This is a genomic window from Marinobacter sp. EN3 (genome assembly GCF_000475315.1).
Lineage (GTDB): Bacteria > Pseudomonadota > Gammaproteobacteria > Pseudomonadales > Oleiphilaceae > Marinobacter > Marinobacter nauticus.
In genome coordinates, this window is the sequence record NZ_AXCC01000030.1 from 1 (window position 1) to 56718 (window position 56718).

Annotated in this window: 55 protein-coding genes, 1 other RNA gene and 1 pseudogene (1 of these 57 only partly in view); 44 read left to right on the forward strand and 13 right to left on the reverse strand. The window is 58.5% G+C overall.

Annotation, left to right across the window (positions count from 1 at the left end):
• Positions 1-129 precede the first annotated feature (129 nt).
• From Q675_RS30255 to Q675_RS30310, 12 genes are all read left to right on the forward strand, one after another.
• Positions 130-1680: a 2-isopropylmalate synthase gene (locus Q675_RS30255; RefSeq protein ID WP_011785936.1), complete on the forward strand. Its 1551-nt coding sequence runs from the start codon at positions 130-132 to the stop codon at positions 1678-1680.
• Positions 1681-1710: 30 nt separating this feature from the next.
• A complete protein-coding gene (locus Q675_RS30260; protein ID WP_227499563.1) occupies positions 1711-2529 on the forward strand; it encodes a hypothetical protein in 819 nt (272 codons plus the stop codon).
• Positions 2526-3008, forward strand: a complete 483-nt coding sequence (gene rimI, locus Q675_RS30265; RefSeq protein WP_022991996.1) for a ribosomal protein S18-alanine N-acetyltransferase — start codon at positions 2526-2528, stop codon at positions 3006-3008. The genes Q675_RS30260 and rimI overlap by 4 nt, the downstream gene beginning before the upstream one ends.
• A 61-nt stretch (positions 3009-3069) precedes the next feature.
• The gene (prfC, locus tag Q675_RS30270; RefSeq protein ID WP_022991995.1) at positions 3070-4650 is read left to right on the forward strand and encodes a peptide chain release factor 3; all 1581 of its coding nucleotides are present in this window, start codon (positions 3070-3072) and stop codon (positions 4648-4650) included.
• Between the two features lie 23 nt (positions 4651-4673).
• The gene (locus Q675_RS30275; protein ID WP_022991994.1) at positions 4674-5465 is read left to right on the forward strand and encodes a TatD family hydrolase; all 792 of its coding nucleotides are present in this window, start codon (positions 4674-4676) and stop codon (positions 5463-5465) included.
• Between the two features lie 202 nt (positions 5466-5667).
• Complete coding sequence (gene rplM / locus Q675_RS30280) at positions 5668-6096, forward strand: 50S ribosomal protein L13 (RefSeq protein WP_011785931.1); 429 nt, start codon at positions 5668-5670, stop codon at positions 6094-6096.
• Positions 6097-6108: 12 nt separating this feature from the next.
• Positions 6109-6501 carry a 30S ribosomal protein S9 gene (gene rpsI / locus Q675_RS30285; protein WP_011785930.1) on the forward strand — a complete coding sequence of 131 codons (393 nt, stop codon included), beginning with the start codon at positions 6109-6111 and terminating at the stop codon, positions 6499-6501.
• 238 nt (positions 6502-6739) lie between these two features.
• On the forward strand, positions 6740-7333 hold the full coding sequence (gene petA, locus Q675_RS30290; protein WP_014420621.1) for a ubiquinol-cytochrome c reductase iron-sulfur subunit: 594 nt from the start codon (positions 6740-6742) through the stop codon (positions 7331-7333).
• Positions 7333-8565, forward strand: coding sequence for a cytochrome b (locus Q675_RS30295; protein WP_014420622.1), 1233 nt, complete (start codon positions 7333-7335; stop codon positions 8563-8565). The genes petA and Q675_RS30295 overlap by 1 nt, the downstream gene beginning before the upstream one ends.
• Positions 8565-9320 (forward strand): cytochrome c1, encoded by a 756-nt coding sequence (locus Q675_RS30300; protein ID WP_022991993.1) that lies wholly within the window; start codon positions 8565-8567, stop codon positions 9318-9320. Before Q675_RS30295 ends, Q675_RS30300 begins: the two co-directional genes overlap by 1 nt.
• 104 nt (positions 9321-9424) lie before the next feature.
• On the forward strand, positions 9425-10054 hold the full coding sequence (locus Q675_RS30305; RefSeq protein ID WP_011785926.1) for a glutathione S-transferase N-terminal domain-containing protein: 630 nt from the start codon (positions 9425-9427) through the stop codon (positions 10052-10054).
• A gap of 57 nt (positions 10055-10111) precedes the next feature.
• Positions 10112-10516: a ClpXP protease specificity-enhancing factor gene (locus tag Q675_RS30310; protein ID WP_206769525.1), complete on the forward strand. Its 405-nt coding sequence runs from the start codon at positions 10112-10114 to the stop codon at positions 10514-10516.
• Positions 10517-10545: 29 nt separating this feature from the next.
• Here Q675_RS30310 and Q675_RS30315 read toward each other — a convergent pair whose 3' ends face one another.
• From Q675_RS30315 to Q675_RS30325, 3 genes are read right to left on the reverse strand one after another with little or no spacing between them, the layout of a single operon-like run.
• Entirely contained in the window at positions 10546-11136 is a 591-nt protein-coding gene (locus Q675_RS30315; RefSeq protein WP_011785924.1) for an SIS domain-containing protein, read from the reverse strand.
• A gap of 9 nt (positions 11137-11145) precedes the next feature.
• A complete protein-coding gene (locus tag Q675_RS30320; protein WP_014420625.1) occupies positions 11146-11517 on the reverse strand; it encodes a YraN family protein in 372 nt (123 codons plus the stop codon).
• 6 nt (positions 11518-11523) lie between these two features.
• Positions 11524-13377: a penicillin-binding protein activator gene (locus Q675_RS30325; RefSeq protein ID WP_081698870.1), complete on the reverse strand. Its 1854-nt coding sequence runs from the start codon at positions 13375-13377 to the stop codon at positions 11524-11526.
• Positions 13378-13521: 144 nt separating this feature from the next.
• Between Q675_RS30325 and rsmI the strand changes: the two genes are divergently transcribed.
• The 18 genes and pseudogenes from rsmI (at position 13522) to lpxC (ending at position 33183) form a co-directional block, all read left to right on the forward strand.
• Positions 13522-14385, forward strand: a complete 864-nt coding sequence (gene rsmI / locus Q675_RS30330; RefSeq protein ID WP_023011427.1) for a 16S rRNA (cytidine(1402)-2'-O)-methyltransferase — start codon at positions 13522-13524, stop codon at positions 14383-14385.
• 38 nt (positions 14386-14423) lie between these two features.
• Positions 14424-14774, forward strand: an RNA gene (rnpB, locus tag Q675_RS37740) — RNase P RNA component class A.
• A gap of 310 nt (positions 14775-15084) precedes the next feature.
• Positions 15085-15537: a division/cell wall cluster transcriptional repressor MraZ gene (gene mraZ, locus Q675_RS30335; RefSeq protein WP_011785920.1), complete on the forward strand. Its 453-nt coding sequence runs from the start codon at positions 15085-15087 to the stop codon at positions 15535-15537.
• The gene (gene rsmH / locus Q675_RS30340) at positions 15534-16493 is read left to right on the forward strand and encodes a 16S rRNA (cytosine(1402)-N(4))-methyltransferase RsmH (RefSeq protein ID WP_023011428.1); all 960 of its coding nucleotides are present in this window, start codon (positions 15534-15536) and stop codon (positions 16491-16493) included. The genes mraZ and rsmH overlap by 4 nt, the downstream gene beginning before the upstream one ends.
• Positions 16494-16519: 26 nt before the next feature.
• Positions 16520-16924, forward strand: coding sequence for a cell division protein FtsL (gene ftsL, locus Q675_RS30345; protein WP_014420629.1), 405 nt, complete (start codon positions 16520-16522; stop codon positions 16922-16924).
• 30 nt (positions 16925-16954) lie between these two features.
• Positions 16955-18697 carry a peptidoglycan D,D-transpeptidase FtsI family protein gene (locus tag Q675_RS30350; RefSeq protein ID WP_023008922.1) on the forward strand — a complete coding sequence of 581 codons (1743 nt, stop codon included), beginning with the start codon at positions 16955-16957 and terminating at the stop codon, positions 18695-18697.
• Between the two features lie 3 nt (positions 18698-18700).
• Positions 18701-20185, forward strand: a complete 1485-nt coding sequence (locus Q675_RS30355; protein ID WP_014420631.1) for a UDP-N-acetylmuramoyl-L-alanyl-D-glutamate--2,6-diaminopimelate ligase — start codon at positions 18701-18703, stop codon at positions 20183-20185.
• Positions 20182-21579: a UDP-N-acetylmuramoyl-tripeptide--D-alanyl-D-alanine ligase gene (locus Q675_RS30360; RefSeq protein ID WP_023011430.1), complete on the forward strand. Its 1398-nt coding sequence runs from the start codon at positions 20182-20184 to the stop codon at positions 21577-21579. Before Q675_RS30355 ends, Q675_RS30360 begins: the two co-directional genes overlap by 4 nt.
• Positions 21564-22649 (forward strand): phospho-N-acetylmuramoyl-pentapeptide-transferase, encoded by a 1086-nt coding sequence (mraY, locus tag Q675_RS30365; protein WP_014420633.1) that lies wholly within the window; start codon positions 21564-21566, stop codon positions 22647-22649. Before Q675_RS30360 ends, mraY begins: the two co-directional genes overlap by 16 nt.
• Before the next feature lie 15 nt (positions 22650-22664).
• Positions 22665-24005 carry a UDP-N-acetylmuramoyl-L-alanine--D-glutamate ligase gene (gene murD / locus Q675_RS30370; protein WP_031211442.1) on the forward strand — a complete coding sequence of 447 codons (1341 nt, stop codon included), beginning with the start codon at positions 22665-22667 and terminating at the stop codon, positions 24003-24005.
• Entirely contained in the window at positions 24005-25204 is a 1200-nt protein-coding gene (gene ftsW, locus Q675_RS30375; RefSeq protein WP_014420635.1) for a putative lipid II flippase FtsW, read from the forward strand. Before murD ends, ftsW begins: the two co-directional genes overlap by 1 nt.
• Positions 25197-26288, forward strand: coding sequence for an undecaprenyldiphospho-muramoylpentapeptide beta-N-acetylglucosaminyltransferase (gene murG / locus Q675_RS30380; protein WP_014420636.1), 1092 nt, complete (start codon positions 25197-25199; stop codon positions 26286-26288). The genes ftsW and murG overlap by 8 nt, the downstream gene beginning before the upstream one ends.
• Positions 26281-27726, forward strand: coding sequence for a UDP-N-acetylmuramate--L-alanine ligase (gene murC / locus Q675_RS30385; RefSeq protein ID WP_011785910.1), 1446 nt, complete (start codon positions 26281-26283; stop codon positions 27724-27726). The genes murG and murC overlap by 8 nt, the downstream gene beginning before the upstream one ends.
• Positions 27719-28696: a D-alanine--D-alanine ligase gene (locus tag Q675_RS30390; protein ID WP_023011432.1), complete on the forward strand. Its 978-nt coding sequence runs from the start codon at positions 27719-27721 to the stop codon at positions 28694-28696. The genes murC and Q675_RS30390 overlap by 8 nt, the downstream gene beginning before the upstream one ends.
• On the forward strand, positions 28689-29528 hold the full coding sequence (locus Q675_RS30395; RefSeq protein WP_011785908.1) for a cell division protein FtsQ/DivIB: 840 nt from the start codon (positions 28689-28691) through the stop codon (positions 29526-29528). The genes Q675_RS30390 and Q675_RS30395 overlap by 8 nt, the downstream gene beginning before the upstream one ends.
• A gap of 36 nt (positions 29529-29564) precedes the next feature.
• Positions 29565-30800 (forward strand): cell division protein FtsA, encoded by a 1236-nt coding sequence (ftsA, locus tag Q675_RS30400; protein WP_011785907.1) that lies wholly within the window; start codon positions 29565-29567, stop codon positions 30798-30800.
• 100 nt (positions 30801-30900) lie between these two features.
• Positions 30901-31890 (forward strand): annotated as a pseudogene (gene ftsZ / locus Q675_RS30405) (cell division protein FtsZ); the annotation flags it as partial.
• A gap of 378 nt (positions 31891-32268) precedes the next feature.
• Positions 32269-33183 carry a UDP-3-O-acyl-N-acetylglucosamine deacetylase gene (lpxC, locus tag Q675_RS30410; RefSeq protein ID WP_011785905.1) on the forward strand — a complete coding sequence of 305 codons (915 nt, stop codon included), beginning with the start codon at positions 32269-32271 and terminating at the stop codon, positions 33181-33183.
• Positions 33184-33194: 11 nt separating this feature from the next.
• Here lpxC and Q675_RS30415 read toward each other — a convergent pair whose 3' ends face one another.
• A complete protein-coding gene (locus Q675_RS30415; RefSeq protein ID WP_011785904.1) occupies positions 33195-33644 on the reverse strand; it encodes a DUF721 domain-containing protein in 450 nt (149 codons plus the stop codon).
• A 231-nt stretch (positions 33645-33875) separates the two neighbouring features.
• On the opposite strand from Q675_RS30415, the gene Q675_RS30420 reads away from it, so the two are divergent.
• From Q675_RS30420 to ribA, 6 genes are all read left to right on the forward strand, one after another.
• Positions 33876-34814: a M23 family metallopeptidase gene (locus tag Q675_RS30420; protein ID WP_227499564.1), complete on the forward strand. Its 939-nt coding sequence runs from the start codon at positions 33876-33878 to the stop codon at positions 34812-34814.
• An 89-nt stretch (positions 34815-34903) separates the two neighbouring features.
• Entirely contained in the window at positions 34904-37642 is a 2739-nt protein-coding gene (gene secA, locus Q675_RS30425) for a preprotein translocase subunit SecA (RefSeq protein ID WP_023011434.1), read from the forward strand.
• 101 nt (positions 37643-37743) lie between these two features.
• Positions 37744-38961, forward strand: coding sequence for a bifunctional glutamate N-acetyltransferase/amino-acid acetyltransferase ArgJ (argJ, locus tag Q675_RS30430; RefSeq protein ID WP_023011435.1), 1218 nt, complete (start codon positions 37744-37746; stop codon positions 38959-38961).
• On the forward strand, positions 38942-39931 hold the full coding sequence (locus Q675_RS30435) for a Nudix family hydrolase (protein ID WP_023011436.1): 990 nt from the start codon (positions 38942-38944) through the stop codon (positions 39929-39931). The genes argJ and Q675_RS30435 overlap by 20 nt, the downstream gene beginning before the upstream one ends.
• Before the next feature lie 87 nt (positions 39932-40018).
• A complete protein-coding gene (gene moaC, locus Q675_RS30440) occupies positions 40019-40501 on the forward strand; it encodes a cyclic pyranopterin monophosphate synthase MoaC (protein WP_031211445.1) in 483 nt (160 codons plus the stop codon).
• Between the two features lie 132 nt (positions 40502-40633).
• A complete protein-coding gene (gene ribA / locus Q675_RS30445; protein ID WP_014420644.1) occupies positions 40634-41245 on the forward strand; it encodes a GTP cyclohydrolase II in 612 nt (203 codons plus the stop codon).
• 43 nt (positions 41246-41288) lie between these two features.
• Here ribA and dxs read toward each other — a convergent pair whose 3' ends face one another.
• The 4 genes from dxs to Q675_RS30465 form a co-directional block, all read right to left on the reverse strand.
• Positions 41289-43220 (reverse strand): 1-deoxy-D-xylulose-5-phosphate synthase, encoded by a 1932-nt coding sequence (gene dxs, locus Q675_RS30450; RefSeq protein WP_023011438.1) that lies wholly within the window; start codon positions 43218-43220, stop codon positions 41289-41291.
• Between the two features lie 120 nt (positions 43221-43340).
• Positions 43341-44237: a (2E,6E)-farnesyl diphosphate synthase gene (gene ispA, locus Q675_RS30455; RefSeq protein WP_023011439.1), complete on the reverse strand. Its 897-nt coding sequence runs from the start codon at positions 44235-44237 to the stop codon at positions 43341-43343.
• The gene (locus Q675_RS30460; RefSeq protein WP_023011440.1) at positions 44237-44494 is read right to left on the reverse strand and encodes an exodeoxyribonuclease VII small subunit; all 258 of its coding nucleotides are present in this window, start codon (positions 44492-44494) and stop codon (positions 44237-44239) included. The genes ispA and Q675_RS30460 overlap by 1 nt, the downstream gene beginning before the upstream one ends.
• Positions 44495-44552: 58 nt before the next feature.
• Positions 44553-45326, reverse strand: a complete 774-nt coding sequence (locus tag Q675_RS30465; protein ID WP_014420647.1) for an NRDE family protein — start codon at positions 45324-45326, stop codon at positions 44553-44555.
• Positions 45327-45418: 92 nt separating this feature from the next.
• Here Q675_RS30465 and Q675_RS30470 point away from each other — a divergent pair, with 92 nt between their 5' ends.
• Genes Q675_RS30470 through Q675_RS30485 form a run of 4 tightly spaced genes read left to right on the forward strand, consistent with a single transcriptional unit; the run spans position 45419 to position 48381 of the window.
• Positions 45419-46216, forward strand: a complete 798-nt coding sequence (locus tag Q675_RS30470; protein WP_023011441.1) for a sulfite exporter TauE/SafE family protein — start codon at positions 45419-45421, stop codon at positions 46214-46216.
• A gap of 10 nt (positions 46217-46226) precedes the next feature.
• Complete coding sequence (lgt, locus tag Q675_RS30475; protein WP_023011442.1) at positions 46227-47015, forward strand: prolipoprotein diacylglyceryl transferase; 789 nt, start codon at positions 46227-46229, stop codon at positions 47013-47015.
• Positions 47012-47851: a thymidylate synthase gene (locus Q675_RS30480; protein ID WP_022991978.1), complete on the forward strand. Its 840-nt coding sequence runs from the start codon at positions 47012-47014 to the stop codon at positions 47849-47851. Before lgt ends, Q675_RS30480 begins: the two co-directional genes overlap by 4 nt.
• Before the next feature lie 14 nt (positions 47852-47865).
• Entirely contained in the window at positions 47866-48381 is a 516-nt protein-coding gene (locus Q675_RS30485) for a dihydrofolate reductase (RefSeq protein WP_011785890.1), read from the forward strand.
• Between the two features lie 19 nt (positions 48382-48400).
• On the opposite strand, the gene Q675_RS30490 is transcribed toward Q675_RS30485, so the two are convergent.
• Complete coding sequence (locus Q675_RS30490) at positions 48401-49927, reverse strand: DEAD/DEAH box helicase (RefSeq protein WP_022991977.1); 1527 nt, start codon at positions 49925-49927, stop codon at positions 48401-48403.
• A gap of 198 nt (positions 49928-50125) precedes the next feature.
• Here Q675_RS30490 and Q675_RS30495 point away from each other — a divergent pair, with 198 nt between their 5' ends.
• On the forward strand, positions 50126-50914 hold the full coding sequence (locus tag Q675_RS30495; protein WP_023011443.1) for an acyl-CoA thioesterase: 789 nt from the start codon (positions 50126-50128) through the stop codon (positions 50912-50914).
• An 18-nt stretch (positions 50915-50932) separates the two neighbouring features.
• On the opposite strand, the gene Q675_RS30500 is transcribed toward Q675_RS30495, so the two are convergent.
• From Q675_RS30500 to Q675_RS30510, 3 genes are all read right to left on the reverse strand, one after another.
• The gene (locus tag Q675_RS30500) at positions 50933-51832 is read right to left on the reverse strand and encodes a haloalkane dehalogenase (protein ID WP_011785887.1); all 900 of its coding nucleotides are present in this window, start codon (positions 51830-51832) and stop codon (positions 50933-50935) included.
• A gap of 122 nt (positions 51833-51954) precedes the next feature.
• The gene (locus tag Q675_RS30505) at positions 51955-52203 is read right to left on the reverse strand and encodes a hypothetical protein (RefSeq protein ID WP_011785886.1); all 249 of its coding nucleotides are present in this window, start codon (positions 52201-52203) and stop codon (positions 51955-51957) included.
• A 98-nt stretch (positions 52204-52301) separates the two neighbouring features.
• Positions 52302-52652: a hypothetical protein gene (locus Q675_RS30510; protein WP_011785885.1), complete on the reverse strand. Its 351-nt coding sequence runs from the start codon at positions 52650-52652 to the stop codon at positions 52302-52304.
• A 130-nt stretch (positions 52653-52782) separates the two neighbouring features.
• On the opposite strand from Q675_RS30510, the gene Q675_RS30515 reads away from it, so the two are divergent.
• Together Q675_RS30515 and Q675_RS30520 are read left to right on the forward strand one after the other, a co-directional pair.
• On the forward strand, positions 52783-53874 hold the full coding sequence (locus tag Q675_RS30515; protein WP_011785884.1) for an AI-2E family transporter: 1092 nt from the start codon (positions 52783-52785) through the stop codon (positions 53872-53874).
• 107 nt (positions 53875-53981) lie between these two features.
• Positions 53982-54392: a peptidoglycan-binding domain-containing protein gene (locus Q675_RS30520; protein ID WP_023011444.1), complete on the forward strand. Its 411-nt coding sequence runs from the start codon at positions 53982-53984 to the stop codon at positions 54390-54392.
• 67 nt (positions 54393-54459) lie between these two features.
• Here Q675_RS30520 and ilvD read toward each other — a convergent pair whose 3' ends face one another.
• Complete coding sequence (gene ilvD / locus Q675_RS30525; protein ID WP_023011445.1) at positions 54460-56295, reverse strand: dihydroxy-acid dehydratase; 1836 nt, start codon at positions 56293-56295, stop codon at positions 54460-54462.
• Positions 56296-56448: 153 nt separating this feature from the next.
• Between ilvD and Q675_RS30530 the strand changes: the two genes are divergently transcribed.
• Positions 56449-56718 carry the 5' portion of an HDOD domain-containing protein gene (locus tag Q675_RS30530; RefSeq protein WP_014420656.1) on the forward strand. Its footprint extends 984 nt past the window's final position, so the window shows 270 of its 1254 coding nt (coding positions 1-270); the start codon lies at positions 56449-56451; its stop codon lies off the right edge, out of view.

A 56718-nucleotide genomic window follows, 5' to 3' on the forward strand; every position in this document is an offset into this window, starting at 1 on the left:
GGTCATCGTCAGGCGCCTAATGCCTAAAACCCCCGACAGCTTAGCTGTCGGGGGTTTTTTATTTCTGGTTCCGGAGAAGTGATATACTTCACCGAAAATCAAAGCAACGTTTCTGATGGGAGCCCAGCAATGGCCGCTAGTGAACACCTGGTCATTTTTGATACCACTCTGCGTGATGGCGAGCAAAGTCCGGGCGCCACCATGAACAAGGCGGAAAAACTCCGCATTGCCAAGGCGCTCGAGAAGCTTCGCGTAGACGTTATCGAGGCGGGGTTTGCCATTGCCAGCCAGGGCGACTTTGATGCAGTCAAGGCTATTGCCGAGAACATCAAAGAATCCACTGTCTGCAGTCTGGCTCGTGCGTTGGACAAGGATATCGACAGGGCCGCTGAAGCGATCCGCCCTGCCGAGCGCTCCCGTATCCATACCTTTATTGCCACCTCGCCCATCCATATGAAGCATAAACTTCAGATGGAGCCAGATGAGGTGGTCGAGCAAGCCGTGCGCGCTGTCAAGCGGGCGCGTAGCCACGTTGATGACGTCGAGTTCTCCTGTGAAGACGCCGGGCGGTCAGAGCTGGATTTTCTTTGTCGCATCATTGAAGCCGCTATCGATGCCGGCGCCCGTACCATCAACATCCCTGATACCGTGGGCTATGCCATTCCTGAACAGTTTGGTGAGACCATCCGTCAGTTACTGAACCGTATCCCGAATGCCGACAAGGCTGTTTTTTCAGTCCATTGCCATAACGACCTGGGGCTTGCGGTAGCCAACTCGCTGGCTGCGGTTACCCACGGTGCCCGTCAGGTCGAATGTACTATCAATGGTCTGGGCGAACGGGCAGGTAACGCAGCGCTGGAAGAAATAGTCATGGCGGTTCGTACCCGCCAGGATCTCTTCAATATTGATACCCGCATAGACACCCAGCATATCGTCCCGGCATCACGTCTGGTGTCCACCATTACCGGGTTTCCTGTTCAACCCAACAAGGCGATCGTCGGTGCCAATGCTTTTGCCCATGAGTCCGGCATCCATCAGGATGGCGTGCTCAAACATCGCGAAACCTACGAGATCATGCGGGCACAGGACGTAGGCTGGCATACCAATAGCCTGGTTTTAGGTAAGCATTCCGGCCGCAATGCCTTCCGTACGAGACTACTGGAGCTTGGTATCCAGTTTGAAACCGAAGGGGAGTTGAATGAGGCCTTCACCCGCTTCAAGGCACTGGCCGACCTCAAGCATGAGATCTTTGATGAAGATCTGCAGGCGATTGCCAGCGATACCAAGCAAAAGGAAGAAGAAGGCCGCTTCGGTCTGGTCTGCATGCAGGTCTGTTCTGAAACCGGCGTTGTGCCCAAGGCGCATCTGACCATGACCGTGGACGGTAAGGAACACACGGTAGAGGCTGAGGGCAGCGGTCCTGTAGACGCAACTTTCAAGGCCATTGAATCTCTGGTGGATTCCGGGTGTAACCTGCAACTGTATTCGGTCAACAATATTACCAGCGGCACTGATGCTCAGGGGGAAGTCACCGTTCGTCTTGAGCGGGGCGGCCGTATTGTGAACGGCGTTGGATCGGATACCGACATCATTATTGCGTCGGCGAAGGCCTACATTGAAGCTCTGAACCTGATTTCCAGTGGCGGTATTCGCCAACATCCCCAGGTGGCTGATGTTTAAAGCGCCCGAAGGATTGCCATGGAGGGATTCGTGATAGGGAATGAGGCGGAGCGGCAGTTCTATCTGGCGGCGGCAGGCATTCGGATGTGGTATGCCCGCGAGAGTTTGCCTGGTGCGGCGCCAAGCCCCGACTTTGATTTCGGAGTGGAGGACGAGCCGCAATTCCAGCCCGCGTCGGAGATTCCTCAGATTGGGCGTAAATCTGAGCCGCTGTCTGGGGACCAGGGGCGGGAGCGCATTGCTCAGCTCCAGAGCCTGATGGGCAACAAGCCTGAATCCGTGCAGAAGGCGGACAACGCTGGGCAAAAGGCCGCGGACCCATTGAAAGCTCCACCTGCCACCGAGCCCCGGTCTGAAACTCCAGAAACGGTGCCAGAGGCTTCCCTGCCGGCCTCGGAACCAGTAGAAGTGCAACAGCCGGAGCCAGTGCACCGGGTGTGTCTGACTGCCTGGAAAGGCTCCCGGATCATGCTCTTGTGCCATATTGCAGAGGACGCCAGTTTTGCCTTGCAGGAAAATCTGGCTCGTAACATATTGCGAAGCATTGGAGAGACCGGGGTGTCTCAATGCAGAGTAGTGCGCTGGCCCTTGTTCAATAACCTGAAAGTGACGCTCAATAGTGAAAGCGATCTTGTCTCAGTCATAGCCTCTGCTTTTGCTGGCGACGCCCCGACAGAAACGCTAATAACGCTGGGGCTTGGCGACGAAACTCAGGCACGGTTGATCGAGCGTGGCCTGGGCCGGGTGCCGGAGATTGCGTTTTCCGGCACGCTCGCATCACTGGCATCAGACCCCTCCCAGAAGCGACTGCTCTGGCAATCGATTCGGGTTCTCGTACCTGGCCGATGAAAGCATCACAGCCTTTTCTCGATGTGCACAACCAGGATGTCCGGGTACGCCCTCTGGTCGAGGCAGACCTGGCGGCGGTCATGGAGCTGGAGTGTCAGGGACACTCCCATCCGTGGCCGAAATCGACTTTTCTTGACTGTTTTAAGCCGAATTACAGGCTCTGGGCCGCTGAGCGTGGCGATGAGCTGATTGGCTATGCGGTTGTGGCCTATATGGTCGACGAAGCCCATCTGCTGAATATCTGCGTCAGTCCTCGTGTGCGTGGTCAGGGTGTCGGGCGCTGGCTGCTACGGCATCTGATCGCTGTCGCGGTGTCGGATGGTATGGAACAACTGATTCTGGAAGTGCGGGTTAGCAATGATGCCGCCACCCAGCTCTATCTGAGCGAGGGTTTCACTGAAATTGGCAGAAGGGCCGGCTATTATCCCGATGGCGCTGCACGGGAAGATGCCCTGGTCATGGCGCTGCGGTTCACCTGAGGACGGTATAGGCCGTATAATGCTCGGCTTTAATCCATCTCGATTCAGGTCACCAGAGTTTATGCCTAACCTTTCCCAGGAAGTGGCCAAGCGCCGCACCTTTGCGATCATCTCGCACCCGGATGCCGGTAAGACCACCATTACAGAGAAGGTGCTGTTGTTCGGCCAGGCCCTGCAGAAGGCGGGAACCGTCAAGGGCAAAAAATCCGGACAGCACGCCAAGTCTGACTGGATGGAGATGGAAAAAGAACGGGGTATTTCCGTCACCACGTCGGTGATGCAATTTCCCTATGGTGGAAAGCTGGTCAACCTGCTGGATACACCGGGTCACGAAGACTTCTCCGAGGATACCTACCGGACACTGACCGCCGTCGACTCCTGCCTGATGGTGATTGACAGTGCCAAAGGGGTCGAGGAGCGCACTATCAAGCTGATGGAGGTGACCCGCCTGCGTGACACCCCGATCCTTACCTTTATGAACAAGCTGGACCGGGATACCAGGGACCCCATCGAGTTGATGGACGAAGTGGAAGACGTACTGAAGATTGCCTGTGCGCCGATTACCTGGCCCATTGGTATGGGCAAGGGGTTCAAGGGGGTTTACCACCTGCTGCGGGACGAAGTGATTCTTTATCAGTCAGGCCAGGGGCATACCATTCAGGAAAAACGTGTTGTCAAAGGTCTGGACAACCCGGAGCTGGATGAGGCCATCGGCAATTACGCTTCCGACCTTCGTGATGAGATTGAGCTGGTCAAAGGGGCTTCCCATGAATTTGACCAGGAGGCTTTCCTGGCTGGTGAGCTGACCCCGGTGTTTTTCGGAACAGCGCTTGGCAACTTCGGTGTTGATCACATGCTTGATGGTCTGGTGGATTGGGCGCCGGCCCCTCAGCCCCGGGCCACGGATGTGCGCCAGGTGACCCCGACCGAGGATGGCTTTTCCGGCTTTGTCTTCAAGATTCAGGCAAACATGGATCCACAGCACCGGGACCGTATCGCTTTCCTGAGGATCGTGTCAGGTAGTTACAATCAAGGCATGAAGGCCCGGCACGTCCGTATCGGTAAAGATGTTCGGTTCTCCGATGCGCTCACGTTCATGGCTGGTGACCGTGAGCATGCGGAAGAAGCGTTTGCCGGTGACATCATTGGCCTGCATAACCACGGCACCATTCAGTTGGGTGATACCTTTACGGCGGGCGAGGACATGAAGTTTACCGGTATCCCGAACTTCGCCCCTGAGCTGTTCCGGCGCATTCGATTGAAAGATCCGCTGAAAGCCAAGCAATTACAGAAGGGCCTGATCCAGCTTTCCGAGGAGGGTGCAGTTCAGGTCTTCCGTCCGCTGAAGAACAACGATCTGATCGTCGGGGCGGTGGGTGTGCTGCAGTTTGATGTAGTTGTCGCCCGCCTGAAAAGTGAATACAAGGTGGAAGCGGTTTACGAGCCCATCAACGTGGCAACTGCCCGTTGGGTAACCTGTTCCGATGAGCGTAAACTGGACGAATTCCAGCGTAAGAATCAGGACAACGTCGCACTGGATGGCGCAGATCGCCTTGCGTACATCGCGCCGACCATGGTGAACCTGAATCTTGCTCAGGAGCGTTATCCGGATATCCAGTTCCACAAGACCCGGGAGCACTGATTCGCTTCCGGGAGGAGGCCGCCATGCAGTTGGTAGACGCCCATTGCCATTTTGATTTCCCGTTTTTTGACGGGCATCGGGAGACGGTGTTGGCGCAGGCGGCCAGCCTTGGAGTTTGCGCGGTCGTGATTCCGGGGGTCCGGCGGCAGGACTGGCAGCGTGTGGCGAGCATGGCAGATGCAGAGAAGGGTCTCTGGTACTGTCTGGGTATTCACCCCTGGTTTATTCAGGAGCACGGCGCTGACGATCTGGCCGAGCTTGAAAGGCTGCTGTCTTCCGCGCCCCAAGCCTGTGTTGGCCTTGGAGAGTGTGGTCTTGACGCCCTCAAAGGCGATCTGTCTGAGCAGGAACCCTGGTTCGAGGCCCAGATTGATATTGCTCAGCGGCTCGGTCTGGCGTTGGTGATTCACTCCGTCAAGAGCCATGATCTGGTGCACAGTAGTCTGAAACGCGCCGGATGGAACGGGCGGGCATTGGTTCACGGCTTCTCGGGCAGCTATCAGCAGGCCCAAAAGCTGATTGACCTGGGCTGCTTCATCGGCGTGGGCGGAGTGATAACCCATGACCGGGCCCGGAAAACCCGGGATACCATCGCCCGGTTGCCGGTGGATGCGCTGGTTCTGGAAACCGATGCGCCGGATATGGCGCCGGCCGGAGTGGCGAAAGGGCAGAATTCGCCCATCCACTTGCCGGAGATTTTTGAAGCCCTGGCAGATCTGCGGAGTGAGCCCCGGGAGTTGCTGGCCGAATCACTGCTGGCCAATACCGCTAAGCTCTACCGGATAGATCCGGGAGCTCTGGTTCCACGCCCGTAGGGGATTAACGAAACAGCATAGGTCGGGGTTGGCATTCGATAGGGGTTCGAGTATACTTCGCGCCCTGGCTTTTCAAGGCGATGTCATTATCTCAGCCCCGAATGATGGCAGCGCAACATACAGGTATGAACCTCCTCCGGATGCCTTGCATGTACCGGTGGTGGTTTTTAACGTTTCTTATATAGCGTTCAAGGCGGAATCAATGAAGACTCTGAGTGCGAAACCAGAAACAGTAAAACGTGACTGGTACGTTGTAGACGCAGCCGGCAAGACGCTGGGTCGTCTGTCAACCGAAATCGCCCTTCGTCTGCGGGGCAAGCATAAGCCTGAGTATACCCCTCACGTGGACACTGGCGACTACATCATTGTTATCAATGCCAGCCAGGTGAAGGTTACCGGCAAAAAGGCATCGGCTAAAATGTATTACAGCCATACCGGCTTTCCGGGTGGAATCAAATCCATCAATTTCGAGAAGCTGGTTGACAAGGCTCCCGAGCAAGTCATTCAGAAGGCCGTAAAAGGCATGCTTCCGAAGGGCCCGCTTGGCCGCGCCATGTTCAAGAAGCTGAAAGTGTACGCAGGCGCTGAGCATGCTCATGCCGCCCAGCAGCCCAAAGAACTCGACATCTAACGGAAGGCGAATATGTCTGTAGCACAAAATTACGGTACTGGTCGCCGCAAATCATCCACGGCTCGCGTCTTTATCAAGCCGGGTAGCGGTAACATCTCCATCAACGGTCGCACTATCGAAGATTTCTTCGGTCGTGAAACCCTGCGCATGATTGTTCGTCAGCCGCTGGTGGTTGCCGAATCCGAAGATCGTTTCGATATCGCCATTACCGTAAAGGGTGGCGGTATCAGTGGCCAGGCTGGCGCCATTCGCCACGGTCTGACTCGCGCTCTGATGGACTACGACGAAACTCTGCGTCCGGCACTGCGCAAAGCGGGTTACGTAACCCGTGATGCCCGTAAGGTTGAGCGTAAGAAAGTGGGTCTGCGCAAAGCGCGTAAGCGTCCGCAGTACTCCAAGCGTTAATCGACGTTCAGTCGATTTGGAAAAACCCGGTCTTGTGGCCGGGTTTTTTTATATCTGTACTCCGGAAATATTTTTGATCTGGCGCAGGGATAGGCTCGCCTGCCGACCTTTCCGGCTTGTAAGCGGGGGGTAATTTCATTACCATTTCAGCGCTTATATTTTTGGGTTGTGAAGTCCTTTTCGAAGCGCAGTGCCGGTTTTTCCGCGTCTGTGCCTCGCCTGATGGGAGAAAACCATAATGAGTAATGGCGACGTGAGCCAAGGCCGGCGCCGGTTTCTGATCGGTGCTACGTCCGTGGTAGGTGGTGTCGGCGTCGTCGGTGCAGCCGTTCCTTTCGTAGCGTCCTGGAACCCCAGTGCGAAAGCGGAAGCGGCCGGTGCACCGGTAACCGTCAATATCAGCAAAATCGAACCGGGTCAGCAAATCACCGTTGAGTGGCGAGGTAAGCCTGTTTGGATTATCCGCAGAACGGAAGAAATGCTGGCGAATATCGAGAAGCTCAATGACGCAGTGAAGGACCCGATGTCGGAGGCGCCTCAGCAGCCTTCGTATATCCAGGGGCCCTTGCGCGCGATCAAGCCAGAGTTCGGTGTCTATGTGGGGCTCTGTACCCATCTGGGCTGCGTGCCCTCCTACCGGCCAGAGGTTGCGCCGGCTGATCTGGGTGAAAACTGGCTTGGTGGGTTGTTCTGCCCGTGTCACGGTTCCCGCTATGACATGGCCGGTCGGGTTTATGAGGCTCAACCCGCGCCGCTGAACCTTGAGGTTCCGCCGTACCGGTTTGACGATGATGTGACCATGACCATTGGTCTTGATCCGGAGGCCGCGTGATGCAAAAGCTGATTAACTGGGTAGACGAGCGTCTGCCAATCGTTGAGGCCTGGAACAAGCACCTGGCCAAGTATTACGCGCCGAAGAACTTTAACGTCTGGTATTTCTTCGGTTCACTGGCAATGCTGGTGCTGGTCAACCAGCTAGTGACCGGTATCTGGCTGACTATGAGCTACAACCCATCTGCCGAGGGGGCGTTTGCCTCGGTGGAATACATCATGCGTGATGTGGAGTGGGGTTGGCTGCTGCGATACCTGCACTCGACCGGCGCATCTGCGTTCTTCGTTGTGGTGTATCTGCACATGTTCCGTGGTCTCATGTACGGTTCCTACCAGAAGCCGCGGGAATTGATCTGGATTTTCGGTATGCTGATCTACCTGGTGCTGATGGCAGAAGCCTTCATGGGCTACCTGCTGCCCTGGGGCCAGATGTCATACTGGGGTGCCCAGGTAATCGTTAACCTGTTTGGTGCGATTCCGGTCATCGGTGAAGATCTGTCTCTGTGGATTCGCGGTGACTATCTGATCTCCGGTATCACGCTGAACCGTTTCTTTGCCCTGCACGTGGTTGCTCTGCCAATCGTTCTGCTGGGTCTGGTTGTTCTTCACATCCTGGCGCTGCACGAAGTGGGTTCTAACAACCCCGACGGCATCGACATCAAGAAGAACAAGGATGAAAACGGTATTCCGAAAGACGGTATTCCGTTCCACCCGTATTACACCGTTCACGATCTGCTGGGCGTGGGTGTGTTTTTCTTCATCTTCTTCATCGTTGTCTTCTTCTTCCCGGAGATGGGCGGTCTGTTCCTGGAAAAGCCGAACTTTGAACCGGCCAACGCCCTGAAGACGCCAGCGCACATTGCGCCTGTCTGGTACTTCACGCCGTTTTACGCGATGTTGCGGGCGGTGACGGTAGACTTTATGGGGCTGCCGGCGAAGTTCTGGGGTGTTGTGGTCATGGGTGGTGCGATTGCGATTCTGTTCGTGTTGCCGTGGCTTGACAGAAGTCCTGTCCGCTCAATCCGCTACAAGGGCTGGTTGAGCAAGATTGCCCTGGCAATCTTTGCGGTGAGCTTCGTAATCCTTGGCTACCTTGGACTGGTTCCCGCAACAGAAGGTCGCACGACTGTCGCTCAGATTCTGACAGTGTTGTACTTCCTCTACTTCATTCTGATGCCGTTCTACACGCGCATGGAGAACACCAAGCCAGTTCCAGAGAGGGTGACAGGATAATGAAAAAGCTGATTGTTGGTCTTTTCATCGCACTCCTGCCAGCGCTTGGCCTGGCGGCTGGTGCCGCGGTTCCTCTTGATCATATGGAGCCGGATCATACGGACAAGGCGTCTCTGCAGCGCGGTGCTGCCTTGTTCACCAACTACTGCATGGGATGTCACTCCATGGAGTACGCCCGCTACAAGCGTGTTGCGGATGATCTGGAGATCCCTGTCGAGCTTTACGAGGAAAACCTGATCTTTACCGGTGCCAAGATCGGTGAGCTCATGAAGAACTCCATGAGCAAGGATATGGCCGCCGGCTGGTTCGGTGCGCCGCCACCCGATCTTACGCTTGAAACCCGTCTGCGTGGTGAGTCCTGGGTTTATTCATACCTTCGGGGCTTCTACAAGGACGATTCCCGGCCACTGGGCGTAAACAACGTGGTGTTCGATAACGTTGGTATGCCTCACATTCTGGTCGAGATGCAGGGCCTGTGCGCCGTGAAGCCGAACATTGGTGTCGGGGCATCTGTCGAGCCGTTGAGCGGTAATGTCAATAACGCAGACGCTTGCCCGGATTACGCAACGGAAGGCTCGATGTCCGGTGCGGAGTTTGATCAGGCCATGTGGGATCTGACCAACTTCATGTCCTACATGGGCGACCCGGTCAAGGTGGAGCGCGAGCGTCTCGGTATCTTCGTGCTGATCTTTGTGGCGATCTTCTTTGTCTTCGCGTACCTGCTCAACCGCGAGTACTGGAAAGACGTACACTAAGATTTAGGGTATAATCCCGTGTCCTTGATTCCAGCGAGTCTTTAAGGCTCGCTGGATTTTTGCGTTTTGCATTGTTTCGATTTTTAGAATCGTGAGGTAGCTATATGGGCGTTGTGACCAAGCGGTCATCAATGACTTTTTTCTCGGATCCCGCAAGCCACTACAGTCACCGGGTGCGTATTGTCCTGGCTGAGAAAGGTGTCACTGTTGATATCGTGGATGTGGATCCGGACAACCCGCCGGCGGAACTGGCGGATATGAATCCGTACAACGCCCTGCCAACCCTGGTAGATCGGGACCTGGTTCTGTATGAGCCCAACATCATGATGGAGTATCTGGATGAGCGTTTTCCTCATCCGCCGCTGCTGCCGGTTTACCCCGTTGCCCGGGCTAACAGCCGCCTGATGATTCACCGCATCCAGAAAGACTGGTGCGGACTGGTTGATCAGATCCTGGCGCAGCCGGGGGCCAAGGCCAGCGATGCCGCTCGCAAGGAACTCAAGGAAAGCCTTCTGGCCACGGCACCTTTGTTTGCCGAAATGCCGTTCTTCCTGTCGGAAGAGTTCACCATCGTGGACTGTTGTATTGCGCCGATCCTGTGGCGTTTGCCGGCTCTGGGTATTGAGCTGAATGAAAAGCAGGCCAAGCCTTTGCAGAAGTACATGGAGAGCATCTTTGCCAGAGAAGGCTTCAAGGCAAGCCTTTCGGATCTGGAAGAAGATATTCGCAGCTGATTGTCAGCGCCCGTATTTCAGGGCAGGAGTTAAGCAGTGTCTGACATGACTATCGCCATGACATCCAGTCGTCCCTATCTGGTCCGTGCGTTGAACGAATGGATCCTCGATAACGACTGTACCCCGTATATCGTGGTGGATGCCGGCATTCAGGGTGTTCAGGTGCCTACTGAGCACGTTGCCAACGGCCAGATTGTGCTCAATATCAGCCCCGGCGCAGTGCGCGGACTGGTGATTGGCAATGGTGCGCTGGAATTCAGCGCTCGTTTCGGTGGTGTGCCGATGCAGGTTTTCATACCGTTGCAAGCGGTTATGGCCATCTATGCCAAGGAGAACGGCGAGGGCATGGTGTTTGGCAGTGAGCCTGGCTCTCCCGATCCGGAGGGTGGAGGTGAGCCCAAGTCGTCACGGCGAGCGGAAGACCGCCCGAATGGCAGGCCAACCCTGAAAGTGGTCAAATAATAAAAAAGCCGGCGATGCCGGCTTTTTTATTAGCCTCCGAAAAGCTTGTGGTCAATCAGGTCGCAGAAGGCGTTGATGATGACCAGCAGTAAGGGCGTGGCCTCGCTTGGCGGCAAATCGTTTAGTGCGATTTCATGGTCTTCAGGGTGCATCAGGGAAGTGATGTCGGATTTTTCCCTTGCGCTCAGCACCACAATCCTCATTTCCCGGTCGTGGGCAGCCTGGATGGCCTGGATCAGGTTTGCCTTGTGGCCGTCATCCACGATCACAAACAGAAGGTCGCCGGGCTTGCCAATGGCTCTGACCTGACGAGAGAAGGTGTCGTTAAATCGATTGTCACGGCAGATAGCGGAATAAGTGGTGGCGTCCGCCCCAAGGTTGATTGCCGGTAGTGCGGGGCGGTCCTGGTCAAAGCGGGACAATAATGCCGTGCAGAAATACTGGGCCAGTACGTTGGCGTTGCCATTGGCGCAGGTAATGATCTTGCCATCCTGGAGCAGGGCGTCAACAAATGCCTGCGCTACCTGCTCAATGGCGGGACCAGCGGTGCTTGCCGCCTGCGCTGTGTGCTCCATATGGCTGGCGAACCACTGGTTGATTCTCTGTTCGGTGTCGGTCATGGTTTCTGGTCAGTCTGCCTGAATTGCGTTTTTGATCCATTGTATACGGTACTTGCTGGAGTGGCCTGGTGTGATGCCGATAACATCGATCCGGCTGACCCGGTCCCAGAGCCCGTGGCGGTGCAGGTAGAATGAGGCTGCACGCACCAGGCGCTGCTGCTTCACCGCGGACACCGAGCTTATCGGATCCACCAGCGCACCATCAGCGCGGAAGCGAACTTCAAAGAACACCAGTGCTTCGGCATCCATTCCAATAAGATCGATCTCGCCGCCACGATTGTGCACGTTCCGCTCAATAATCCGGATGCCTCTGCTTTCCAGATACCGCGCGGCGACACCTTCGTAATGCTGTCCGAGTTTTCTGGAGCCTTCCCTGGCCATCGGTTATCAGTTGTTTGCAGTCGGGGCGGGTTCACTTTCCCGGGGAACCGTCGGAGAAAGCAGTTTGGGTGTTCCCCCCTGGAATTGTGCCCAGCGTTGTTCGCGATGAATGCTGCCGTCAGGATCCATGGTCAGAATGCCGGTTTGCCCTTCAATGGCGGCATCTTCAACCTGGCGTAGAAGCGGCAAGCGCTTGCTCAGTTGCCAGGCGTCGGCGCCCATGGCGAAAAGGCGCCCCAGTTGCCCGGTGGTGCCACTCAGATACTGGCGCGATTCTTCCCGCAGGCTATTCGTCTCGGCCAATACCCAGGGGATGTCCGTAAAGAAGACCCGGTCAATATCCCTGTCCCGGCCCGGATTCGGCGTACCCTCGTACACGATGGAAGGTGAGTATACTGGCAGATCACCGCCATAGTAGAAGGCGAACAGCGGCTTGAACTGGCGGGCAACTGTGGGTGCGGCAACCAGCACGATGCCTTCGGCATCCTGGCGGCGGCGGGGTTCAAATTCCACATTCAGGCCAATTGTTCGCTCCACCTGAATGGCCCGCTGGCGGGATGCAGTAATGCCCAGCAGGTCAGCTGTCACCGAGCGAAGGTTGTCTTCCGGGAAAAAGCGTTCGATGTCGAGCGCTCGTAACCCGAGCTGGTCCATCCTCGCCCGCAGGGCGGCTTCAACCCGGTCTCCCCATTCGCCGTGGGGAATCAGTACGAGAACCTGTTCGATGTTCTCGGCATCGAGTCTGTCGGCGATCTGTCGCGCCTCGTCTTCGGCAGATAGCCCGAACTGATAAAGGCCGTCCGGGATACGGGCATCCGGGCCAAGGTAGTTCAGGCCCAGTGCCGGAATCGGCAGCGTGTTCATGTTAGCTAGCTGGGACAGTGCTTCCTTGTCCAGCGGGCCAACAATCAAATCAATGTCGCTATTGGAGAGTTCCTCGTAGAGCTCGGAAAAAGAGCCGGTGGAGGTGTCGATGACCCGAATATCGGTTTTACTGCGGTCCGTGGTCTCATCCTGATAATAGGCGGCCAGGAAACCGTCGCGAATCGCTTTGCCGGCGCTGGCGAGGGCACCTTGAAGCGGAACCGCCAATGCCAGTTTCTCCGGCCGGCTTGCCGCAAGTTCAGCCAGCAGGGCGAGATCCATGGGGAGCACCTGTGCTGCGGGGTGTCCGGGCCAGTTATTCTGCCATTGCCGGATCAGGCGCCCCTGATCATCCAGGCTGGCCCCCTTGGTGCGAAGGCGCAGAGCGAGCTCAAGCCATCCTCGAACCTCGAATCCGAGAGCGTTGTTGGAGGCGGATTGCAGGGTTGAGCGGTTGATGGGCTTGAGCAATTGCCAAATGCGATTATGCACCTCCTGCGGGGAAGTGCTGGAGTCGTTCTGACTGAGCAGGATCAACGTCAGTGCCCCGTCCAAAGGTTGTCCGGCCAGCTCATAGGTCCGGGCCTGCAGCATGGCTGCCCGGGACATTAACTCCGCGGGGTAGGCAAGAAAGCTTTCTGGGGTGCTATCTGTGGCGAGTTGCTCAGCCCATTGGCCGTCGTGTAACTCGCTGGCACTGGCCATGGACAATAGTAAGCGTTGTCTGGCGATGTCCTCCGGAGCATTTTCCAGAGCGGGGGCCTGGAGAATGACTCGGGCATCTTCGTGGCGGCCTTGATCCTGGAATCGGCTGGCCACCCTCAATAGATAGCGTTGGCCAACCACCGGATCACGTTCATCGCTGGCCAGTGACAGTGCCTGCTCCGGGCTTTGTGCCATATGTTCATCGAGATTGACGGTGGCGCAGCCGCCCAGATAGAACAGAACGAGGGTGATCAGGGCCAGAATTGGGCTGTGACGGAAGCGATTTGTCATGGCGGGCTCGGTACTCTCTGAATCGTTGGGCTTGTGGTGCCGCGTTTTAGCTGGCAAGTTTACCAGCTCCCGGCGCATTTCACATGACGGGACAGTCATGGGCCGGAAATAGCGGCGCCGCGGTTCACTTCAGTGGAGTTTATTATGTCCAGTTCTGTAGCAAGCGTTGTCGGTGGCCGGCTTTCAATTGTTGCCACGCCCATCGGTAATCTGGCCGATCTTTCTGATCGTGCCCGGCAGGTGCTCGCTGCGGCGGATCTGGTCGCTGCGGAGGACACCCGTCACAGCTCGCGCCTGTTACAGCACCTGGGCCTGAGCAAGCCTTTGCTGGCGCTACACGATCATAATGAGAGGGATCGCGTTGGCAGAATCCTCTCTGCCCTTACTGAAGGGCAGCAAGTGGCGCTGATTTCCGATGCCGGCACGCCGTTGATCTCCGATCCCGGGTACATCCTGGTACGTGAAGCCAGAAGGGCGGGCTTTCCAGTTTCCCCTATCCCCGGTCCGTGTGCACTGGTTGCGGCATTGTCGGCGGCAGGTTTACCGACGGATCGTTTTCTTTTCGCAGGTTTTTTGCCGGCTAAACGGGCGGGTAGACGTTCAGCGCTCGCGGAATTGCGTGAACAGACTGCCACTCTGGTGTTCTACGAATCCCCCCATCGAATTCTGGACCTGATGCAGGATCTGGTTGATGAGTTTGGCGATGATCGGGAGTGTGTGCTCGGTCGAGAGCTGACCAAAACCTTTGAAACTTTCTACACTGGGACGGTTAAAGAGGTATTGGCGGAGTTGGAGGCCGACCCGCATGGCAGTCGGGGCGAATTCGTGGTGATGGTCCGGGGTAACGATGTCGTGGCCGGTTCGTCGCTCGATCTGGATGCCGATAAGCTGTTAAAGCTGCTTGTTGCAGAGATGCCGGTCAAAAAGGCAGCGAAAATCGTCTCGGAAGTCAGCGGCATCGGAAAAAATGAACTGTATCAGCGAGCGCTGCAGCTAAAGGGCGATTAAGCCTTGCATGCCTGCCCGCACGCGGGTATTGTCAGCGCCGAGCTCGCCAGACAGTCGCCGCCGGTTGATCCGGGGGAGGAAAGTCCGGGCTCCGCAGGGCAAGGTGCCAGGTAACGCCTGGGCGGCGTGAGCCGACGGAAAGTGCAACAGAAAGTATACCGCCTAAGCGCTTTCGGGCGCCGGTAAGGTTGAAATGGTGCGGTAAGAGCGCACCGCGTGGCTGGCAACAGTCCACGGCGATGGTAAACCCCACCTGGAGCAAGACCAAATAGGAATCCAATGGCGTGGCCCGCGCTGGATTCGGGTAGGTTGCTTGAGGCCTGTGGTGACGCAGGCCCTAGATGAATGACTGTCCAAGACAGAACCCGGCTTATCGGCGAGCTCGCCTCTTTTCCCGATTATTCGGATGTGATCCGCATCCTTCTCACAAGTTACCTTTTATAGCCAAAAAATCTTAAACCTGAAGTTGGCTATCTAAAGGTGTCTGCAGGTATTTGTTTTTTATCCTTTTCTTTACGTCTTTTTAACGCTTCGTTCCGTTTCTGCTTTGTAACCTCTTGTCGTTAAAGGAACTTTCCTGTGTGTGGTGCCTGTCGCGGCGCTTGCATTGTTATTTGCGTGTTTCTATAGTGTGCGGGAGTGGGAAAAAGTGGTTTTTGGTGGAATTTTGTGGAAATGAAAACCTCGGACTAGACGTTAATGAGCAATTTTCTTGGCAGTCATGCCATCAATATGGACGCGAAGGGTCGCCTGGCGATCCCGACAAAGGTGCGTGAAGAGCTCGCGCAGCTTTGCGGTGGCCGTATTGTATTGACAGCCAACGCCGATGAGGAGAAATGCTTGTTGCTCTATCCCGAGCCGGAATGGGAAGTGCTGCGCCCGAAAATCGAGGCGCTGCCCAACATGAACAAGGCTGCCAAGCGCCTGCAGCGCCTCATTCTGGGTAACGCTGCCCTTATGGAGCTGGATGCGTCCGGCCGGATTCTGGTACCGCAGACCCTCAGAAATCACGCCAATCTTGAAAAACGGCTGATGTTGGTCGGGCTTGGCAAGAAGTATGAGCTGTGGAGTGAGGAAAGCTGGAATGCTTACCTTGATGCCTCCGCAGCCGACGAGGAAATGCCGCCGGAAATGGAGGCGCTGTCGCTATGACCGCACGCCAGGACGATCAGGCCAATCAAGGCTATCAGCATCGCTCGGTCCTGCTGGATGCAGCGGTCGACTATCTGGTTACAGATGAAAACGGCCGTTATGTCGACGCCACGTTTGGCCGGGGCGGTCATAGTCGTCTGATTCTCGGCAAGCTCGGTCAGGGTGGTCAGCTCCTGGGTATTGATAAAGACCCGGAAGCTATTGCCGTCGCCAGAGAGCTGGCATCTGAGGATTCCCGGTTTCAGTGGTACCACGGCTCGTTTGCCGAACTGGATCTTGCGCTTGAACGTCAGGGTTGGTCACAGGTTGATGGCGTGTTGATGGATCTTGGGGTGTCTTCGCCACAACTGGATGATGCTTCCCGCGGTTTTTCGTTCATGCGGGACGGTCCATTGGATATGCGAATGAACCCGCAGCAGCAGCCGAGTGCTGCCCAGTGGCTGGCCGAGGCTGATGAGCGGGAAATCGCAGATGTGATCTGGCGATACGGCGAGGAGCGGTTTTCTCGCCGTATCGCTCGTCTTGTCGTGGAGCGGCGTCAGGAGCAGCCGATTGAAACCACGCGGCAGCTGGCGGAGTTGGTTGCGGAGGCCGTGCCGAAGAAAGAGAAGCACAAGCACCCCGCCACCCGGGCTTTTCAGGCTATCCGGATTTTTATCAACCGGGAGCTCGAGGACCTGGAAGCCGGTCTGGCCGCGGCAGTTGATCGCCTGGCTCCCGGTGGGCGCCTGGTGGTGATCAGCTTTCACTCTCTGGAGGATCGTCTGGTCAAGCGCTTTATGCGTGATCTGGCGCGGGGGCCAAAGCTGCCGAAGGGGATACCGGTCACGGCGGAGCAGGAAGAATCCGGATTTCAGCTGATTGGTAAAGCCAGCAAGGCCAATGAGCAGGAAATTACTGAAAACGTCAGGGCTCGCAGCGCGGTCATGCGAGTGCTTGAACGTAAAGCGAATTAATCGAAAACGCAGGGGAGCGCGACGCCATGGGCGCGGTAGCGATTGAGCAACCAGTAAAAACCAACAGGATAAACAAACAGCGGGTTCGCGAGGGTGTTGCGACAGCCGTTCGTTTGTCCCGTCAGGTGTTTGATGCAACACGGGAAAGTCGGGTTCTGGTTACTCTGGTGTTGGTGGCGGTATTGACGCTGTCGTCCATCGGGGTGGTGGTCAGTGCCCATGAGAACCGCGAGCTGTTCAATACGTTGTCGGGTCTGCAGGAGCAGCGCGATGCTTATCAGCGTGAGTGGAGTCAACTGTTGCTGGAGCAGAGTGCTTTGAGCGCTCACGGGCGGGTCGAGAAACTCGCTGCTGAGCGCTTCAATATGGTGGTGCCCGGGCGGCAGGACATTGTACTCGTGCCTTTGATGTCACCGCTGGCAGCGAACTAAAACCAACAATAACCATCCGGGGTAACTGAAGTGTCCGGTCAGGGAACGCACACAAACAGCTGGAAGCAGAGGCTGGTGACAGGCTTGAAAGCCTGGCGCTTCGGCTCTGTGCTGGGCGTTTTCCTGCTGGTTGTGGCCGGCATTGGATGGCGGTTGGTGGATCTTCATGTGGTGGATAATGACTTCCTGCGCAAGCAGGGAGATGTCAGAACCATCCGCGTTGAATCTATCGATGCCCATCGAGGCGTGGTGACGGATCGTCATGGCGAGCCTTTGGCCGTCAGTACGCCCGTTCAGACCGTGTGGGCAAATCCTTCCGAAACCGATCCCGAAGATCCGCAACTGGCGGCTCTTGCCCGAATTCTTGGGTTGTCTGAGGGCGCGCTGCGGGAGCGATTGCGCCAGTATGCTGGCCGCGAATTTATCTACCTGCGCCGCAAAGTGCAGCCCTCAATGGCGCGTGAAGCGCTGGCTCTAGGTGTCGGTGGTATCTATGCCCGGCAGGAATATCGTCGTTATTACCCCGCGGGAGAAGTCACCGCTCATGTGGTCGGGTTTACTGATATCGACGAGCATGGCCAGGAAGGTATCGAGTTAGCCTATAACAAATGGTTGACCGGTGAGCCGGGCCAGAAGCGGGTGCTCAAGGATAACCGTGGGCGCGTCATCAAAGATCTGATGCTTATCCGCGATGCCCGGCCCGGGAAGGACCTGGAACTGAGTATTGATCTCCGGCTGCAGTATCTGGCCTATCGGGAGCTCAAGGCGGTGGTCGGTGCTCACAAGGCTCGCGGCGGTACGCTGGTGATGCTGGATGTCGACACCGGTGAGGTGCTGGCCATGGTCAATCAAGGTTCCTACAACCCGAATGACCGGTCACAGCTTGCCGCAGAAAACCTGCGCAACAAGGCGATTACAGATCTGTTCGAGCCCGGCTCAACCATGAAGCCGCTGACGATAGCGGCTGCTCTGGAGTCCGGGGAATACACGGTTAACAGCACCATTGATACTTCCCCGGGCTTTCGGAGATTTGGTCGCTTCACCATTCGGGATCATCGCAATTACGGGGTGCTGGATCTGACGGAGATTATTGTCAAGTCCAGCAACGTCGGGGTGAGCAACATCGCAACGGATCTGGGTGGCGATACTCTGAGAAACCTCTATGCCCGCCTGGGCCTTGGCCAGGCAACTGGTATCGGCTTCCCTGGGGAAGCCGTTGGTGTTTTGCCGGCCCCCCCGAAATGGCGGCCGGTAGAAGAGTCCACCTTGTCTTATGGCTACGGCATGAGCGTTAACGCCTTGCAACTGGCACAGGCGTATATGGTTATTGCCAATGGTGGAATTCGTTACCCCCTCAGCCTGATGAGGCAGGAGCAGAGGCCGCAGGGGCAACGTGTACTGTCTGAACAGGTGACAAGGGCCGTGCGGGACATGCTCAAACAGGCGGTTGCCCGTGGTACTGGCAAGCGCGCCCAGCCCGGGCTGTATGCGGCCGGAGGCAAAACCGGGACCGTTCACCTAGTGGGAGCGAACGGGTACGAAGACAGTCAATATAAGGCCATCTTTGCCGGTATGGCACCGATTGATGACCCCAGAATTGTAACCGTTGTGGCCGTGGATGCGCCGCAGGCCGGAGAATATTACGGCGGAGAAGTTGCCGCGCCGGTATTCGCCCGGGTGATGGGTGACGCGCTGCGACTGCTGAATGTGAAGCCTGAACTGGAAGTCAGTGAAACACGCGTTTCGCAAGTAACTTCCGGGGGGAGAGGGTAAGCCATGTGCATCACATCCATCAGCACCTTGCTTCAGGGCATTATTGAGGTGCCATCGGTCTTCGATGTCACTATCCACGGACTGAAGACGGATAGCCGGAAAGTGCAGCCCGGTGACGCCTTTATTGCTCTGGCCGGGGCACGAACGCCCGCAGAGCACTATATGGATCAGGCCATCAGCGCCGGTGCCACGGCTATTCTGCTTGAGTCCGAGCGAGAGCGGCAGTGCCATGAGCGCCACGGCGCGTTAATTGTGCCCGTGGTTGGTCTGCGCGCCCGTCTGGGCCGAATTGCTGATCGCTTCTTCGAGCATCCCTCGCGCCATCTGAGAGTGATCGGGGTTACCGGCACCAATGGCAAGACGTCGGTGACCCAATACATCTCCCAGTTGTTACGGGAAACCGGCACGCCCTGCGGGCTGCTGGGTACCCTGGGTTATGGCATGCCGGGCAGTATCGAGTCGGCCACGCATACCACGCCGGATGTGGTCCAGGTGAACCGGGTATTGAACCGCATACGCAATGAGGGTGGTCGGGCTGCAGTAATGGAAGTGTCGTCGCACGCTCTGGATCAAGGGCGGGTTGATAATCTGACTATGACCGGTGCGGTGTTCACCAACCTCACGCGTGATCACCTGGATTACCACGGTTCCATGGAAGCCTATGGCGAGGCCAAGGCCAGGCTGTTCCTGCGGGAAGAACTGCACTTCTCAGTGATCAATTTTGACGATCCGTTTGGCCGGCAGCTTTACGGTCAGCTTGAGGGCCAGTGTGACCGGGTTCGTTACAGTCTGCATGAAGCCCAGACGGAACTCTGGTTGAAGGAATTTACGCCCACGGCCTCAGGGTTTAGCGCCAGGGTCGATGGGCAATGGGGCGAGTTTGATCTTACTGTCCCCCTGTTAGGGAGTTTCAATGCCAGCAATGTTCTGGCAGCCCTGGCTACCGTACTGACGCTTGGCGTACCTGTTGAGCGGGCGGTGTCCGTTGTCAGGGAGCTGTCACCGCCCCCGGGGCGTCTTGAACGATTCACCGGCCCAACCGGCAAACATGTGGTGGTGGACTATGCCCACACGCCTGATGCCCTGGCCAATGCCCTTGAAGCATTGCGGCCCCACACCCGGGGCAGGCTGATCTGTGTGTTCGGTTGCGGTGGCGACCGGGACCCCGGCAAGCGGCCGGAAATGGCGAAAGAAGCGGAAAAGCGGGCGGATTACGTCATCGTAACCGACGACAACCCGCGTACCGAGCAGCCTGAACGGATTGTCAGCGACATTTCTGCTGGTTTCACTCAGGCTGGTCGCTGGCAGGTGATTCACGACCGCGCTCAGGCAATTGCCGAGGCATTGGGTATGGCCAATGAGGATGATCTGGTGCTGATTGCAGGTAAAGGTCATGAAGCCTATCAGGAGATCCGGGGCCAGAAGTTGCCGTTCAGCGACGCCGAGCAGGTACGCCATCTATTGAACCTGAATGGAGGTGTGGCATGATGCGCGCCTTTTCGCTGGCGGAAGCTCGCGAGTGGCTTCAGGCCACCCTGGCAGGGGCGCGTACTGATGCGGGTGAACTCTGGTTTGATGGCGTCTCCACCGATACCCGATCGGTTGGAGATGGGCAGCTGTTTGTTGCTCTGCGCGGTGAGCGGTTTGATGGTCATGAATTCCTTGGCCAGGCCCTGACACAGGGAGCCGTCGCTGCGGTAGTGGATACCGAGGTCACCGATGTTGCCATTCCGCAACTGGTCGTTAGCGATACGGTTCAGGCCTTGGCCGATCTGGCCAGCGGCAATCGCAGCGGAAGCGCGGCCCGGCTGGTGGCGATTACCGGCAGCAGTGGCAAAACCACGGTTCGTGAAATGACCGGGGCCATTCTCGCCGGCATGGGGCCGACCTTGGTGACTGAAGGCAATCTCAATAATCACATTGGTGTTCCGCTGACCCTGTTTCGGCTGACGCCGGATCACCAGTTCGGCGCCATTGAGCTGGGGGCCAGTGGTCTTGGCGAAATTGCCCACACGGTGTCAATTACCCGACCGCAGGTTGCGATTCTGACTAATGCAGGCCAGGCGCACCTGGAGGGTTTTGGCAGTTACCAGAATATTGTTCTGGCCAAAGGCGAGATTATTGATGGCCTGCCGGCAGATGGAGCCGTCGTGCTGAACCGGGACGATCCTGCCTTCGATCAATGGCATGCCCGTGCGGGCCAACGGCGGGTGCTGGGGGTTTCCCGGATGGGGCACCCGGGCGCGGATTACCGCGCGGAGGCGATCATGGCCACTGATCAGGGGTTTGAATTCCTGGTGTTGGGGCCAGACAACTGGCGCTGTCATCTGGTGCTGGGGTTGCCCGGTGAACACAACATTACCAATGCTCTGCTGGCTCTCGCGGCCTGCAGGGAACTGGGAGCGACAGATCAGCAGGTTCAGTCCGGGCTCATGCAGGTAGAAGCCGTGAAGGGGCGTCTCCAGGTGCTCAAGCCGGCCCCGGATCTGACCCTGATTGACGACAGTTACAACGCCAATCCGGCGTCTATGAAAGCGGCGCTGGACGTTCTGGCGTCGTACCCGGCGCCCCGGCTGGCGGTGCTCGGCGCCATGGCAGAGCTGGGCGATGAGGCGAACGAGCTGCACCGGCAGGTGGGTGAACATGCCCGTGCCCGTGGAATTGAGAAGGTTATGGTGGTGGGAGCCGGAGGTAACGGCTACGGCACCGGATTTGGTGACGAGACAGAGTTTTTCCCGAGTCATGAGCAGGCGGTGGACGCCATTGTGGCGGGCCGGAGTGGTGCTATGACGGTCCTGGTGAAAGGTTCTCGTAGTTCCGCCATGGATCGCGTGGTGGAGGGAATTCAGAAAAAGGTGAAGAACCCATGCTGCTCTGGCTGACAGAGATACTATCGCAATACTTTTCGTCGCTGACGGTGTTTCAGTACCTGACACTGCGGGCGATCCTGGGCATTCTTACGGCGCTGCTGATCTCGCTGGTGATCGGTCCGGTGATGATTCGCAAGCTGAGTCAGTATCAGATCGGCCAGGCCGTACGTGATGACGGCCCCCAGACTCACCTGAGCAAAGCCGGTACGCCGACGATGGGCGGCGCCCTGATTCTCGTGGCCATCGCCATTTCCACCCTGCTGTGGGCGGATCTGACCAATCGTTATGTCTGGGTGGTGTTGCTGGTTACCCTGCTGTTCGGTGCCATTGGCTGGGTGGATGACTACCGTAAGGTTGTGGAGCGCAATCCCCGGGGCCTGCCGGCACGCTGGAAATACTTCTGGCAGTCGGTGATCGGGGCCACGGCCGCGATCGTGCTCTATGTCACTGCTTCACTGCCCCAGGAAACCTCGCTTTATCTGCCGTTCCTGAAAAATGTCTCGCTGACCCTCGGGCCGGTGTTGTTCATTCTGCTGACCTACTTCGTGATTGTTGGTAGCAGCAACGCGGTAAATCTGACAGACGGCCTGGATGGTCTGGCTATCATGCCAACCGTCATGGTGGCGGGGGCTCTGGCCATCTTTGCTTACCTCTCGGGCCATGCCCAGTTCGCCAATTACCTGCTGATTCCGCATCTGCCCGGAACCGGTGAGCTGATCATTTTCTGCGGAGCCCTGGTGGGTGCAGGGCTCGGGTTCCTGTGGTTCAACACTTACCCGGCGCAGGTATTCATGGGCGATGTCGGTGCCCTTGCCCTGGGAGCCGCCCTGGGCACAGTGGCTGTCATCGTCCGGCAGGAAATTGTGTTGTTCATCATGGGCGGCGTGTTCGTGATGGAAACCATTTCTGTGATTCTGCAGGTGGCCTCATTCCGGCTCACGGGCCGGCGGATTTTCCGGATGGCGCCGCTGCACCATCATTTTGAATTGAAAGGCTGGCCCGAGCCACGAGTCATTGTCCGGTTCTGGGTTATTACTGTTGTTCTCGTTCTGATTGGCCTGGCCAGTCTGAAAATCCGATAGGAAATTGCTACGGCTATGAGTGTCATTGTTTCGGATCGTCGCACGTTAATCGTAGGGCTCGGTAAGACCGGGCTTTCCTGCGTGCGTTACCTGTCCGGGCAGGGGCGTGAGATTGCTGTGGCTGATAGTCGCCTTCAGCCTCCAGGCCTGGATGAGCTGAAGGCCGGTTGGCCAGACGTCCCGGTTTACCTGGGCGAGTTTGATGAGGACCTGTTTGCCGGTTTCAATGAGCTGGTCGTCAGCCCGGGAATCAGTATTGCAGAGCCGGCGATTGCCGGTGCGGCGGCCAGGGGCGCCCGGATTCGCGGCGACATCGATTTATTCGCCGATGCGGCCGACGCGCCGATCATTGCCATCACCGGCTCTAACGGCAAAACCACGGTAACAACCCTGGTCGGGGAAATGGCACGAGCTGCGGGCCGCAATGTGCAGGTGGGCGGCAATATCGGTACGCCCGCGCTGGATTTGCTGGACCAGGGTGCGGATCTATATGTGCTGGAGCTGTCGAGTTTTCAGCTGGAGACCACTGAAGAACTCGGGGCGCTGGCGGCCACTGTGTTGAATGTCAGCGATGATCACATGGACCGGTACCCGGACAAGATGGCGTATTTCCAGGCCAAGCAACGGATCTACCGTGGCTGCAAAAATGCCATCGTGAACCTCGACGATGCGCTGAGCACGCCCATGGCTCGGGATACCCTGAGGTTTCTGTGTTTTGGCTTTAACCGGGTGAATCCGGAGACCTTCAGTACCCGGGATGATGACCAGGGTACCTGGATTACCTGGGGCCTGGATAACCTTTTGCTGGCCAGTGAACTCCAGTTGATGGGCAGGCATAACATCAGCAACGTGATGGCCGCTCTGGCGCTGGGGCACGCGGCTGGCCTGGCCATGGAGTCGATGCTGGAGGTGGCCCGCAGCTTCCGGGGGCTGCCCCATCGCTGTGAATTCGTCCGCAACCTGAATGGGGTGGATTACATCAATGATTCCAAAGGTACCAATGTTGGTGCCACGGTAGCCGCCATTGAAAGCCTGGTGCCGGATTCAGGCAAGGTGATCCTGATCGCAGGCGGAGATGGCAAAGGCGCGGATTTTCAGCCGCTCGCAGAGCCGGTGGCCGCATGCTGTAGGGCCTTGGTGCTGATTGGACGCGATGCCGGCAAGATATCCGAGGCGGTAGGCGCGTCAGTGCCGCAGTATCGCGCAACGTCACTGCAAGAAGCGGTCAGCCTTGCCCGCCAGGCGGCGGAGCCGGGCGATCGGGTGCTGTTGTCTCCAGCCTGTGCCAGCTTTGACATGTTCCGGGATTACAACGATCGCGGCGAACAGTTCCGCGCTTTGGTGGAGGGGCTGTGATGCAGGCAGGCGTCAGCGTTCCTCATTATCAGGGTGTGGCGGGTGAGTTGCAGCCGCTGCCGGTGCTGATTATTACCTCCGTGGCCTTGCTGGTGACTGGTGTGGTGATGATTTCGTCAGCGTCGATGGACATGGCGGCCGCCACGTTGGGCAACAGTTACCACTACGTTATTCGCCAGATCCTGTTCGCCGGTCTTGGCTGTGCCACGGCTCTTGTTGCTGTCAACGTGCCGGTATCCTGGTGGGAGCGCAGCGGATGGCTGCTGCTGGGCATTGGCCTTCTGGTATTGGTGCTGGTACTGACGCCGCTCGGCCGCACGGTTAATGGTTCTACCCGGTGGATTCCCATGGGGCTGTTCAATGTTCAGGTGTCTGAAGTCGCCAAGCTCTGCCTCATAGCCTACCTGGCCGGTTATGTGGTCCGTCGGCGGGAAGAACTGCTCCATACCTGGCCGGGCTTCCTGAAACCCCTGGGAGTTTTGGGCGTGGCATCGGTGTTGCTGGTTATCCAGCCCGACTTCGGCGCAACGGTGGTGCTGGTGACGGCGGCGGCCGGCATGATTTTTCTGAGTGGCGTGAGGCTTAGCCGGTTCATGCCATTGATTGGCGTACTGGCGGCGCTGGGTACGATTCTGGTGGTCACCCAACCGTATCGATTGAAGCGGGTGGTCAGCTATCTCGACCCCTGGAAAGACCAGTTCGACAGTGGTTATCAGCTCACTCAGTCGCTGATTGCCTTTGGTCGAGGCGAGTGGGTGGGCGTTGGCCTGGGGAACTCGGTACAGAAACTGTTCTTCCTGCCAGAGGCCCATACGGACTTTATCTACGCGATTATTGCCGAGGAGTTCGGTTTGCTTGGAGCGCTGGTGGTGCTCGGCCTGTTTGCGGCGCTGGTGGTCAGTGGCCTGGTGATTGCCCGGCGTGCGGAGAAAGCCGGCATGGCGTTCGGCGCCTGTTTCAGCTACGGCATCACGCTGCTGATCGGGTTGCAGGCGGGCATCAACATGGCAGTAAGTACAGGGCTGTTGCCAACCAAAGGCTTGACCCTGCCTCTGGTCAGTTATGGCGGCTCCAGCCTGATGGTTACCTGCATTGGTATCGCGGTTATCGCCCGGGTAGAACTGGAGCGGCAGGATCGGGCCAGGGTGGCATCGGAAACAAAGAGCAGCGGGCGCAAAGGAGGAGCAGTGTATGACTGATTCACCTCGCCGTCGCTTCCTGATGATGGCTGGCGGCACCGGCGGCCATGTGTTTCCTGCGTTGGCCACAGCCCGCGCGTTGCAGCAACGGGGGCACGAGGTGCACTGGCTCGGGGCCAGCGGCGGCATGGAAGAACGTCTGATTGGAGACACCGATATTCCGCTGTCGCTCATTCACATTTCCGGCCTGCGCGGTAAAGGCAAGCTGGCGCTGCTGCTGGCACCGTTCCGGTTGATGCGCGCCCTGGGCGAAGCCTACACCCATTTGCGCCGGATCCGCCCCGACTGCGTGGTAGGTATGGGCGGTTTTGTCACCGGGCCGGGTGGTATTGCCGCCTGGCTGATGCGCAAGCCGCTGGTGATTCATGAACAGAACGCCATCGCTGGAATGACTAACCGTTGGCTCACACGTTTTTCCGAAACGGTGCTTGAGGCGTTTCCTGACAGTTTTGGTGACCAGACGGTTACCCGCTGTACTGGCAATCCGGTGCGGGGCGAAGTGGCGTCGATGGACGCCCCCGAACAACGATTGGCGGGCCGAAGTGGCAGGCTCCGGGTGTTGGTTATTGGTGGCAGCCTGGGAGCACAGGTGTTCAATCAGCAGCTGCCTCGGGCCCTAGCGCTGATGCCGGAGGCTGATCGCCCGGATGTTCGGCATCAATGCGGTGAGAAGAATCTCGAGGCGGCCCGGGCGGCCTACGACGAAGCCGGAGTCAGTGCCAGCATTGAGCCCTTTATCCGCGATATGGCGGAGGCCTATGGCTGGGCTGATCTGGTGATCTGCCGTGCCGGAGCGCTGACGGTGTCTGAGCTCTGTGCGGCGGGAATTGGCGCGGTGCTGGTGCCATTCCCCCACGCGGTCGATGACCACCAGACCCGGAACGGCCAGCACATGGTGAAAGCCGGGGCGGCCATTCTGGTTCCGCAGCCAAAGCTGAACCCGGAGGTGCTGGCGGAAACCCTGAAAGATCTGGCAACAGATCGAAAACGAATTCTGACTATGGCGAAGGCCGCCCGCTCGCTGGCCCGCCCTGATGCAACGGAGAGAGTCGTGAATTACTGTCTGGAGGCCGCCAATGGCTGATGCAACCAATCCGCCACTGGTCTATCAGGTGCCGGAAATGCGCCGGATCCGCCGCATCCATTTTGTCGGGATCGGTGGTGCCGGGATGAGCGGTATCGCCGAAGTCCTGAAGAACCAGGGCTATGACGTATCTGGCTCTGATATCCGGGACAGTGCTGTTACTGCGCGCCTGCGGGCAATGGATGTCGATGTGTACATCGGTCATCGCGCCGAAAACACCGATCAGGCCGACGTGGTGGTAGTGTCTTCGGCCGTTGCCGGCGACAACCCGGAAGTGGTCTCTGCCCGTGAACGGCGGGTACCGATTGTACCCCGGGCCGAGATGCTGGCGGAGATCATGCGCTATCGCCATGGTATCGCTGTGGCCGGTACCCACGGCAAAACCACAACCACCAGCCTGATTGCCTCCGTGTTGGGAGAGGCCGGACTGGACCCCACCTTTGTGATCGGTGGCAAACTCAACAGCGCCGGAACCAATGCCCAGTTGGGTGGTTCCCGTTACCTGGTGGCAGAAGCCGACGAAAGCGATGCGTCGTTCCTGCATCTGACACCGGTTATTTCTGTGGTCACCAACATTGAAGCTGACCACATGGACACCTACGGTGGGGATGTCGAAAAGCTCAAGCAGACCTTCGTGGACTTCCTGCACAACCTGCCGTTTTACGGTGTTGCGGTTATGTGCGTGGACGACGACTACGTTCAGGAGATCATTCCACGCATTTCCCGGGCCATTATCACTTATGGCATCGACAATCCTGATGCTGATTACCGGGCGGAGAACATTACCTCTGATGGTCTGAAGACCCGGTTTCTGGTTCGTCGCCCTGGTGGTCGGCCGGATCTCCAGGTGGAGCTGAAAATGCCGGGTCGTCACAACGTTCTTAACGCCCTGGCAACGATTGCCGTGGCGACCGACGAGGGGGTGGACGACCAGGCCATCTGCCGCGGGCTGGCTGGATTTGCCGGTGTTGGTCGACGGTTCCAGGTGTACGGCGAGTACCGGACCCCGAAAGCAGCAGCGACGCTGGTGGACGACTACGGCCACCATCCTACCGAGGTGGAGGCCGTCATCCGCGCTGCCCGCGAAGCCTGGCCCCAGCGCCGGATCGTGATGCTGTATCAGCCACACCGATACACCCGCACCCGGGACCTTTACGAGGATTTCGTGCGGGTATTGTCCGAAGTGGATGGGCTGTTGCTGATGGATGTGTATTCCGCGGGTGAGCCGGCGATTCCGGGAGCGGACGGGCGGGCTCTGTGCCGGAGCATCCGGCAGCGGGGCAAGGTAGAGCCCGTGTTTGTTGAAGATAATCGTGAAATCGAGAGTCTGCTGGCCAATGTGCTGCAGGATGGCGATCTGTTGATCACCCAGGGGGCTGGCGATATCGGTGGTGTAGCGGCAAGGCTGGCAGCAGCAGGAGTCAAGGCAAGTGAGTGATCTGACCCACAACGACATTCAGCCGTATCAGGCTCACCCCGAACTGGTTCGGGCGCTGGGGCGCGTGGCTGTGTTCATGGGGGGCGATTCCGCCGAGCGGGAAGTATCCCTGAAAAGTGGCAAAGCCGTGCTGGCCGCGCTGCAGTCGGCGGGTATCGATGCGGTTGGCCGGGACATTCAGGGCTGCCTGCTGCGTACCGTGGACGAACCCGACTTCGATCGTGTGTTTATTGCCCTCCATGGCCGCGGCGGTGAGGACGGCACCCTGCAGGCGATCCTTGGGCAGGCTGGCATTCCCTATACCGGCAGTGAGGTGCTGGCATCGGCACTGGCCATGGACAAATTGCGGACCAAGTATGTGTTCGAGGGTTGCGGGCTGCCTACGCCGGCATTTCGCGCCATGACGTCAGTGGGCGAGGCTGAGGGCATTGTGGCCGCACTGGGGACGCCCCTGAGTGTGAAACCGGCCCACGAAGGTTCGAGTATCGGTATCCGCAAAGTGAACAGCGCGGCAGAGCTGGCTGAAGCCTATGAGGCGGCAGCCCGGCTGGATGATCTGGTGCTGGTAGAGCAGTGGATCGAAGGGCCGGAGTTTACCGTCAGCCTGCTACAGGACAAAGCGTTACCGGCGATTGGCCTGAGCACCGATCACGCCTTTTACGACTATGACGCCAAGTACCTGGCGGACGATACCCGGTACCGTATTCCCTGTGGTCTGGCGCCGGATGACGAATTGAGATTGCAGCATCTGGCCCTGGATGCCTTCCGGGTGCTGGGCTGTCGCACCTGGGGACGGGTCGACATCATGCAGGACCGGACCGGTGAGTTCTGGTTGCTTGAGGTGAACACGGTTCCCGGTATGACGGACCACAGCCTGGTGCCGATGGCTGCAAAGGCGGCCGGCATCAGTTTTGAAGAACTGGTGGTGCGAATTCTCAGGGATACGCTGGCGGAGGGCATCGATGCTTGAGACGTTGCTGATCCGGAGCCGGGCGGTACCGCCCGAACCGCCACGCCGCCGGGGGGCAACCTCTGTCGGGCCTGAGCGGGACCGGTTTGGTGTGTTGAAAGCTGTGCTGTCGGCCGTACCCTGGTTGCAGGTCGGCCTGGGCGCAACGGTGGTACTTCTGGCCGCCATGGTGCCCTGGGCAACGGACCGGATGCTGACCGCCATGGATCAGCAGATCCTGGCGGTGGATGTGCGGGGCGAATTTGTTGGCGACAGCCAGACGGCTATTGAGCGAGCGGCCGGCGCCTGGATTGGCAAAAGCTATTTCGCCACCGATCTGGCTGACATCAAGGCTGAACTGGAACGGCGCCCCTGGGTGGCGTCGGCAGCGATAAAGCGAGTCTGGCCAGGCCGTCTTGAAATCGATATTCGGGAAAAGAAGCCATTGGCCTACTGGACCGATGGTCGACTGGTGAGCCGTTCAGGCGAACTGTTCTCGCCGCCGAATCCGGAGGTGGCCGGAAAGCTGCCTCGTCTGGCTGGGCCGGATGAGCGGGTCAGGGACGTGATCGGTATGGCCCGAACCATGAGCGAGCAGTTGGTGGGATATGGCCTGGGTTTTGCCGGACTGGCGCTGGAGCAACGTGGCGCCTGGACCCTGACTCTCAGCAATGGCATCGAAGTGGTGCTGGGGCGAGATCAGGTAGAACAACGGTTTGAACGCTTTATCACCGTTTATGAGAACCGTCTGGCCTCGCGGGTTGATGAGGTCAGCCGCATAGATGTCCGCTACTCGAACGGGGTAGCGGTGCAGTGGAAGACGGACGTGGCTCAGGCTGCTCCGAAATCCTGATAACGATTACTACGAACCTGGGGTTTGGTGAAACACATGTCATCGGTTGAAACGGAAAACATGATTGTCGGCCTGGATATTGGAACCTCCAAGGTGGTGGCGATAGTCGGCAAGCGCAAGATGGATGGAACCATCGAAGTGGTCGGTATCGGTTCACACCCGTCCCGGGGGCTCAAGCGCGGTGTAGTGGTGAACATTGAAACTACGGTACAGGCCATTCAGCGCGCGGTTGAAGAGGCCGAACTGATGGCGGGTTGTCGCATTCATTCGGTGTACGCCGGTATTGCTGGCAGCCACATCAAGAGCCTCAATTCCCACGGCATCGTGGCGATCCGGGACCGGGAAGTCACCCAGGCTGATATTGACCGGGTGATTGACGCTGCCCAGGCGGTGGCGATTCCGGCGGACCAGAAAATCCTGCACATCCTGCCTCAGGAGTTCGTCATCGATAACCAGGAAGGTATCAAGGAACCGATGGGGATGTCCGGTGTGCGGCTGGAGGCCAAAGTTCACCTGGTGACCTGTGCCGTGAATGCGGCCCAGAACATCGAGAAGTGTGTCAAACGCTGCGGGCTGGAAGTGGACGACATCATTCTGGAACAACTGGCTTCCAGCCACGCCATCCTGACCGAGGATGAAAAGGAATTGGGCGTCTGTGTGGTGGATATCGGTGGTGGTACAACCGACATTGCCGTGTTCACGGGCGGGGCAATTCGCCATACCGCCGTCATCCCGATCGCCGGTGACCAGGTGACCAACGACATTGCCATGGCGTTGCGCACGCCCACCCAGAATGCCGAGGAAATCAAGATCAAGTACGCCTGCGCCCTGACCCAACTGGCGGGTGCGGAAGAAACCATCAAGGTTCCCAGCGTGGGAGACCGGGCTCCGCGGGATCTTTCGCGTCAGGCTCTGGCGGAGGTCGTTGAGCCCCGCTATGAGGAGCTGTTCACGCTGGTGCAGTCTGAGTTGCGCCGGTCCGGGTTCGAGGATCTGATCCCGGCAGGCATCGTGATTACAGGCGGCTCGTCCACCATGGAAGGGGTGGTGGAGCTGGCTGAAGAAATCTTCCACATGCCGGTAAGACTGGCCTGTCCGCAGGCGGTTTCCGGTATGACGGAAGTGGTCAACAACCCGATATACGCCACTGGCGTCGGATTGTTGATCCATGGCTTCCGGCAAATGGATCTTGGCCGGGCGCCGGTGCTCAAGGGGGAGGAGGCTCCCTCGCTGGTTGAGCGCATGAAAGCCTGGTTCACCGGTCATTTCTGACGGTGTTCCGGTTGCAGTACACGAAGGTCTCTCGAAAAAAACACAACGATTGAAGCAACCGGCCTGGAAAGGCCGGACACAGCACGAAGGAGTAGGGGAAATGTTTGAACTCGTTGATAATGTTCAGCAGAACGCAGTTATCAAGGTCGTCGGTGTTGGCGGTGGCGGTGGCAACGCCGTTCGTCACATGCTCAACAGCGACGTGGAAGGCGTTGAATTTATCTGCGCCAACACAGATGCCCAGGCCCTGAAGGACCTGGACGCACGTCAGATTATTCAGCTGGGTGGCAACATCACCAAGGGCCTGGGTGCGGGTGCCAATCCGGAAGTCGGTCGCCAGTCTGCACTGGAAGATCGCGACCGTATTGCCGAAGCTCTGAGCGGCTCCGATATGGTGTTCATCACCGCCGGCATGGGTGGCGGTACCGGCACCGGAGCAGCCCCCGTGGTTGCTGAAGTTGCCCGTGAGCTGGGTATCCTTACGGTTGCGGTGGTTACCAAGCCATTCCAGTTTGAAGGCGGCAAGCGCATGAGCGTGGCTGAAGCCGGTCTGAAGGAACTGGAAGAGAGCGTTGACTCCCTGATTACCATTCCCAATGAAAAGCTGTTGGCAGTCATGGGCAAGAAAACCAGCCTGCTGGATGCCTTTGCCTCCGCCAATGATGTGTTGCTGGGTGCGGTTCAGGGCATTGCTGACCTGATTACCCGCAACGGTATGATCAACGTCGACTTTGCCGACGTGAAAACGGTTATGTCCGAGATGGGCATGGCGATGATGGGTACCGGTCGCGCCACCGGCGAGAATCGTGCTCGTGAAGCCGCAGAAGCCGCGGTTCGCAGCCCGCTGCTCGAAGATATCAACCTGCAGGGTGCCAAGGGTATTCTGGTCAATATCACCGCTGGTATGGACCTGAATCTGGGCGAGTTCTCCGAAGTGGGCGACATTGTGCGCGAATTCGCGTCCGATTCAGCCACTGTGGTGGTCGGTACCGTGATCGATCCGGAAATGACCGACGAGCTCAAGGTTACTGTTGTGGCGACTGGCCTGGGTGGCGAGCGCGAGAAGCCGACCAAGGTGGTGGACAACACCCGTACCCTCGATGGCAAGACCGATTACAACCAGCTGGATCGCCCGGCCGTGTTGCGTCGTCGTGCGGTTGCCCAGGGTAATGTGGCGCTGGATCAGAGCAAAGAAAGCGAAGAACAGGGCGTGGACTATCTCGATATTCCCGCATTCCTTCGCCGGCAGGCTGATTGATAATCTGTTTCAACCGTGGCAGGGCTGGCTTTACTGTGAATCAGAAAGCATAAGCTTCCGCCTAAGTTGAGCTGATGCGCCATAGCTCATGACTATTGCAAAAGTTAAGTAAAGTCATGTTGGTTAAATGGTACTCAGTCTTGAATTCTGATATTCTCCGGGCAGTTTTTTGCTCAGAATATCGACTTTTTGTGACGGAATAATGAACCGATGATCAGACAACGGACACTCAAAAACACCATCCGCGCGACCGGTGTTGGCCTGCATTCCGGGGAAAAGGTATACCTGACCCTGAAGCCAGCACCCGTCGATACGGGGATCATCTTCCGCCGCACGGACCTCGACCCGATGGTCGAAATCCGTGCCTGTGCGGAGAATGTGGGTGAGACCATGCTGTCCACGACGCTGGTAAAAGACGGTGTCCGTGTGGCGACGGTAGAGCATCTGCTCTCCGCCATGGCTGGTCTCGGCATCGACAACTGTTTTGTCGAACTCAGCGCTGCAGAAGTGCCGATCATGGATGGCTCTGCCGGGCCGTTCGTTTTCCTGCTTCAGTCTGCCGGTATCTCCGAGCAGGAAGCGGCCAAGCGTTTTATCCGCATCAAGCGCGAAGTCACTGTGGAAGAGGGCGACAAAAAAGCTACCTTCCTGCCGTTTGAAGGCTTCAAGGTGAGCTTCGGGATTGATTTCGATCACCCGGTCTTCAAGGGCCGTGCCCAGACAGCGACCGTGGACTTTTCCAGCACCTCCTTTGTGAAGGAAGTGTCCCGGGCCAGAACCTTCGGGTTCATGCGTGATATCGAAAAGCTGCGGGCGATGAACCTGGCACTGGGTGGCAGCGTGGATAATGCGATTGTGGTGGACGACTACAAGATCCTCAATGAGGACGGTCTCCGCTACGATGACGAGTTCGTCAAGCACAAGGTACTGGATGCCATCGGCGATCTCTATCTGTTGGGCAACAGCCTGATTGGTGAGTTCCGTGGTATCAAATCAGGTCACGACCTGAACAACAAGCTGCTGCGCAAGCTCAGAGCAGAAGAAGACGCATGGGAAGTAGTGACCTTCGATGATGAAGCCACTGCACCTATCTCTTACATGAAACCTGTGCTGGCGGCGGGTTAAGGCGGGAAGCCTTAATCCCGGACGTGGCTGGCGAGTTTTTCGAGAACCTCGCGTAGAGCTTTATCCTTCGTGTGCCCGGCTTCCTCCTGGAGGAGCCGGGCATTTTCTTTGCTGAGCGGCTCTTTTACCGGTTTGCGTCGGCTGGCGAATCTGGGTGGGCTGACCTTGATTCTGACCTTCCAGACGTAGCGGAACAGTTCATTCTCCCTCAGTGCCGACATGATCTCGTGCTGGCGGAAGCGCAGTCGCGTGGCTTTGCTCGCGTTATCAGTGGACAGCACCAGTTCCCCCTCCCGGCAGCTGACAAATCGGGTACCCTCGGACAGTTCTGCGGGAATGGCCGCGAGTACCAGTTGTTCGGCCTGTAGGTGCAGTTCGGCTTTGGACATCAGCTCTTTGAGCGTATTGTTGCCAGCCGACCCTTTGCCAAAGATCATTTTTTGATCATTTTTTTCCGTCATGGTCGCTTTTTTCTCGACGAGCCTGTTTACGATTGGTTACACTTCGGCACGCTTTGTGCGTAGCGCCATTGTTACTCTCGTTTTACATTGTCACGAGTGAGAGAGTCTACCGGGCGCTGCGATTATTCAGTACGTAGTTGTTGCCAAGGATGGCAGACCCGCTCGGAATATTTCCGGGTCGCAGCACTACAGGGATACGGTTGCGGCTCAACAATGAAACCGAAAGACGATATGAACGTAATTTTCGTAGGCAAACGTCACGGTCAGTCCAGGGCAATACCGCTGAATGGGCCGCTGTTGTGTGGCCTGGTCTTTCTGGTGTTGGCCACGCTGGCGGCAGCCGGATGGGCTGGCTATCAGGTGGCGATCAGTCAGTTTGAAGCTCGGCAACCCACCGAGTCTGAGCTTGTGGCCGGCTGGAATGAAAGGCTGCAAGATCAGAAGGACGAAGTCGCCCGGGTTCGTGAGAACGTGCAGCAGCAGATTGATGCGCTGACCCTTCGGCTGGGCCAGATTCAGGGTCGTCTGCTGCGCCTGGATGCGCTCGGCCAGCGATTCGTGGAAACCGGCATGGTCGCCAGCGATGAATTCAATTTTGACAAGCCGGCAGCGGTTGGTGGCCCCGAAGAAGATGCGCTACCCGGGGATTCCTACACGGCTCCCGAGCTGACGGACATGATCAATCAGCTGGAACAGCAGATCAACGATCGTGAAAAGCAACTGCGCCTGCTCGATAAAGTCGCTTCCCGCAAAAAGCTGGAAGATGAGCTCTATGTGCAGGGGCGGCCGATCACCTGGGGCTGGCTCTCGTCCAAATACGGATACCGCTCGGATCCTTTTACCGGAAAACGTACCTGGCATGCCGGTGTTGATCTGGCGGGCAAGGAAGGCAGCGACATTATTGCCGTGGCGGCTGGTGTTGTAACCTGGGCCGACGAGCGCTATGGCTACGGAAATCTGGTTGAAATCGACCATGGCGACGGCCTGGTTACCCGGTATGCCCACGCCAAGGCCATCAAGGTTAAGGTTGGGGATGTGGTGCAGAAAAGCCAGGTTGTTGCACTGATGGGCAGCACCGGCCGGTCCACCGGCCCCCATGTGCATTTTGAAGTTATCCGCAATGGTAAATCCGAAAATCCCGTGAAATACATCCAGCGCGCAAGCCGCTGATTCCATTCCCGTGAACCCCGCCTTTTGTCCTGTCGCCAAATAAGGTTAGAATGCCGGCTTCCTCCGTTTAACTGAAGAAGCAGTGGTCTATGTTCACAAAGCTTGCAACCAAGATGTTCGGCAGTAAGAACGCCAGAGAAATCAAGAGGATGCGCAAAGTAGTCACGCGTATCAATGAACTTGAGGAACAGTTTGGCGCATTGTCTGACACCGAGTTGCAAGGCAAGACTGCTGAGTTCCGGCGCAGACTTGATGAAGGTGAAGCGCTGGACAGCCTGCTGCCTGAAGTGTTTGCCACAGTGCGGGAGGCCAGCCGCCGGGTGATGGGCATGCGCCACTACGATGTCCAGCTCATCGGGGGCATGACCCTGCATGAAGGTCGAATAGCCGAAATGAAGACCGGTGAAGGGAAAACTCTGGTGGCTACCGCCGCGGTCTACCTGAATGCGCTTCCCGGTAAAGGCGTGCACGTGGTAACCGTGAACGATTACCTGGCTCGCCGTGACGCCGAATGGATGGGCAAACTTTACCGTTTCCTCGGCATGCAGGTGGGAGTAGTGGCGTCGGGCCAGCCGCCGGAAGAAAAGCGTGCCGCCTATCAGGCCGATATCACCTATGGCACCAATAACGAATTCGGTTTCGACTATCTGCGCGACAACATGGCCTTCAGCATTGAGGACAAGGTTCAGCGCGGTCTTAACTTTGCCATTGTCGATGAAGTCGATTCCATCCTGATCGACGAGGCCCGTACCCCGCTCATTATTTCCGGTGCCGCTGAGGATTCTTCCAAACTGTATCAGGCCGTCAATGCTCTGGTGCCGAGTCTTGAGAAAGGCGAGGTGAGCGAGGAAGGTGAATCCTCCGGTGACTTCACCATTGATGAGAAATCCCGTCAGGTTGAACTGACCGAATCCGGTCATGAGAAGGTTGAAGATCTGCTGCTTGGTCAGGGCCTGCTGAAGGAGGGTGAAAGCCTGTATTCGGCCGCCAACCTGAGCTTGCTGCACCATGTGCACTCGGCGCTCCGAGCCCATCACCTGTTCCAGAAAGACGTGGATTACATTGTCCAGGGCGGTCAGGTGGTGATCGTAGATGAACACACTGGCCGGACCATGCCCGGACGCCGGTGGAGCGAAGGTCTGCATCAGGCGATTGAAGCAAAAGAAGGGCTCAAGATTCAGGCCGAAAGCCAGACGCTGGCGTCGACGACCTTCCAGAACTATTTCCGTCTCTATGACAAGCTGGCCGGTATGACCGGTACCGCCGATACCGAAGCTTTCGAATTCCGCCAGATCTACGGTCTGGACGTGGTGGTTATTCCGCCGAACAAGCCTATTCAGCGGATTGATTACAACGACCTGGTGTACCTGACCCAGGAAGAGAAATTCCACGCTATCATCGACGAAATCAAGGATGTGACCGCAGAGGGGCGGCCCATTCTGGTGGGCACCGCGTCCATCGAAGCCTCCGAACTTCTGTCCATGCTGCTGAAGAAGGCGCGCATTGACCACAAGATCCTGAACGCCAAACAGCACGAATCGGAAGCCTTGATTATTGCCCAGGCAGGGCGCCCGGGTGCGGTTACCATCGCCACCAATATGGCGGGTCGGGGTACCGATATTGTCCTCGGTGGCAACTGGGAGTACGAAGTTGCGGCCCTGGATAATCCCTCGGAAGAGGAAGTGGCTCGCATGAAGGCGGAGTGGACTGAGCGCCACAACCAGGTACTGGACGCCGGTGGCCTGCACATCATCGGTACCGAGCGTCACGAGTCCCGCCGGATTGATAACCAGCTCCGGGGTCGTGCCGGTCGTCAGGGGGATCCGGGCTCTTCCCGATTCTTCCTCTCGCTGGAGGACAACCTGATGCGGATCTTTGCGCCGGAGCGCGTGAAGAATCTGATGCAGGCCATGGGCATGAAGAAAGGTGAAGCCATCGAGCACCGGATGGTCACCAATGCCATTGAAAAGTCGCAGCGCAAGGTCGAAGGCCGCAACTTCGATATGCGTAAAACGCTGCTTGAATACGACGATGTCGCCAACGATCAGCGTACGGTCATTTACGAGCAGCGCAACGAGGTGATGGCGTCCAACGACATTTCCGAGATGATCGATACCATTCGCGAAGACGTGGTGGATTCGGTGGTCAGTGAGTTTATTCCGCCGCAAAGCATGCCCGAACAGTGGGATGTGCAGGGGCTGGAGGCTCAGTTGCAGTCCGAGATGGCGATTGAGCTGCCCATCCAGCAGTGGCTGAAGGACGACAATAAACTGTATGAAGACAATCTTCGCCAGAAGATTCTCGACGCCATTGTGGCTGAGTACAAGGCCAAGGAAGAAGTGGCCGGTTCCGAAGCCATGCGCAAGTTTGAGAAGCAGGTGTTCCTGCAGGTGCTGGATACCCTGTGGAAGGAGCATTTGTCCAACATGGATCACCTGCGCCGGGGTATCCATCTGCGTGGCTACGCTCAGAAGAACCCGAAGCAGGAATACAAGCGCGAGGCGTTTAACCTGTTCGAAACCATGCTCGATACCATGAAGCGTGACGTTACCCGGGTTTTGTGCCATGTGCGGGTTCAGAGCCAGGAGGAAATGGCGGAAATCGAACGTCGACGCAAGGAAGAGCTGGAGCGGGAAATGGCGCGCGCCAAACTCCGCCACGAGCAGGCCAGTGCCGCCCAGGCAGAAGGTGAGGGTGACAGTGGCCAGCAGGGCCAGCAGGCAACCCCGGAGACCTTTGTCCGCCAGGAGCGCAAGGTCGGCCGTAACGAGCCCTGCCCCTGCGGGTCTGGCAAAAAGTACAAGCAATGCTGCGGAAAGGTGAGCTGATCAGCCACCGAGTACCCGGAAACCAGAACCCGCAATTCGCCAGTGCGCTGGCGCTTGCGGGTTCTGTCGTTTGAAGATCAGGAAAAATCAAGGAGACAGGCATGGCGGTAGGTCCCGGAACCTTACCCGATTTCTTCCCGGTGGCGGGAATCAAGCTGGGCATTGCCAGTGCCGGGATCAAGAAGCCCGGCAGAAAAGACATAGTGGTGTTTGAGCTGGCGCCGGAAACCCGGGTAGCGGGCATTTTTACCCGCAACCAGTTCTGTGCGGCCCCAGTGGTCCTCAGCCGCCGCCATCTGTCCCAAGATGCTCCTCGCTATCTGCTGATCAATACCGGCAATGCCAACGCCGGTACCGGCGAACGGGGCCTGGCGGACGCCACGGCCTGCTGCGAGGCGCTGGCGAAAGAGGTGGGCATTTCTGCCAGCCAGGTACTGCCATTCTCTACCGGGGTGATTGGTGAGCCACTGCCGGTTGCCAAGATCGTCAGTGCGCTGCCAGAGGCCCTGGCCGACACCCGGGAAGACCGCTGGGCAGAGGCGGCATCGGGAATCATGACCACCGATACCCGCCCTAAGGGCGCGTCGCGGCAGGTGGATCTGGATGGCCACCGGGTGACCATTTCCGGAATCAGCAAGGGCGCGGGTATGATTCGCCCCAACATGGCCACCATGCTCGGCTTTATCGCCACCGATGCCCGTCTGGCGCCGGAGGTTTTGCAAACGCTGGCTTCTGAGCTCGGCGAGAAGTCGTTTAACCGCATTACCATTGATGGCGACACCTCCACCAATGATGCCTGCATGCTGATGGCCAGCGGCCAGTATGGCGGGCCTGAAATTACCGCCGACAGCCCGCTGTTGCCGGTATTGCGGGCGGCCCTTCAGGAGGTGTACCTGGAGCTGGCCCACGCCATTGTCCGGGATGGCGAGGGCGCCACCAAATTTGTGACCATCGATGTCAGTGGCGCAGCCGACCAGCAAGAAGCGCTGGATGTGGCCTACACCGTGGCGCACTCCCCACTGGTGAAAACAGCCCTGTTCGCATCAGACCCGAACTGGGGACGTATCCTGGCGGCCGTTGGCCGTGCCGGTGTGGAGAATCTGGATCTGAACGCCCTGGAAATCTACCTGGGCGATGTCTGCCTGGTGCGCAACGGTGGCCGTGCCGACGACTACTCCGAGGCTCGGGGCCAGGCGGTGATGGATCAGGAAGAGATCACCATTGCCATTGATCTGAAGCGGGGCAATGTCCGGGAAACAGTCTGGACCTGTGATTTTTCCCATGATTACGTGACCATCAATGCCGAATATCGTACCTGAGACCGCCGACGGCATTTCGGCTAGCCATAAGACCGTTCATGTGGCAGTGGGCGTGATCATTCGGGATGGCCGTGTCCTGATTGCAAGGCGCCCGGATACAGCCCATCAGGGCGGTTTGCTGGAGTTCCCGGGCGGCAAGGTCGAGCCCGGAGAAACCGTCCAACAGGCTCTGTGTCGGGAGATCGCCGAGGAGACCGGGCTGGTGCTGTCTGAAGACAGTCTGGAGCCGCTGATTGGCATACGCCATGACTACGGCGACAAATGTGTGTTTCTTGATGTCTGGTCGAGCCACTCGGCTCAGGGCGAGCCGGAGGGCAAAGAAGGTCAGCCGGTCAGATGGTTGGCTCCGGATGCGCTCAAGGACGAAGAGTTTCCCGCCGCCAACCGGCCCATCATCAGGGCGCTGCGATTGCCCCACCGACTTCCGATTACCGGAACGATTGAGGATGTGCCGGCAGGCCTGGCCAGACTCGGCGCCGCTCTCGACCGGGGGCAGCCGGATTCACTGGTGGTGTTACGCGCTCCGACACTCTCCGGGGCGGCGTACCTGGAGCTGGCAGCAGCGGCTCTGGGCGTGTGCCGGGAAAGGGGCGTCGGGTTGATTCTGCATGGGGCGGCAGACCTGTGTCGGACAGTGTCAGAAGCCCAAGGCGTTCATCTGCCCTGGCGCGAGGCGCAGAGGCATTCAGAGCGACCTGTCAGCGACGATTGCTGGCTGGGTGTGTCTTGCCATAGTGCTGAGCAATTGCGCCACGCAGAGCGCCTGGGGGCGGATTACGTGGTCCTGGGTAATGTGCTGGAGACGCCCAGCCATCCGGGCCAGTGTGGAATTGGGTGGGCTGCTTTCCAGGCGTTGGCAGCGACGGCAAAGGTGCCGGTATACGGTATCGGAGGTCTCGGACCTGAGCACCAGTTCCGGGCCCGCGCGCTTGGTGGCCAGGGCGTGGCTGGTATCGGTTTCTGGTGGTAGCCGTGTGTGGCCCGGGGCGATTACGGATTCCAACCTGGCCCGGGTCATGCCAAAGTAACCTCTTCAACAGATCAATCGGAGTTTTCTGTGACAAAACTGACCCATCTGGATGACAAGGGTGAAGCCCGAATGGTGGATGTCACCGACAAAGCGGTGACGGAACGTGAGGCCAGAGCCGAAGCCTGTGTCCGGATGGCTCCGGAAACCCTGAGAATGATCCTGGAAGGTGAGCACCCCAAGGGGGATGTGCTGGCGACGGCCAGAATAGCAGGCATCATGGCTGCGAAACGAACCCACGACCTGATTCCCCTGTGCCATGCGCTTAACCTGACCTCCGTGAAAGTCGAACTGAAGGCTGGCAATGATGGCGCCTCCGTGGCGATCGAGACCCGGTGCAAACTGGCCGGTCAGACCGGTGTTGAAATGGAAGCGCTGACGGCCGCGAGTGTGGCCGCTCTGACCATTTACGACATGTGCAAGGCGGTCGACAAAGGCATGGTGATCGATAATCTGCGCCTGCTGGAAAAGAAAGGCGGCCGCTCCGGCCACTGGCAGGCCCGGGAGCAATGATCTGAAGCCTGGCGGCGACCGTAACCTTTCGGGTACCGCATAAACCGGAGGGGAACCGTGTCGACACTACGCCAGGCAAGCAGCCGCATGATAGAATGCCCGCCCAATTTGTCCGAACCACGAGGAAACACAGTGGCTGTTCGTTACATTGAAACCTGCCGTTTGCCCACCCCCTTTGGTGTGTTTGATATGCACGGCTTTGAGGAGCCGGACACCGGGAAGGAGCATGTGGCGCTGACGTTGGGGGACATTGATAGCGCAGAACCACTGCTGGCGCGAACCCACTCCGAATGTTTAACTGGCGACGCCCTGTACAGCATGCGTTGTGACTGTGGTTACCAGCTGGAAGAAGCCTTGCGCAGTATCGCCCGGGAGGGTCGGGGTATTCTGATGTACTTGCGGCAGGAAGGCCGTGGTATCGGGTTGCTGAACAAGATCCGGGCTTATCGTCTGCAGGATCAGGGCGCCGACACCGTGGAAGCGAATGAGCGCCTGGGCTTTGGTGCAGATCTCCGGGATTACAGCATGTGCAAGGACATGCTTGAACACCTGGGCATCAAAAGCCTGCGCTTGATGACCAACAACCCGCGCAAGGTGAAGGCGCTGGAATCTTACGGCATCAACATTGCCGAGCGCGTGCCTTTGCATGTGGGCCGCAACCCGCACAACGAGCACTACCTGAACACCAAGCAGAGCAAGCTGGGGCACTGGCTGGAAACCCACCAGGACGACGACCCGGTCTGATGGATCTCTGGCGGATCAGTGCTGATCCGCCTTCCTTCCCGAGTTATTTAGCAGCCACCACTGTCGGGTATCCGAGCTGCTCCATTCGACGGGCAATGCTGCGACGAATACCGTCTGCATCCAGCCCACAGTCCCGCAGTAATTCCTTGTGCTGACCGTGCTCAACGAACGCATCCGGTAGCCCCAGTTGTAACACCGGCATGGAAACCTGGCGGGCATTCAGGAATTCCGTCACCGCGCTGCCGGCGCCACCGGCAACAACGTTTTCTTCCAGTGTGACCAGCAAGTCGTGGGTTTCCGCCAGTTCCAGTACCAAAGCCTCATCCAGAGGCTTGACGAAGCGCATGTCGGCGACCGTGGCGCCCAGGGCTTCCGCAGCCTCCAGCCCCGGCGCCAGCAGGGTGCCGAAGTTGAGAATGGCGATACCGCTACCGTCGCGCACGCGCCGGCCCTTGCCGATGGGCAGCGGGGTGAGTTGCTGCTGGATTTCGGCACCGGGCCCGGTACCCCGGGGGTAGCGAACGGCGGCCGGGCCGCAGTATTCAAGGCCGGTGTGAAGCAGCTGCCGGGTCTCGTTTTCGTCCGACGGAGTCATCACCAGCATGTTGGGAATGCAGCGCAGATAGCTGATGTCGAAGGCGCCGGCATGGGTGGGGCCGTCTTCGCCGACCAGACCCGCACGATCAATGGCAAACAGGACATCCAGATTCTGGATGGCGACATCATGCACCAGCTGGTCATAGGCCCGCTGCAGGAAGGTTGAGTAAATGGCCACGACCGGCTTGGCGCCATCGCAGGCCAGGCCAGCCGCCAGGGTGACCGCGTGCTGCTCGGCAATGGCGACATCAAAATAGCGGTCCGGGAAGCGCTCTGAAAATGCCAGCAGATCCGAGCCTTCACACATGGCGGGGGTAATTCCGGCTACCCGGCTGTCCTGCTCGGCGGCATCGCACAGCCACTGCCCGAAGACGTTGGCGTATTTCGGGCTGGCCGGTTTCGGCTTCACCGGTTCCGGCTTGCTGGCGGGCACCGGTTCGATCTTGTTGATGGCATGGTAGCCAATCGGGTCCGCTTCGGCAGGCGCAAAGCCTTTGCCTTTGGTGGTGACCACGTGCAGGAACTGCGGGCCTTCCAGTTCCCGGATGTTCTCCAGAGTTTCCACCAGCAGGGGCAGGTCGTGACCGTCGATGGGGCCAATATAGTTGAAACCCAGCTCCTCAAACAGCGTGCCGGGCGCAATCATGCCCTTGAAATGTTCTTCGGTTTTCTTTGCCAGGGCCATCAGGTGAGGTGTGCCTTTAAGCACCTTCTTGCTGCTGTCGCGCACCTGATTGTAGGTGCGGCTGGAGAGCAGTTTGGCGAAATAGTTGGAAAGCCCGCCGACGTTGCGTGAAATCGACATGTCGTTGTCGTTCAGCACCACCAGCATGTCGGCATGAAGGTGGCCGGCATGGTTCAGGGCTTCAAAAGCCATGCCCGCGGTCATGGCGCCATCCCCGATAACGGCAATACTCTTGCGGCCGGTGTTCTGCATCCGGGCGGCGATCGCCATACCCAATGCCGCGCTGATGGATGTGCTCGAATGGCCTACGCCGAAGGTGTCGTATTCACTCTCTGCCCGCTTCGGGAAGCCGGCCAGGCCGCCTTTACGGCGAATGCTGCCCATTTGTTCCTTGCGACCGGTCAGGATCTTGTGGGGATAGGCCTGGTGGCCCACGTCCCATACCAGCCGGTCTTCGGGGGTATTGAACACGTAGTGCAGGGCCACCGTCAGCTCAAGCACACCAAGGCCTGCGCCGAAATGACCTCCAGTCTGGCCAACTGACCACAGCAAGAACGCTCGCAATTCCCTGGCCAGCCGGGGCAAGTCCTCTGCTGGCAGCTCACGCAGCTGGGATGGCACGTCTATCCGGTCGAGCAGTGGCGTATTGGGCCGCTGCGGCGGGATTTCCCTGAAAATGTATGTGTCCTGCATCAGCTCGGGTCTTTATCGGAATGTGGGTTCTATGGCTGGCATTATAAGGGAACAGGCGGCCCGGTTTCATACATCCCGGGCCAGTTGTTACAAAATGGTGATGCTTGGCCTTGAAATGGTTCAGTGGCTGCGTGCCACCACGTAGTCAGCCATGGCCCTCAGGGTGTCGGCTTCCGAGTCGAAGCTCTCCAGTGCGCTCAGAGCTTCATCAAGCAGTCGGGCCAGGTGCTGGCGAGCTCCCTCGATACCCAGTAATGCCGGATATGTGGGTTTTGCCCTGGCGGCATCAGAGCCCTGGCGCTTTCCGATGACCTCGGTGTCGCCCTCAATATCCAGAAGATCATCCTGTACCTGAAACGCGAGCCCCAGTGCGCTGGCGTAATCCGTCAGGTTGCTCAGCTGGCACTCGGTCACGCTTTCAGAGGTTAGTGCGCCCAGGCGAACACTGGCTTCGATCAGGGCGCCGGTTTTGTGCCGGTGCATGGTTTCCAGTTGCGCCACGCTCAGCTGTTGCCCCACGGATTCCAGATCAATGGCCTGACCGCCAACCATGCCTTGATGACCGCTGGCCCGGGCCAGCTCCGAGATCATGGTCACGCGTTGTCGATCTGACAACGCCGGCGCATCGGACAGCAACGCAAACGCCAGTGTTTGCAGTGCATCCCCGGCCAGAATGGCCGAAGCTTCGTCAAAGGCAATGTGAGCGGTCGGTCGGCCCCTGCGGAGATCGTCATCGTCCATGGCCGGTAAGTCATCGTGGACCAGGGAATAGGCGTGAATCAGTTCCAGGGCGCAGGCTGGCGCCAGGGCCGTGCTTTCGTCGCTGCCCATGGCTCGGGCGGCAGCCATGCACAGGGCCGGACGCACTCGTTTGCCGCCGCCCAGAACGCTGTAACGCATGGTTTCCTGGAGCCGTTCTGAGGTGGCGTGGCGGGCAAGGCAGCGGTCCAGCTCCCGATCAACCTGTTGGCGGCACTGGTCCAGATAGGCCTCCGCCTGGCGGATGCGATGGTCCATCACTGCTCGTCGTCTGCAGAGAAAGGCCGGGTTTCCAGTGTGCCGTCACTGTTCTGCACCAGCTGCTCGACCCGCTGTTCGGCGGATTTCAGGGCACTCTGGCACTCCCGTGTCAGCTTGACGCCGCGCTCGAAAGCCGTCAGTGATTGTTCCAGGGACAGTTCGCCCTGTTCCAGGTCACGAACCAGTTGTTCCAGTTCGTTCAGGGATTTCTCAAAGTCGGCTATGGAAGCGCTGCTGGTGTTCTCGCCGGCCATGGGGCGACCTCCGGTCGGGTGTTTCGGAAATTGCGCGGATTATAACAGAGTCGGTTTGCTATCGCTGCCAGCTGAATTGCCGTTTTTCCAGGGCCTGGGCATTGGGTCCCCAGGATTGTTCTGTCACCCTGACTTCGCCCTGTGCGTCCAGTGTGACGATGGTAGTGGCCCGTGTGCCGTAGTCACTGCCGACAATGAACGGTGACGATAGAAATCGTTCGGTCTCAATGCCTACGCCAGTATCGGGAAGCATGGCGTCGGGCGCCGGGCTGGTGTCCTGAAGCAAAGGCAGGAGTTGGTTGTGCAAGTCCTCGGTACGGTGGCTCGCAGCTTCAACCACGGTGGCAAAGGCCTTTCTCAGGCGCAGCAGTTTCGGCCAGGGTGTCTGTAAAAGATGATTGCTAAGACCAAAGCTGCCTCGGAAGAGTTGGCGCCCCGGGTGCGCGTCGCGGTTGCTGTAATACCAGCCGCCGCGTTCTGTCAGAGACACCAGGTTAAATCCGGCGTACCGATCGGGTTCGCTGTTCAGAGCAGCGCCCAATACGCTGGCGGGTTCAGCCAGGGCACGAACGGGCAGCTCGCCGCGGCTGGAGCGACCGGTTTCCGGGCTACCCTCCCGCACATTGGTGACAGCGGCAACCTGACCGTTCGCGCTGATGGCCAGCCAGGTGCCGCCAGAAGCCAGGTCTCTCCCGGCCAGCAGATGCTGACCGCTGTCGGCCTGCCACCAGTCCATGGCGGCCGTGGGACGGCGGAAGAATTCATCCCGGTTGGCAGCAACCACCAGGGGAAAGCGGGGGTTCTGGCCGATGGCAAAAGCAATTAGGCACATGGGTGAACGGAATTCCTTGGATGCGTGGGCTGAAGTTGCTGGCATTCCTGCGTATCATACCAGCCTGATCTGAGCAGGGGTGGTCTGTAACCATGAGCATGATAGGCATCATCATACTGTATCTTTTATTGGGCGCACTGGCGGGCACCATGGCCGGTCTGTTTGGCATTGGTGGCGGACTGGTGATTGTGCCCGTGCTGATCTTCAGTTTCGGGCTACAGGGCATCAGCCCGGAGATTGCCGCCCATCTTGCGGTGGGTACGTCGTTGGCCACCATTGTGTTCACCTCCATCAGTTCCATCCGCACCCACCACCAGCATGGCGCGGTGCGCTGGGATCTGTTTCGCCCCATGACCGTTGGTATTGTGGTCGGTGCCGTGCTTGGTGCCTGGACCGCGGCCATGCTGAGCGGCCCGGTGCTGGAAACCATTATCGGGGTGTTTGTCATTCTGGTGGCACTGAAGATGATCCTCGAGGTCAATCCGAAGCCGGGGCGGGACGTTCCGGGCACCACCGGGCTGGGTGCTGCCGGCGGCATCATTGGCTGGGCGTCGGCTATCTTCGGTATTGGTGGCGGCACCCTGACCGTGCCCTATTTAAGCTGGTGCAACGTCAAAATGCAGCAGGCGGTGGCGACTTCGGCGGCCTGCGGCTTCCCGATTGCAATTGCGGGCGCCCTGGCCAATATCTGGACCGGCTGGCAGGATCCCCATCTGCCCGAGCTGAGTCTTGGTTTTATCTACCTGCCGGCGTTGGTGGGTGTGGTCGCCACCAGTGTGTTCTTTGCACGCATCGGCGCCGGGCTGGCCCATCGTCTGGATGGACGCCTGCTCAAGCGCATCTTTGCCATTATGCTGGTTCTGGTTGGTTTACGGTTTCTTCTGAGCTGAGAGAGCATTCATGCTGCAACATCCACAGTTTGACCCGGTGGCGATCGCCCTTGGGCCGTTGAAAATCCACTGGTATGGCCTGACCTATCTGGTCGGGTTTGCCGCCGGCTGGTGGCTGGGCCGTCTCCGGTCCCGCAAGCCCTGGTCGCCACTGCAGGAAGAGCAGGTGGGTGATCTGCTGTTCTATATGGCCCTGGGTGTGATTCTCGGTGGCCGCTTTGGCTACGTAGTGTTCTATAACTTTGATGCCTTTATTGCGGACCCACTCTGGTTGCTCCGGGTATGGGAAGGCGGTATGTCTTTCCACGGCGGCCTGCTGGGGGTGATGCTGGCCATGTGGTGGTATGGCCGCAAAACCGGAGCCGGGTTCTGGAAAATCGCCGATTTTGTCGCGCCCTTGGTCCCGGTTGGACTGGGTGCCGGGCGAATCGGAAATTTCATCAACGGCGAACTCTGGGGAAAACCGACAGACGTAGCCTGGGGCATGGTCTTTCCGCAGGCGCCAGACAGCCTTGCCAGGCACCCATCGCAGCTATATCAGTTTGCGCTGGAAGGGGTGGCCCTGTTCGTGATTCTCTGGTGGTTCTCCTCCAGGCCCCGCCCGAAAATGGCGGTGTCCGGCCTGTTTCTGGTCTGCTACGGCATCTTCCGCTTCCTGGTGGAGTTCGTTCGTCAGCCAGATCCCCAGTTGGGTTACCTGGCCTTTGACTGGTTGACGATGGGGCAGGTGCTCTCTACACCCATGATCGCCGCCGGCGCCGCCCTGATGTTCCTTGCTTACCGGAGAAACGCCCAATGAAAGCCTACCTCGACCTGATGCAGGATGTTGTCGACAACGGATTCGACAAAGGTGATCGCACCGGCGTGGGCACCCGCTCGGTGTTCGGCCGGCAGATGCGTTTCAATCTGCAGGACGGCTTCCCGCTGGTGACGACCAAGAAGGTCCACCTGCGCAGCATCATTTATGAACTATTGTGGTTCCTCAAGGGTTCCACCGACAACACCTGGCTGACAGAACGCAAAGTCAGCATCTGGAATGAGTGGGCACTGGAAAACGGCGATCTCGGTCCGATCTACGGCAAGCAGTGGCGCAGCTGGCAATGCCACGACGGCCGCGTGATTGACCAGATCAGCGAGGTGATCGAGCAGATTCGCACCAAGCCCAACTCCCGGCGCCTGATCGTCTCCGCCTGGAATCCGGCCGAGCTGCCGGACGAGTCCATCAGTCCGCAGGATAACGTGCGGGAGGGGCGTATGGCCCTGGCGCCTTGCCACTGTCTGTTTCAGTTCTATGTCGCCGACGGCAAGTTGTCTTGCCAGCTCTATCAGCGCAGCGCCGACCTGTTCCTGGGGGTGCCCTTCAATATTGCGTCCTATGCCTTGCTGACCCATATGATTGCGCAGCAGTGTGATCTGGATGTGGGGGAGTTTGTGCACACATTTGGTGATTGTCATCTTTACCGGAATCACCTGACGGACGACATCGTATTCGAACAGCTCCGGCGTGAGCCCCGTGCGTTGCCGAAGCTGGTCATCAAACGTAAACCGGAATCCATCTTTGGCTACGAGCTGGAAGATTTCGAGTTCGAAGGTTACGACCCGTCCCCCGTGATCAAAGCCCCTATAGCAATTTGAGCAAGGAACCCGTTATGCGCAAGGCCCTCATCGTAGCTATGGCCCGAAACCGGGTGATCGGCCGGAATAACAAGCTGCCCTGGTATCTGCCCGGTGATCTGCGCTACTTCAAGCAGGCCACCATGGGCAAGCCCATTATCATGGGTAGAAAGACCTGGGACTCCATCGGCCGGCCTTTGCCCGGGCGGATGAACGTGGTGATTTCCAGAAATCCGGAATGGCAGGCGCCAGCCGGAACCGTTGCCGCAGCGTCGCTGAACGAAGCGTTGGTGAAAGCCGAAGCCCAGGCGAACTTGGAAGGTGGTGATGAAGTGATGATTATTGGCGGAGGTCAGATCTATGCCGAAGCGCTGCCAATGGTTGACCGGATATACATCACCCAGGTGCACGCAGAGGTGGACGGAGATGCCTTCTTTCCGGAAGTGAACTGGGACGAGTGGGAAGAGATCGGGCGCGAAGATTTTTCTGCGTCTGACAACAATCCTTACGACTACAGCTTTGTCGTCTACCAGCGTAGCCGGTCAGAATGACCGGCTAGCCAATCAGGCCTCAGCGCGGCGCGCGCTTGGGGCCTTTTCCTGCAGGTTTGCCGCCCTTGCCGGCGGGCTTGCCACCTTTCGGCCCGCTCTTGCGGAAGCCGGGTTTGCCATCCTTGCTGAACTTCTTGCCAGGGCCGCCTTTGCGGAAACCGCCTTTGCCTGGTGGCGGGCCTTTACGGTCCCGGCGGGGCGCGGCGGAAATCTCCGGCAGTGCTTCCGGCTGTTCCAGCGGCAGAGAGTCTGGCTGGGAAGCTTCCAGCAGGCAAGCCATGGCGCCGGCGATGGCGGCCATGTCCATATCGTTACGCTCGGCGATCTCATCCAGCAGGGCGATGGCCTTGGCAGCGCGAGGATCGTCGGTGAAGCCCAGCAGTTGCGCCTCAAACTGCTCTACCCGCATTTTCTGCAGGGCGGCAGGTGACGGCAACTGGTAAGGTTCCATCGGGGAGTTGGTGGCCCGCTCCAGAGTGCGCAGCCAGCTGCGCTCACGCGGAGTCACCAGCAGGATAGCCTTGCCGGTACGGCCGGCACGGCCAGTACGGCCAACCCGGTGGATGTACGCCTCGGTGTCGTAGGGCACGTCGTAGTTGATAACGTGAGTAATCCGGGGCACGTCCAGACCACGGGCGGCGACGTCGGTGGCAATGATGATGTCTTTCTTGCCACGCTTGAGGTCTTCAACGGTCTGTTCGCGTTGGCGTTGGTTCAGGTCGCCGCTCAGGGGCGCCACAGCGTGGCCGCGTGCGGACAGTTTTTCTGCCAGCATGGTGGTTTCGGCCTTGGTGCGCACGAAAATGATCGAGGCGTCAAAAGGCTCAACTTCCAGAATGCGGGTCAGCGCATCCAGCTTGCGCTCGGCGTAGACCGGCAGCACAAACTGAGCGATGCGTTCAACCGTGCGGGTTTCGCTCTCGATTCTTACTTCGGTAGCGTTTTTCAGGTAAGTCTGGGCCACTTTCTTGATCTGTGGCGGCATGGTGGCCGAGAAGAGCGCGCGCTGGCAGGTGTCCGGCGTCTTCGCCAGGATGGCTTCCACGTCATCAATGAAGCCCATGCGCAGCATTTCGTCGGCTTCGTCCAGTACCAGTGCCTTCAGGCCGTCCAGCTTCAGGGTGCCCTTGCGCAGATGGTCGAGCATGCGGCCAGGTGTGCCCACAATAACCTGGGCGCCACGCTTGAGGCCGCGAATCTGTGGTGAGAAATCCTGGCCACCGTAAATTGGCAGAACATGAAAATTGCGGAACTTGCTGGCGTAGGTGGTGAACGCTTCCGCGACCTGAATCGCCAGCTCCCGGGTAGGGGCCAGCACCAGAATCTGTGGCTCGGCCACGTTAGCATCAATCCGGCTCAGCAATGGCAGGGCGAAGGCTGCGGTCTTGCCGGTGCCTGTCTGGGCGACGCCCAACAGGTGGTTGCCGGCCAGCAGAGCAGGGATGGATTGCGCCTGGATGGGCGACGGGGTTTCATAGCCAACGGCGGAGACGGCTTCCAGTACTGCTGGATCCAGCCCCAGTTCGGCAAAAGACAATTCTGACATGAATGTACTCGGTATTCGGAGGGTATCGCACTGCAAAGGCAATGCATGATTTTGGCGCATTATAGTCTGTTTGGGGTGGTTTTTATACGACTATTGCCAGGCAATCGATAGGTAGTTGCCGGGGCCGGCCTATTGTCAGGCTTCGACAAGTGGTGCAGTCTTACCGGTTTGCAGGCTAATGAACAGGATCTAAAACAAATGACGTTCGATGACCTTCTCGGTGATGTCCGGAATAACTGCGAAGTGGTGATACCGTCAGACTGGGGCCAGGGACGTGCCACGTTCGGCGGCCTGGTCGCGGCCCTGGTGTTTGAGGTGATGGCATCAAAAGTGGCGGATGATCGCGCCATGCGGGCTCTTCAGGTGTCTTTTGTCGGCCCCGTAGAGCCGGATGTGCCGGCCCGTGTTGAGGCCGAAGTCCTGCGTGAAGGCAAGGCAGTATCCCAGGTCCAGGGACGGATCCTTCAGAATGGCGAGCCCCGCCTTGTCTGTCTGGCCAGTTTCGGGGGAGACCGTGAGTCTGCTGTCCGAGTGGCGCCGACATCGGCGCCGGAAGCGGTGCCGGTAGAGCAATGTCAGTCACTTCCGTATATCCCGAAAGTGACGCCGGAGTTTACCCGTCATATCGAAATGCGCTGGGCGTTTGGCCATATGCCATTCTCCGGTAAGGGCGGGCGCGAAATGGGGGGCTGGATGAAGTTCCGGGAAGCCCCGGAGACTATGACCGACGCCCACATTGTTGCTCTGGTTGATGCCTGGCCACCGGCGCTGTTGCCGCATCTCAAAGGGCCGGCGCCAGCCAGTTCCCTGAGCTGGGCGCTGGAGATCGTCCATCCCAGGCCGGTCATGAAGCCGGATGACTGGCTGCTATATCGCGCAACCATCGACCAGGCCGGTGCCGGATATGGTCATACCCATGCCGGCATCTGGACTCCGGCCGGTGAACTGGTGGCCCTGAGCCGGCAAACGGTTACGGTATTCGGCTGAGTGAGGCGGGCCTGGCTATCAGGCCGCCATCTCGGCTTTGAGCGCGTCCAGAATGACCCGGGCAAACTGTCGGGGGGAATCTTCCTGCAGGAAGTGTCCGCCGTTGAGTGTGATATGGGGCTGGCCGAAGGCCCCGGGGATTCGCCGCTGCATGTAACGGTCGCCACCCCGGGTAATCGGGTCGCCACTGCTGAAGCAGGTGATAAACGGTTTGCGCCATTTCTCCAGCACGCGCCAGGCTTCCCGGTTGGCGGCGCTGGCCGGGTCGTTGGGCGAGGTTGGCACCAGGGCCGGGAACGCCCGGGCACCGGCTTTGTAATCCGGTGTCGGGAAGGGCGCCTCGTAGGCGGCTATTTCGGCCGGGCTGAGGGACCGTTCGGTACCAAGCTGGACGATCCGGCCTATCGGAAACCAGGGGCTATGGCTGGCAAACGCCTTCCAGAGTCTGAACACGACCGGTACCCGGTTGTCCCCCGTTGGCAGCATGCCGTTGCCGACAATGATCCGGCTGAACCGGCGATGATGCTCTGCCGCCAGCCTTAATCCCAACAGTGAGCCCCAGTTCTGACACACCAGTGTGACGTTGGTCAGGTCCAGTGTTTCAAGCCAGTGGGTCAGCCAGTTCATGTGGCTGTCATAACTGTAGTTGCTGACATCGGCGGGTTTGTCTGACTTGCCAAAACCAATCAGATCCGGCGCCAGAACCCGGTGGCCCGCTTCGGCGACAAGCGGAATCATGTGCCGGTAGAGATAGGACCAGGATGGCTCCCCGTGAAGCATTACCACTGGGGCCGCGTGGGCAGGGCCTTCGTCTACATAGTGCATCCGCAGGCCTGGCTCGACATCCAGGTAGTGTGCTGAAAAGGGGTAATCCGGGAGGCCTGCGAAGCGGGCTTCGTCGGTTCTCAGAATACGCATGCCATCGACTGTCCTGACTGAGTGGTTGCGTGATTATCGGTACGACAATCGTCGAAGGTCAGGATAAATCAGATGGGAATTTTGTGTGTTTGAGTTGCGTAACAGAGCGTTGCCGGTTTGAATCAGGATGCGATGTCAAACAGGCGTTCTGGGTTTTCCACCTGGGCCAGAGCCTCGTCGCAGCAGTTCACCGCGCCGCAGTCGTCCGCGGAGCACAGACCGATGGTGTTGCACTCAATGGCCTGATGGGCGTCGCCCTGGTTACGGAAAATTCTGGCACGAGAGAGAATGGAATGGCAATGCCCGCACAACAGGGTGGGCACGGCGCTCCCCTGGGCCAGGATGGCAGTGTAATGGTTGTTGTCTGTCATAGTTATCCTCCTGATCAGTTCACAGTAAGGGCGAAGTGTGACATTTCAAAGTCTGCCCGGGCCTGAGACCCACACTTCGGCTTCCGCATTTATACGTATCAGGCGTCAGGATCGACCAATGGCCGGCGATTGGAGCGCTTGTCGTCCCAGTCGAGTTGCTTGGGGTCGTACCAGCCGAGTCCGTCCAGAACCCGTTGGCGAGTGTATTCAGACAGCGTGGGCCAGAGCTCCTGGAAATCCTCCAGGCCACGATCTCGCAACCGTTGCTGCTTGCCACTCAGGCGGCTGATGGTTCTGGGCAGGTGCAGGGCCTCGCCCAACTGGCCGGGCACGAGTACCTCCTGGCCCATCACCTTGCGACGATGGGTACGGGCTGCCAGCACCTTCTGCAATTCCAGTGCGGCCTCGAGCGCGCTCTCCACGGTAAAGTTGTCTGCTTCCAACCACATAACCTGTATTGTTGGCTGATCGATAACCAACCACTATAACGCGAACCCCGCTACATTGGCCACGCTATCGTGGTAGTCTGCTTTCCCTATCGGCCCCGATGGGCATGTTCTGGACAGGAATTGTTTAACTATGTACGCAAAACTTGAAACACGGACTTTTCTGGCGATGCTGCTCGGTGTGTCGCTTGCGTTCATTCTGTTGATGAAGCCGTTCTTTGGCCCGATCTTCTGGGCGGTGGCCATTGCTCTTATTTTCCATCCGGTGCAGCAGTTGCTGGTACGCAGACTTGGCGACCGGCCGACATTGAACGCGCTGATCACGCTGTTCGTGTGCATGGTGATCGTGGTGATTCCGGTCCTGGTACTGGGCGCGGCGCTGATTGCGGAAGGAATGGGGATCTACCAGAAGATCCAGGCCGGAGAGATCCGGCCGGGGGAATACATTGATCAGGTTAACCAGTCGTTTCCTGCCATCCAGGCCTTTCTGGCCCAGTTTGACATCAACTTTGCGGATCTGAGGGACCGCGCCGTTAATGCCTTTCTTGGGGGGAGCCAGTTTCTGGCCAAGCAGGCCCTGGGCATCGGGCAGAACACCTTTCAGTTCTTTCTGGGGCTGGCTCTGATGGTTTACCTGGCCTTTTTCCTGATCCGTGATGGCCAGAAACTGATAGAGCTGATGATTCGCGCCTTGCCGCTGGGTGATGAGCGTGAGCGTCTGTTGTTTGCCAAATTCGCGGAAGTCACCCGTGCCACGGTCAAGGGTAACCTGCTGATCGCCATCATTCAGGGAGCGCTCGGTGGCATGATTTTCTGGATACTGGGCATTACCGGAGCCTTGCTGTGGGGGGTGGTCATGGCCATCGTCTCATTGCTGCCAGCCGTCGGGGCTGCGATTGTCTGGGTGCCGGCGGCTATCTATCTGGCTGCCGTGGGGGACATTGTGCCGGCCATCATTCTGACCGCCTATGGGGTAGTGGTGATTGGTCTGGCGGATAACCTGCTCCGGCCTGTGCTGGTAGGGCGGGACACCAAAATGCCGGACTATCTCGTGCTTTTGTCCACCCTGGGCGGCATTGTTATGTTCGGCATCAATGGTTTTGTCATGGGGCCGCTGGTGGCGGCGCTTTTCATGGCATTCTGGGGCATTTTTATCCGTGAATTTGGCCAGTATCACTATGCCGATCCGGCAAATCCCGAGAATGGTCCGGCCCGCGAAGATTAAATTATGTTATGGTCTAGGAAGCGCTGATACGTAGAGGAAGGCGCCACACTATAAAAACAGAACAGCAGATGTCACAGAGATATCCAGGAGTAGATCAGGTGAGAACCATGAAAACAGTCACCCGTCACATCGGCAGGACGGCGCTGGCGGTCGGAACGGTCGCCCTGCTGGGTCTGGCACCCGTTGCCCAGGCCAATGAAGTGGTCGCGCTCAAGCACGCGCTTTATGGTGCCGGTTACGACATCACCAATGTCAGCCCGAGCATGGATGACAAGACCCGGGCGGAACTGACCCGCTTCCAGAAAGACAACGGCCTTGAGGCAACCGGTATTCTGAACGAGGAAACCGAGCGTGCTCTGGGGCTGATCACCGTGCAGCAGGCGGCCGCTGATGCGGGCCAGTCTGCGCCGGCGGCAACCGCGCAGGCGGCACCGGAAGAACCGGCTCCAGCTGAGACCGAGTCTTCTGCCGAAGACACCATCGAAGAAGACGAAGATGGTGGCTGGTCGCTCTGGTAAACGCCAGTCCCCGGATAAAAAAAAGCCCGCAAGGCAAACACTTTGCGGGCTTTTTTGTGGTCCAGATTCAGTCCAGCTTGCTCAAATCCCGAACCGCACCTTTATCGGCACTGGTGGCCAGCAGTGCGTAGGCTTTGAGGGCGGCGGATACCTTCCGGTCTCTCGGTAGCTCCGGTTTCCAGCCCCTGGCGTCGCGTGCTTCCCGTCGCTGTGCCAGTTCTTCCTTACTGACCTGAACATTGATAGATCGGTTGGGGATGTCGATCAAAATGGTATCGCCATCCTCAATCAGTCCAATCGCGCCACCGGCAGCAGCTTCCGGCGAAGCATGGCCGATGGAGAGCCCTGACGTGCCGCCGGAGAACCGGCCGTCAGTCAGCAGTGCACAGTCCTTGCCCAGCCCCTTGGATTTCAGGTAGCTGGTCGGGTAGAGCATTTCCTGCATTCCTGGACCGCCTTTGGGCCCTTCGTAGCGAATGATCACCACATCACCGGCTTTGACCTCGTCACCCAGAATGCCCGCTACGGCGGAATCCTGGCTTTCGAAGACCCGGGCCTTGCCCTCGAAGACGTAGATGCTTTCATCAACGCCCGCGGTTTTCACTACGCAGCCATCCTGGGCGATATTGCCATACAGTACGGCCAGACCGCCTTCTGAAGAATAAGCGTGTTCCACGGAGCGGATGCAGCCGTTTTCACGGTCGCCATCGAGGCTTGGCCAGCGGGTGCTCTGGCTGAAGGCTGTCTGAGTCGGAATGCCGGCGGGGCCGGCTTTGTAGAATTCGATCACTTCAGGTGTTGGTGAGCGCATGATGTCCCAGGTTTCCAGGGCTTCGCGCATGGTTTTGCTGTGAGTCGTGGGCAGGTCGACGTTGATCAGGCCGCCGCGCTCCAGTTCACCCAGAATGCCCATGATGCCGCCGGCGCGGTGCACGTCTTCCATGTGGTACTTGGGGGAGTTGGGAGCGACCTTGCACAGCTGCGGAACCTTGCGGGACAAGCGATCGATATCGGCCATGGAGAATTCAACACCGCCTTCCTGGGCTGCAGCCAACAGGTGCAGGATAGTGTTGGTGGAGCCGCCCATGGCAATGTCCATGGTCATGGCGTTCTCGAATGCTTCCACAGAGGCGATGCTGCGCGGCAGAACGCTGGCATCGTTCTGCTCGTAATAGCGTTTGGCATTCTCCACAATCTGACGACCGGCTTTCAGGAACAACTGTTCCCGGTCGGCATGGGTGGCCAGCATGGAGCCATTACCGGGCAGGGCCAGGCCGATGGCTTCGGTCAGGCAGTTCATGGAATTGGCGGTGAACATGCCGGAGCAGGAACCGCACGTGGGGCAAGCGCTGCGTTCGTATTCCTCGACCATCTCATCGGTCGCCGTTGGATCGGCGGCGATGACCATGGCATCCACCAGGTCGAGCTTGTGTTCAGATAGCTTGGTTTTTCCGGCTTCCATCGGGCCGCCGGAAACAAAAATGGTGGGAATGTTCAGGCGCATGGCGGCCATTAGCATACCCGGGGTAATCTTGTCGCAATTGGAGATGCAAACCAGAGCATCGGCGCAGTGGGCGTTGACCATGTATTCCACCGAGTCGGCGATGATTTCCCGCGACGGCAGGGAGTAAAGCATGCCATCGTGCCCCATGGCGATACCATCATCCACAGCAATGGTGTTGAACTCTTTGGCAACACCGCCGGCCGCTTCGATCTCGCGGCAAACCAGCTGGCCCAGGTCTTTCAGGTGAACGTGCCCGGGCACAAATTGGGTAAAGGAGTTGGCAACGGCGATGATGGGTTTGCCGAAGTCCTCGTTCTTCATGCCGGTGGCACGCCAAAGGGCGCGGGCACCGGCCATATTGCGGCCGGCGGTAGAAGTGTGGGAACGATACTGGGGCATGGTAGGCGGTTCTCTCCCTAGGTTATCGGATAAAGTGAAAGACCAGAGGATAACAGATTCGACGCCGCTCGCATGGCTGTTTTCCCGAGTGGTGATTACAATACGTAACATGTGATGCCCGTTTTTTATCCAGCAGTTCAGGGGAGTCTGCCTATGGGTGGCCAGGAAAGCCTGCCATTACGTCGTCTTAAAAGTTTTCAGCCTTTGGGCCGTCTGACGGACGATCAGCTTGTGTTGTTGGCCAGCCGGGCTGAGCGCAGAACCCACGGACCAGGGCAGAGGGTCATGGAACGGGGCGTTCGGGATGGTCTGGATTATTTTCTGATTTCCGGCGCCGTGGAGCTGCAATCGGTTGATGGTCGTAAGTCGACCATTGAGGCTGAGACCGACAAAGCTCTCAATCCAGTAGCCCGTCTGCAGCCC

Excerpts from the sequence above, each read along its gene's own strand:
- Q675_RS30320 (WP_014420625.1), bottom strand. The coding sequence starts at position 11,517 with ATGGCCAGGGAAGGCTCCAGAAAACTCGGACAGCATTACGAAGGTGTC.
- rsmI (WP_023011427.1), top strand. The coding sequence starts at position 13,522 with ATGTCCAGTTCTGTAGCAAGCGTTGTCGGTGGCCGGCTTTCAATTGTT.
- murG (WP_014420636.1), top strand. The coding sequence starts at position 25,197 with ATGACTGATTCACCTCGCCGTCGCTTCCTGATGATGGCTGGCGGCACC.
- rsmH (WP_023011428.1), top strand. The coding sequence starts at position 15,534 with ATGACCGCACGCCAGGACGATCAGGCCAATCAAGGCTATCAGCATCGC.
- murC (WP_011785910.1), top strand. The coding sequence starts at position 26,281 with ATGGCTGATGCAACCAATCCGCCACTGGTCTATCAGGTGCCGGAAATG.
- Q675_RS30360 (WP_023011430.1), top strand. The coding sequence starts at position 20,182 with ATGATGCGCGCCTTTTCGCTGGCGGAAGCTCGCGAGTGGCTTCAGGCC.
- Q675_RS30505 (WP_011785886.1), bottom strand. The coding sequence starts at position 52,203 with ATGACAGACAACAACCATTACACTGCCATCCTGGCCCAGGGGAGCGCC.
- Q675_RS30485 (WP_011785890.1), top strand. The coding sequence starts at position 47,866 with ATGCGCAAGGCCCTCATCGTAGCTATGGCCCGAAACCGGGTGATCGGC.
- Q675_RS30395 (WP_011785908.1), top strand. The coding sequence starts at position 28,689 with ATGCTTGAGACGTTGCTGATCCGGAGCCGGGCGGTACCGCCCGAACCG.
- Q675_RS30255 (WP_011785936.1), top strand. The coding sequence starts at position 130 with ATGGCCGCTAGTGAACACCTGGTCATTTTTGATACCACTCTGCGTGAT.
- Q675_RS30490 (WP_022991977.1), bottom strand. The coding sequence starts at position 49,927 with ATGTCAGAATTGTCTTTTGCCGAACTGGGGCTGGATCCAGCAGTACTG.
- Q675_RS30305 (WP_011785926.1), top strand. The coding sequence starts at position 9,425 with ATGGGCGTTGTGACCAAGCGGTCATCAATGACTTTTTTCTCGGATCCC.
- argJ (WP_023011435.1), top strand. The coding sequence starts at position 37,744 with ATGGCGGTAGGTCCCGGAACCTTACCCGATTTCTTCCCGGTGGCGGGA.
- ftsL (WP_014420629.1), top strand. The coding sequence starts at position 16,520 with ATGGGCGCGGTAGCGATTGAGCAACCAGTAAAAACCAACAGGATAAAC.
- Q675_RS30510 (WP_011785885.1), bottom strand. The coding sequence starts at position 52,652 with ATGTGGTTGGAAGCAGACAACTTTACCGTGGAGAGCGCGCTCGAGGCC.
- Q675_RS30500 (WP_011785887.1), bottom strand. The coding sequence starts at position 51,832 with ATGCGTATTCTGAGAACCGACGAAGCCCGCTTCGCAGGCCTCCCGGAT.
- Q675_RS30315 (WP_011785924.1), bottom strand. The coding sequence starts at position 11,136 with ATGACCGACACCGAACAGAGAATCAACCAGTGGTTCGCCAGCCATATG.
- Q675_RS30420 (WP_227499564.1), top strand. The coding sequence starts at position 33,876 with ATGAACGTAATTTTCGTAGGCAAACGTCACGGTCAGTCCAGGGCAATA.
- Q675_RS30355 (WP_014420631.1), top strand. The coding sequence starts at position 18,701 with ATGTGCATCACATCCATCAGCACCTTGCTTCAGGGCATTATTGAGGTG.
- Q675_RS30275 (WP_022991994.1), top strand. The coding sequence starts at position 4,674 with ATGCAGTTGGTAGACGCCCATTGCCATTTTGATTTCCCGTTTTTTGAC.
- ilvD (WP_023011445.1), bottom strand. The coding sequence starts at position 56,295 with ATGCCCCAGTATCGTTCCCACACTTCTACCGCCGGCCGCAATATGGCC.
- lgt (WP_023011442.1), top strand. The coding sequence starts at position 46,227 with ATGCTGCAACATCCACAGTTTGACCCGGTGGCGATCGCCCTTGGGCCG.
- secA (WP_023011434.1), top strand. The coding sequence starts at position 34,904 with ATGTTCACAAAGCTTGCAACCAAGATGTTCGGCAGTAAGAACGCCAGA.
- mraZ (WP_011785920.1), top strand. The coding sequence starts at position 15,085 with ATGAGCAATTTTCTTGGCAGTCATGCCATCAATATGGACGCGAAGGGT.
- lpxC (WP_011785905.1), top strand. The coding sequence starts at position 32,269 with ATGATCAGACAACGGACACTCAAAAACACCATCCGCGCGACCGGTGTT.
- Q675_RS30520 (WP_023011444.1), top strand. The coding sequence starts at position 53,982 with ATGAAAACAGTCACCCGTCACATCGGCAGGACGGCGCTGGCGGTCGGA.
- rpsI (WP_011785930.1), top strand. The coding sequence starts at position 6,109 with ATGTCTGTAGCACAAAATTACGGTACTGGTCGCCGCAAATCATCCACG.
- petA (WP_014420621.1), top strand. The coding sequence starts at position 6,740 with ATGAGTAATGGCGACGTGAGCCAAGGCCGGCGCCGGTTTCTGATCGGT.
- Q675_RS30460 (WP_023011440.1), bottom strand. The coding sequence starts at position 44,494 with ATGGCCGGCGAGAACACCAGCAGCGCTTCCATAGCCGACTTTGAGAAA.
- Q675_RS30435 (WP_023011436.1), top strand. The coding sequence starts at position 38,942 with ATGCCGAATATCGTACCTGAGACCGCCGACGGCATTTCGGCTAGCCAT.
- mraY (WP_014420633.1), top strand. The coding sequence starts at position 21,564 with ATGCTGCTCTGGCTGACAGAGATACTATCGCAATACTTTTCGTCGCTG.
- prfC (WP_022991995.1), top strand. The coding sequence starts at position 3,070 with ATGCCTAACCTTTCCCAGGAAGTGGCCAAGCGCCGCACCTTTGCGATC.
- dxs (WP_023011438.1), bottom strand. The coding sequence starts at position 43,220 with ATGCAGGACACATACATTTTCAGGGAAATCCCGCCGCAGCGGCCCAAT.
- ispA (WP_023011439.1), bottom strand. The coding sequence starts at position 44,237 with ATGGACCATCGCATCCGCCAGGCGGAGGCCTATCTGGACCAGTGCCGC.
- Q675_RS30480 (WP_022991978.1), top strand. The coding sequence starts at position 47,012 with ATGAAAGCCTACCTCGACCTGATGCAGGATGTTGTCGACAACGGATTC.
- Q675_RS30465 (WP_014420647.1), bottom strand. The coding sequence starts at position 45,326 with ATGTGCCTAATTGCTTTTGCCATCGGCCAGAACCCCCGCTTTCCCCTG.
- rimI (WP_022991996.1), top strand. The coding sequence starts at position 2,526 with ATGAAAGCATCACAGCCTTTTCTCGATGTGCACAACCAGGATGTCCGG.
- murD (WP_031211442.1), top strand. The coding sequence starts at position 22,665 with ATGAGTGTCATTGTTTCGGATCGTCGCACGTTAATCGTAGGGCTCGGT.
- Q675_RS30310 (WP_206769525.1), top strand. The coding sequence starts at position 10,112 with ATGACATCCAGTCGTCCCTATCTGGTCCGTGCGTTGAACGAATGGATC.
- Q675_RS30415 (WP_011785904.1), bottom strand. The coding sequence starts at position 33,644 with ATGACGGAAAAAAATGATCAAAAAATGATCTTTGGCAAAGGGTCGGCT.
- rplM (WP_011785931.1), top strand. The coding sequence starts at position 5,668 with ATGAAGACTCTGAGTGCGAAACCAGAAACAGTAAAACGTGACTGGTAC.
- Q675_RS30295 (WP_014420622.1), top strand. The coding sequence starts at position 7,333 with ATGCAAAAGCTGATTAACTGGGTAGACGAGCGTCTGCCAATCGTTGAG.
- Q675_RS30495 (WP_023011443.1), top strand. The coding sequence starts at position 50,126 with ATGACGTTCGATGACCTTCTCGGTGATGTCCGGAATAACTGCGAAGTG.
- Q675_RS30325 (WP_081698870.1), bottom strand. The coding sequence starts at position 13,377 with ATGACAAATCGCTTCCGTCACAGCCCAATTCTGGCCCTGATCACCCTC.
- Q675_RS30300 (WP_022991993.1), top strand. The coding sequence starts at position 8,565 with ATGAAAAAGCTGATTGTTGGTCTTTTCATCGCACTCCTGCCAGCGCTT.
- Q675_RS30515 (WP_011785884.1), top strand. The coding sequence starts at position 52,783 with ATGTACGCAAAACTTGAAACACGGACTTTTCTGGCGATGCTGCTCGGT.
- ftsA (WP_011785907.1), top strand. The coding sequence starts at position 29,565 with ATGTCATCGGTTGAAACGGAAAACATGATTGTCGGCCTGGATATTGGA.
- Q675_RS30470 (WP_023011441.1), top strand. The coding sequence starts at position 45,419 with ATGAGCATGATAGGCATCATCATACTGTATCTTTTATTGGGCGCACTG.
- ftsW (WP_014420635.1), top strand. The coding sequence starts at position 24,005 with ATGCAGGCAGGCGTCAGCGTTCCTCATTATCAGGGTGTGGCGGGTGAG.